The 57,671-nt window shown below is 65.6% G+C and carries 48 protein-coding genes and 1 tRNA gene (2 of these 49 only partly in view); 7 read left to right on the plus strand and 42 right to left on the minus strand.

The window, feature by feature from the left end; all coding sequences use genetic code 11:
• The 19 genes from AC3D24_RS06345 to AC3D24_RS06435 form a co-directional block, all read right to left on the minus strand.
• A protein-coding gene (locus AC3D24_RS06345) for a cytochrome c-type biogenesis protein (RefSeq protein WP_489033076.1) crosses the window boundary here: on the minus strand, positions 1-315 show its 5' portion. It extends 66 nt beyond the left edge of the window; only the first 315 of its 381 coding nucleotides appear in the window; it begins with the start codon at positions 313-315; its stop codon lies beyond the left edge, outside the window.
• Positions 316-449: 134 nt separating this feature from the next.
• The gene (locus AC3D24_RS06350; protein ID WP_489029160.1) at positions 450-977 is read right to left on the minus strand and encodes a DsbE family thiol:disulfide interchange protein; all 528 of its coding nucleotides are present in this window, start codon (positions 975-977) and stop codon (positions 450-452) included.
• Positions 974-2,887: a heme lyase CcmF/NrfE family subunit gene (locus AC3D24_RS06355; protein ID WP_489029161.1), complete on the minus strand. Its 1,914-nt coding sequence runs from the start codon at positions 2,885-2,887 to the stop codon at positions 974-976. The genes AC3D24_RS06350 and AC3D24_RS06355 overlap by 4 nt, the downstream gene beginning before the upstream one ends.
• On the minus strand, positions 2,884-3,330 hold the full coding sequence (gene ccmE / locus AC3D24_RS06360) for a cytochrome c maturation protein CcmE (protein WP_489029163.1): 447 nt from the start codon (positions 3,328-3,330) through the stop codon (positions 2,884-2,886). The genes AC3D24_RS06355 and ccmE overlap by 4 nt, the downstream gene beginning before the upstream one ends.
• A gap of 97 nt (positions 3,331-3,427) precedes the next feature.
• On the minus strand, positions 3,428-4,153 hold the full coding sequence (gene ccmC / locus AC3D24_RS06365; RefSeq protein WP_489029165.1) for a heme ABC transporter permease CcmC: 726 nt from the start codon (positions 4,151-4,153) through the stop codon (positions 3,428-3,430).
• Between the two features lie 186 nt (positions 4,154-4,339).
• A complete protein-coding gene (locus tag AC3D24_RS06370; RefSeq protein ID WP_489029167.1) occupies positions 4,340-5,389 on the minus strand; it encodes a Leu/Phe/Val dehydrogenase in 1,050 nt (349 codons plus the stop codon).
• Between the two features lie 111 nt (positions 5,390-5,500).
• A tRNA-His gene (locus AC3D24_RS06375) sits at positions 5,501-5,577 on the minus strand.
• Positions 5,578-5,643: 66 nt separating this feature from the next.
• Positions 5,644-6,369, minus strand: coding sequence for a type II secretion system protein N (gene gspN, locus AC3D24_RS06380; RefSeq protein ID WP_489029169.1), 726 nt, complete (start codon positions 6,367-6,369; stop codon positions 5,644-5,646).
• Positions 6,366-6,842, minus strand: a complete 477-nt coding sequence (gene gspM / locus AC3D24_RS06385; RefSeq protein ID WP_489029170.1) for a type II secretion system protein GspM — start codon at positions 6,840-6,842, stop codon at positions 6,366-6,368. The genes gspN and gspM overlap by 4 nt, the downstream gene beginning before the upstream one ends.
• On the minus strand, positions 6,839-7,930 hold the full coding sequence (gspL, locus tag AC3D24_RS06390; RefSeq protein WP_489029172.1) for a type II secretion system protein GspL: 1,092 nt from the start codon (positions 7,928-7,930) through the stop codon (positions 6,839-6,841). Before gspL ends, gspM begins: the two co-directional genes overlap by 4 nt.
• Complete coding sequence (gspK, locus tag AC3D24_RS06395) at positions 7,927-8,940, minus strand: type II secretion system minor pseudopilin GspK (protein ID WP_489029173.1); 1,014 nt, start codon at positions 8,938-8,940, stop codon at positions 7,927-7,929. The genes gspL and gspK overlap by 4 nt, the downstream gene beginning before the upstream one ends.
• Entirely contained in the window at positions 8,927-9,610 is a 684-nt protein-coding gene (gene gspJ, locus AC3D24_RS06400) for a type II secretion system minor pseudopilin GspJ (protein WP_489029174.1), read from the minus strand. The genes gspK and gspJ overlap by 14 nt, the downstream gene beginning before the upstream one ends.
• Before the next feature lie 110 nt (positions 9,611-9,720).
• The gene (gene gspI, locus AC3D24_RS06405) at positions 9,721-10,110 is read right to left on the minus strand and encodes a type II secretion system minor pseudopilin GspI (RefSeq protein WP_489029176.1); all 390 of its coding nucleotides are present in this window, start codon (positions 10,108-10,110) and stop codon (positions 9,721-9,723) included.
• Positions 10,100-10,570: a GspH/FimT family pseudopilin gene (locus AC3D24_RS06410; protein WP_489029177.1), complete on the minus strand. Its 471-nt coding sequence runs from the start codon at positions 10,568-10,570 to the stop codon at positions 10,100-10,102. The genes gspI and AC3D24_RS06410 overlap by 11 nt, the downstream gene beginning before the upstream one ends.
• A complete protein-coding gene (gspG, locus tag AC3D24_RS06415) occupies positions 10,545-10,985 on the minus strand; it encodes a type II secretion system major pseudopilin GspG (RefSeq protein WP_489029179.1) in 441 nt (146 codons plus the stop codon). Before gspG ends, AC3D24_RS06410 begins: the two co-directional genes overlap by 26 nt.
• An 8-nt stretch (positions 10,986-10,993) precedes the next feature.
• Complete coding sequence (gene gspF, locus AC3D24_RS06420; RefSeq protein WP_489029181.1) at positions 10,994-12,220, minus strand: type II secretion system inner membrane protein GspF; 1,227 nt, start codon at positions 12,218-12,220, stop codon at positions 10,994-10,996.
• Between the two features lie 189 nt (positions 12,221-12,409).
• Positions 12,410-13,936 (minus strand): GspE/PulE family protein, encoded by a 1,527-nt coding sequence (locus tag AC3D24_RS06425; RefSeq protein WP_489029183.1) that lies wholly within the window; start codon positions 13,934-13,936, stop codon positions 12,410-12,412.
• Between the two features lie 155 nt (positions 13,937-14,091).
• Positions 14,092-16,302, minus strand: a complete 2,211-nt coding sequence (gene gspD / locus AC3D24_RS06430) for a type II secretion system secretin GspD (RefSeq protein WP_489029184.1) — start codon at positions 16,300-16,302, stop codon at positions 14,092-14,094.
• Complete coding sequence (locus tag AC3D24_RS06435) at positions 16,299-17,117, minus strand: type II secretion system protein N (RefSeq protein WP_489029186.1); 819 nt, start codon at positions 17,115-17,117, stop codon at positions 16,299-16,301. The genes gspD and AC3D24_RS06435 overlap by 4 nt, the downstream gene beginning before the upstream one ends.
• Before the next feature lie 134 nt (positions 17,118-17,251).
• Between AC3D24_RS06435 and AC3D24_RS06440 the strand changes: the two genes are divergently transcribed.
• Positions 17,252-17,908, plus strand: coding sequence for a prolyl hydroxylase family protein (locus AC3D24_RS06440; protein ID WP_489029187.1), 657 nt, complete (start codon positions 17,252-17,254; stop codon positions 17,906-17,908).
• A 166-nt stretch (positions 17,909-18,074) separates the two neighbouring features.
• Here AC3D24_RS06440 and AC3D24_RS06445 read toward each other — a convergent pair whose 3' ends face one another.
• Positions 18,075-20,795 (minus strand): TonB-dependent receptor domain-containing protein, encoded by a 2,721-nt coding sequence (locus AC3D24_RS06445; RefSeq protein ID WP_489029188.1) that lies wholly within the window; start codon positions 20,793-20,795, stop codon positions 18,075-18,077.
• Between the two features lie 91 nt (positions 20,796-20,886).
• Positions 20,887-22,497, minus strand: coding sequence for a hypothetical protein (locus tag AC3D24_RS06450; protein ID WP_489029189.1), 1,611 nt, complete (start codon positions 22,495-22,497; stop codon positions 20,887-20,889).
• 296 nt (positions 22,498-22,793) lie between these two features.
• Between AC3D24_RS06450 and AC3D24_RS06455 the strand changes: the two genes are divergently transcribed.
• A complete protein-coding gene (locus AC3D24_RS06455; protein WP_056058003.1) occupies positions 22,794-23,129 on the plus strand; it encodes a DUF6481 family protein in 336 nt (111 codons plus the stop codon).
• 553 nt (positions 23,130-23,682) lie between these two features.
• On the opposite strand, the gene AC3D24_RS06460 is transcribed toward AC3D24_RS06455, so the two are convergent.
• The 6 genes from AC3D24_RS06460 to AC3D24_RS06485 all read right to left on the minus strand — a co-directional run bounded on the left by AC3D24_RS06460 (position 23,683) and on the right by AC3D24_RS06485 (position 32,573).
• Complete coding sequence (locus AC3D24_RS06460; RefSeq protein WP_489029191.1) at positions 23,683-26,589, minus strand: TonB-dependent receptor; 2,907 nt, start codon at positions 26,587-26,589, stop codon at positions 23,683-23,685.
• Positions 26,590-26,873: 284 nt separating this feature from the next.
• Positions 26,874-28,403 carry a glycoside hydrolase family 27 protein gene (locus tag AC3D24_RS06465; protein WP_489029193.1) on the minus strand — a complete coding sequence of 510 codons (1,530 nt, stop codon included), beginning with the start codon at positions 28,401-28,403 and terminating at the stop codon, positions 26,874-26,876.
• A 70-nt stretch (positions 28,404-28,473) separates the two neighbouring features.
• Positions 28,474-29,895 carry an amino acid permease gene (locus AC3D24_RS06470; RefSeq protein WP_489029195.1) on the minus strand — a complete coding sequence of 474 codons (1,422 nt, stop codon included), beginning with the start codon at positions 29,893-29,895 and terminating at the stop codon, positions 28,474-28,476.
• Between the two features lie 25 nt (positions 29,896-29,920).
• Positions 29,921-30,574: a GntR family transcriptional regulator gene (locus AC3D24_RS06475; protein ID WP_489029197.1), complete on the minus strand. Its 654-nt coding sequence runs from the start codon at positions 30,572-30,574 to the stop codon at positions 29,921-29,923.
• Between the two features lie 49 nt (positions 30,575-30,623).
• Complete coding sequence (locus AC3D24_RS06480; protein ID WP_489029199.1) at positions 30,624-31,634, minus strand: 4-hydroxyproline epimerase; 1,011 nt, start codon at positions 31,632-31,634, stop codon at positions 30,624-30,626.
• A gap of 12 nt (positions 31,635-31,646) precedes the next feature.
• Positions 31,647-32,573: a dihydrodipicolinate synthase family protein gene (locus AC3D24_RS06485; protein WP_489029201.1), complete on the minus strand. Its 927-nt coding sequence runs from the start codon at positions 32,571-32,573 to the stop codon at positions 31,647-31,649.
• Positions 32,574-32,648: 75 nt separating this feature from the next.
• Between AC3D24_RS06485 and AC3D24_RS06490 the strand changes: the two genes are divergently transcribed.
• The gene (locus AC3D24_RS06490; protein WP_489029203.1) at positions 32,649-33,902 is read left to right on the plus strand and encodes an NAD(P)/FAD-dependent oxidoreductase; all 1,254 of its coding nucleotides are present in this window, start codon (positions 32,649-32,651) and stop codon (positions 33,900-33,902) included.
• On the plus strand, positions 33,899-35,083 hold the full coding sequence (locus AC3D24_RS06495; protein WP_489029205.1) for a M24 family metallopeptidase: 1,185 nt from the start codon (positions 33,899-33,901) through the stop codon (positions 35,081-35,083). The genes AC3D24_RS06490 and AC3D24_RS06495 overlap by 4 nt, the downstream gene beginning before the upstream one ends.
• Positions 35,084-35,189: 106 nt before the next feature.
• Here AC3D24_RS06495 and AC3D24_RS06500 read toward each other — a convergent pair whose 3' ends face one another.
• Genes AC3D24_RS06500 through AC3D24_RS06515 form a run of 4 tightly spaced genes read right to left on the minus strand, consistent with a single transcriptional unit; the run spans position 35,190 to position 41,938 of the window.
• The gene (locus AC3D24_RS06500; protein WP_489029206.1) at positions 35,190-36,761 is read right to left on the minus strand and encodes a family 43 glycosylhydrolase; all 1,572 of its coding nucleotides are present in this window, start codon (positions 36,759-36,761) and stop codon (positions 35,190-35,192) included.
• A complete protein-coding gene (locus tag AC3D24_RS06505) occupies positions 36,751-38,517 on the minus strand; it encodes a DUF885 domain-containing protein (protein WP_489029207.1) in 1,767 nt (588 codons plus the stop codon). The genes AC3D24_RS06500 and AC3D24_RS06505 overlap by 11 nt, the downstream gene beginning before the upstream one ends.
• Before the next feature lie 2 nt (positions 38,518-38,519).
• Complete coding sequence (locus AC3D24_RS06510; RefSeq protein WP_489029209.1) at positions 38,520-39,551, minus strand: Ldh family oxidoreductase; 1,032 nt, start codon at positions 39,549-39,551, stop codon at positions 38,520-38,522.
• Positions 39,548-41,938 carry a beta-L-arabinofuranosidase domain-containing protein gene (locus AC3D24_RS06515; protein WP_489029211.1) on the minus strand — a complete coding sequence of 797 codons (2,391 nt, stop codon included), beginning with the start codon at positions 41,936-41,938 and terminating at the stop codon, positions 39,548-39,550. The genes AC3D24_RS06510 and AC3D24_RS06515 overlap by 4 nt, the downstream gene beginning before the upstream one ends.
• A gap of 143 nt (positions 41,939-42,081) precedes the next feature.
• Between AC3D24_RS06515 and AC3D24_RS06520 the strand changes: the two genes are divergently transcribed.
• From AC3D24_RS06520 to AC3D24_RS06530, 3 genes are all read left to right on the plus strand, one after another.
• Positions 42,082-44,547 (plus strand): S9 family peptidase, encoded by a 2,466-nt coding sequence (locus tag AC3D24_RS06520; RefSeq protein WP_489029212.1) that lies wholly within the window; start codon positions 42,082-42,084, stop codon positions 44,545-44,547.
• A gap of 8 nt (positions 44,548-44,555) precedes the next feature.
• A complete protein-coding gene (locus AC3D24_RS06525; RefSeq protein ID WP_489029213.1) occupies positions 44,556-47,309 on the plus strand; it encodes a DUF5695 domain-containing protein in 2,754 nt (917 codons plus the stop codon).
• 98 nt (positions 47,310-47,407) lie between these two features.
• A complete protein-coding gene (locus AC3D24_RS06530; protein WP_489029215.1) occupies positions 47,408-48,076 on the plus strand; it encodes a hypothetical protein in 669 nt (222 codons plus the stop codon).
• A gap of 60 nt (positions 48,077-48,136) precedes the next feature.
• Here the strand turns inward: AC3D24_RS06530 and AC3D24_RS06535 are convergent, their stop codons facing one another.
• The 11 genes from AC3D24_RS06535 to AC3D24_RS06585 all read right to left on the minus strand — a co-directional run.
• Complete coding sequence (locus AC3D24_RS06535) at positions 48,137-50,452, minus strand: DPP IV N-terminal domain-containing protein (protein ID WP_489029217.1); 2,316 nt, start codon at positions 50,450-50,452, stop codon at positions 48,137-48,139.
• On the minus strand, positions 50,452-52,884 hold the full coding sequence (gene galA, locus AC3D24_RS06540; RefSeq protein WP_489029218.1) for a beta-galactosidase GalA: 2,433 nt from the start codon (positions 52,882-52,884) through the stop codon (positions 50,452-50,454). The genes AC3D24_RS06535 and galA overlap by 1 nt, the downstream gene beginning before the upstream one ends.
• A 38-nt stretch (positions 52,885-52,922) precedes the next feature.
• Complete coding sequence (locus AC3D24_RS06545; protein WP_489029220.1) at positions 52,923-53,048, minus strand: hypothetical protein; 126 nt, start codon at positions 53,046-53,048, stop codon at positions 52,923-52,925.
• 264 nt (positions 53,049-53,312) lie between these two features.
• On the minus strand, positions 53,313-53,522 hold the full coding sequence (locus AC3D24_RS06550; protein WP_489029222.1) for a hypothetical protein: 210 nt from the start codon (positions 53,520-53,522) through the stop codon (positions 53,313-53,315).
• A gap of 286 nt (positions 53,523-53,808) precedes the next feature.
• Positions 53,809-54,603 carry an alpha/beta fold hydrolase gene (locus AC3D24_RS06555; protein WP_489029224.1) on the minus strand — a complete coding sequence of 265 codons (795 nt, stop codon included), beginning with the start codon at positions 54,601-54,603 and terminating at the stop codon, positions 53,809-53,811.
• Between the two features lie 126 nt (positions 54,604-54,729).
• Positions 54,730-55,092, minus strand: coding sequence for a hypothetical protein (locus AC3D24_RS06560; protein ID WP_489029226.1), 363 nt, complete (start codon positions 55,090-55,092; stop codon positions 54,730-54,732).
• A 377-nt stretch (positions 55,093-55,469) separates the two neighbouring features.
• Positions 55,470-55,790, minus strand: a complete 321-nt coding sequence (locus tag AC3D24_RS06565) for a hypothetical protein (protein WP_489029228.1) — start codon at positions 55,788-55,790, stop codon at positions 55,470-55,472.
• Positions 55,783-56,223 (minus strand): DUF983 domain-containing protein, encoded by a 441-nt coding sequence (locus AC3D24_RS06570; RefSeq protein WP_489033078.1) that lies wholly within the window; start codon positions 56,221-56,223, stop codon positions 55,783-55,785. Before AC3D24_RS06570 ends, AC3D24_RS06565 begins: the two co-directional genes overlap by 8 nt.
• 375 nt (positions 56,224-56,598) lie before the next feature.
• On the minus strand, positions 56,599-57,243 hold the full coding sequence (locus AC3D24_RS06575) for a zinc-dependent alcohol dehydrogenase family protein (protein WP_489029230.1): 645 nt from the start codon (positions 57,241-57,243) through the stop codon (positions 56,599-56,601).
• A gap of 75 nt (positions 57,244-57,318) precedes the next feature.
• On the minus strand, positions 57,319-57,597 hold the full coding sequence (locus AC3D24_RS06580) for an alcohol dehydrogenase catalytic domain-containing protein (protein ID WP_489029232.1): 279 nt from the start codon (positions 57,595-57,597) through the stop codon (positions 57,319-57,321).
• A 41-nt stretch (positions 57,598-57,638) separates the two neighbouring features.
• Positions 57,639-57,671, minus strand: the final stretch of a protein-coding gene (locus tag AC3D24_RS06585) for an HD domain-containing protein (RefSeq protein WP_489029233.1). 612 nt of this gene lie beyond the right edge of the window; the window shows 33 of its 645 coding nt (coding positions 613-645); its start codon lies beyond the right edge, outside the window; its stop codon occupies positions 57,639-57,641.

Here is a 57,671-nt window from a genome sequence, read left to right on the forward strand (position 1 = left end):
TGCGAGCCACAAGGGCCAGGTCAGCCCCGACAGCGGCGGATCGTAGGTCACATAATCACCGTAGCGCGCGATCAGCCAGTCGCGGATCGAGGCCGGCTTCTCCCCCCGTTCGATCCGTTCGCGGACGAGCGCCCGCATGTCGGCGGCCATGTCGGCGTCGCTGTCGGCGATCGACTGGCCCTGGCAAACGAGGCAGCGCAAAGTTTCCATGAGCGCGCGGGCAGAGGCTTCCTTGGCCGGGTCTGCGAGTTGCACGTTCGCGTAACGCGCCGGCGGCGTAACCGGCTGCGCAGATGCAGACATCGGCAGCAGCATCGTTGAGACCGTCAACCAAAACCGCGTTGTCATCCCGGACTTGTTCCGGGATCCACCGCTCCGCGAACCCAGTCGCGAATAATCAAGTCCAGCGGTGGATGCCGGAACAAGCCCGGCATGACCAAAGAAGCCCCTCACCGCGCATCCTTCAAGGCTTGCGCAATCTCGGCCACATTCTCCGGCCGGATATCGCCGATGATCTGCTTCACGACGATCCCGCGGCCGTCGATCACGAACGTCTCCGGCACGCCCGACGAACCCAGCGCCAACTGCACCTGGCTAGCCCGGTCGCTGCCGATCCGCTCGTAAGGATCGCCGTTGCGCCGTAGGAACCCGCTAATCGCGGGCGCGGTGTCGCGGATCGCGATAGCGTCGATCGGCACGCCCATCGCTTTCAGGCGCATCAGCTGAGGCGCCTCGGCGATGCACGGAATACACCAGCTTGCGAACACGTTGAGCAACCGCGGCTTGCCCTGCCGGAACGACGCGCTGCTCAAGCCCGGTTTGCCGGGGACCATTGCGGGCAGCGCGAAATCGGGGAGCGGTTTGCCGACCATCGCCGACCGCACCACCTTCTCGGCAGGCCGGAACAGCCCGCTCGCCACCACTGCGAACAGCAGCGCGAAGATCGCCAGCGGCGCCCAGAGTGCGAACCGCTTCATGCCCATTCAGCCCGTATCGTAGCCCGTCGCTCGCGATGCACCCGACCGATCAGCGATAGCATACCACCGAGCGCGATCAGCACGCCGCCGAACCAGATCAGCGTCACGAACGGCTTCCACCAGAGCCGAAGCTGCCACCGCCCCTGCCCGTCCGGCTGGCCGAGCACGGTATAAAGCTGGCCGTCGAGCACCGTCAGGATCGCGGACTCGTTCGTGCTCGTCGGCGGATTGGCGAAGAAGCGGAGTTGCGGGCGTAGGATGCTTTCGCTGCCGCCCCGCGTCGCGGTCAGGCGGGCTTCGAGCGCCGACCAGTTCTCGCCGATCACCGGCGATATTCCATCGAGCGTCACGGTATACGGCCCGACCCGCGCCGGCTCGCCCGCGCGCACCGCGACCAGTGTTTCCTTGGTGAAAGCGCTGTCCGCCGCCATCCCGGCGAGGCTGACTGCGATGCCTAGATGCGCGATCACCATGCCGTAGGTGAACAGCGGCGTGCGCTTGAGATTGCGCTTCCACAGAGGCGCGACGCTGGCGACGGCAAGCCCGGCGGCCAGCGAAAGCCCGGCCCAAGGCAGCACGCCCGGCCAGACGAACAGCAACGCGATTGCCGCTACCAGCGTCGCGCCGATCGGCAGCATTACGCGGCGCAGCACTGCCTTTGCGTCGTCCCGTCGCCAACGCAGCAGCGGCCCGACCGCCATTACCGCGACCAGCAGCAACGCGATCGGCCCCGCCGCCTTGTTGAAGAACGGCGGCCCGACCGATAGCTGCACGCCGAAGCTGGCCGCGACGATCGGATAGAGCGTACCGATCAGGACGATCCCCAGAATCACCGACAACAACAGGTTGTTCGCGACCAGCCCGCCCTCGCGACTGATCGGATCGAAGGTCGTGCCAGCACGGACGGTGCCGATCCGCGCGGCGAACAGCGCGAGCGCACCACCGATGTAGATCGCGAGCAACGCGAGGATAAAGGCGCCGCGCTCCGGGTCGACTGCGAAGGCATGGACGCTCGTCAGGATGCCCGAACGCACCAGGAACGTGCCGATCATCGACATCGAGAACGCGACGACCGCGAGCATGATCGTCCACGCGCGCAGGCCGTCGCGGGTCGCCAGCACTGTGACCGAATGAAGCAGTGCGGTCGCGGCGAGCCACGGCATCAGCGAGGCATTCTCGACGGGGTCCCAGAACCACCAGCCGCCCCAGCCGAGCTCGTAATAGGCCCAATACGATCCGGCCGTGATGCCGAGTGTCAGGAATATCCACGCGATCAGCACCCAGGGGCGCATCGCCTTCGCGAACGCCGGGCCGACGTCGCGCGTGACCAGAGCGCCGACCGCGAACGAGAACGCGACCGAGAGGCCGACATAGCCCGTGTAGAGCGTCGGCGGATGGAACGCCAAGCCGGGGTCCTGCAACAGCGGGTTGAGCCCGAGCCCGTCGGCCGCTGCGGGGTTGAGCCGCGCGAACGGGTTTGAGGAGAACAGGAGGAACGCGTAGAAACCGAGCGCGATCGTCGCCTGCGCGCCGAGCGTGGCGGTAAGCGTGCGTTCGGGCAGCGAGCGCTCGAAGATCGCCACCGCGCCACCGGCCAGCCCCAGGATCGTCACCCAGAGCAGCATCGAGCCCTCGTGATTCCCCCACGCACCGGCGAACTTGTAGAGCCAGGGCTTGGCGGAATGGCTGTTCTCGACGACCAGCTTCACCGACATGTCGGAGTCGAGGAACAACTCGATCAGCAGCGCCATCGCGAGCAATGCCAGCAGGCCCTGGACGATCGCCACCGGCCGGACCGCCGCCGCGACGTCTTCACGACCGCCTGCAATGCCGATCGCTGCCATCACTAGCTGCAGCGCCGCGAGCGCGCCCGCGAACCAGAGCGCGGCGAGGCCTGCTTCGGCGATCATTGCTTGGCGTCCGGTTCGAGCGTCTTGGTCTCGTGCATCTTGCCGGCCATCTCCGGCGGCATGTACTTTTCGTCATGCTTGGCGAGCAGGTTCGATGCGATGAAGCTGCCGTTCGGCTGGAACTGGCCCTCGGCGACGACGCCCGATTTCTCGCGGAACAGGTCGGGGACGATGCCGGCGAAGACGACCGGGGTGGTCGCCTGCCCGTCGGTGACGACGAAGTGGACGGTGATGCCGTCAGCCGCGCGCCTCACCGAACCGCCCTCGACCATACCGCCGAGCCGAACCGCGCGGCCCAGCGGCAGGCCGTCGCGCCGCACGTCGGACGGCGCATAGAAGAACGCCGCCTGGTCCTTGAGGGCGGACAGCGCGAGCAACCCCGCGAGGACGACCGCGCCGAGTGCGAGCAGCGCCAGCGTCAGACGTTGATGCTTGGCCTTCATTTCTCGGCCCTACGCATCGCCAGATAGCTGAGCAACGCGATGATCGCGCCGCCACCCAGCGTCACGGCATACGCAGCGATCACGAACGGCCACGGGTTCATGCGCGCGCCATCCGACGCATCCGGGCTTCGGACTTCGCCACGGCCAGCATCGTCCGCATCCGCATCAGGACGATCCCCGCGAACACGAAGGTGAAGCCGGCCAGCATGATCGGCAGCGGCCAAAGGATCGAACCATCGATCGTCGATTGCGTCAGGCCGATGCTGGGTCCCTGGTGCAGCGTATTCCACCACACCACCGAATAGCGGATGATCGGCAGCAGCACCGATCCGGCGATCCCGTAGAGTGCCGGCACACGCCCGTCGCCGCCACGATCCGCATCCGCCTTCGCGAGCGCCATGTAGCCGAGATAGACGAAGAACAGCAGCAGCATCGAGGTCAGCCGGCCGTCCCACTGCCACCACGTTCCCCAGGTCGGCCTTCCCCAGATCGAGCCAGTCATGAGACATAGAGCCGCGAACACCGCACCCGGCAGCGCGATCGCACGCGCGGCGACGCTGGCGAGCGGGTGGCGCCAAACGAGAAATACGATGCTGGAGATCGCGATCCCGCTCCACCCGCCCATGCCGAGCCAGGCGGCGGGGACGTGGATGTAGAGGATGCGAACCGTCTCGCCTTGGAGATAATCCGGCGGGGTCTGGGTCAGGCCCGCCCAGCAGCCGATCGCTATCAGCGCGATGCCGGCCCAGAAGAGCGCTGGCGTCAACGGCTTGGCGATCTTCAGAAAGCGTGCCGGATTTGCGAAGGCGTGTAGGGTGGCCACTGGTGGTACCACTATGGCAACAATACGAGGCTGTCACCTTGGACTTGAGCCCCTCTCCCCATCGGGGAGAGGGAGGGGCCCGCCGCACTTGCGGTGGGAGGGTGAGGGGCGTGAGGCTCGGGTCATTTACCCTAACTCCCCTCATCCGGCACTGCGTGCCACCTTCGCCCCGGCGGGGAGAAGGACTTACCGGCCGATCAAGCCCTTCGCGATGCTGTCCGCGACATCCGACGAAGGCTCGCCCGAACGGTCACTCTCGTTCCAAACCTCGATCAGGCGCTCGGGGATGCGCGCGATCCGCGCCTTCACCTCGGCCTCGTCGCCGTGACCCAGATACTCCAGACCGACGTTGATGATCCCGCCTGCGTTGATCACGTAATCGGGGGCGTACAGGATACCGCGAGCATGCAGCCGAGCTCCGTCCTCGCGGACGCTCAGCTGGTTGTTCGCGCCACCGGCGACGACCTTCGTCTTCAGCGCGGCGATCGACATCTCGGTCAGGACCGCGCCCAGCGCGTTCGGGCTGAAGATATCCGCCTCGGTCGTGAGGATCGCCTCGGCCGCCACCGCGGTCGCGCCGAGTTCGCCGGCCAGCTTCTGCGCACGGCCCTCGTCGACATCGGCCAGCGTCAGCACCGCGCCGTCCTTCGCGAGCAACCGCGCGAGACCGCCGCCGACCGACCCGACGCCCTGGATCGCGACGCGGACGCCCTTCATGTCGGTCGCACCGAGCCCACGCTGTGCCGCCGCCTTCACGCCGAGATAGATGCCGAGCGCGGTGTACGGCCCGGGATCACCACCCGCAGCGCCGCTCGCGACTGGCAGGCCGGAGACGTAGCGCGTCTGGCTGGCGATCACCTTCATGCGGTCTTCGGACATGCCGACGTCTTCCGCCGTCACGTAGCGCCCGCCGAGCGAGTCGACCGCGCGGCCGAACGCCTCGAGCTGTGCGGTCGTGATGACGTCGCCGGGCTTGGCCGCGAGGACCACGCCCTTGCCGCCGCCCAGCTCCAGCCCCGCCATCGCGTTCTTGAAGCTCATGCCGCGCGACAGGCGCAGCGCGTCGGTCACCGCGCGGCCGTTGTCGGCATAATGCCAGAAGCGTGCGCCGCCGGCTGCCGGCCCGAGCTTGGTCGAGTGCACCGCGATCACCGCGTGCAGGCCCGATTCGGGATCGGTGAAGGCATGAACGCCCTCGTGGTCGTCGAAATCGGGAAGGTCCCAAACCGCTGTCATCGCCGGCTCCTGAGAAGAATAAAATTACCGGGAGGCGAAATATTATTTTCCAGCCGGTTTTACCAGCCCAAAGCGCTCACGTTGGGGAGGCTCGGAAAAATAATGGGAAAATGGGGCGACCGACGGGACTTGAACCCGCAACATCCGGCATCACAAGCCGACGCTCTAACCAATTGAACTACGACCGCCGCGTAGGCATCGCCCCCTAGCGGGGGTCGCCGGGCGGCGTCAACCGTCGACTTGCCAAAAAGACGTCAAAAACGTCCTTCGATAGCAAGCTTGTACCCGTTCGGGCCGCTCACGAAGCCCGCCTGCTCGAGCTTCTGGACCGCCAGCGGATCGGACGGACGCAGCGACAGCTCGGCGCGATAGGTCCCTGCCCCCTCGATCCTGAGGGCGATGCTCTCGGTCCCGGCCTGGCTCGCCAGCGGCAGCAGCAACGCCGTGCCATCACAGCGTGCGGTGCCGCTCACCGACTGCGGCAAGGTGATCCCGCCGACGTCACCCGCCAGCGTCGCGCGGACACGGCCCTCGGCGGCTTCGCACTGGCCATCGCGGAAGCGGACCGAGACGTCGTCGAGGTCGAGCGCGGAGACGGGCACCGGCGCGAACAGCCGACCAGTCGCGACCGTCGCGATCATATGGTCGACACCGAAGCCGTGGCGACTGACGCTCGCCGACCCGCGCAACGGCCTGGCCGACACCGATTCGGGACCGACGAAGACGATCGTCGCGCGGCCGACCAGCAGCGGCAACGGTGACAGCCGCGCGTGCAGATCGCCGAGCGCGAGATCGCCGAACCGCGCTTCGGTCAGCGTCGCGCCCCAGATCGTTCCCGACACGCGCCGCGCGACCAGCCCCTCGTCGCCAACGCCGACCCAGCCGAGCACCGCGCGCATCGGCAGGAAGACGATCAGCGCGATCAGCAGCATCCCGCCGAACAGCGCGGCGGGGCCGGTACGCAAACGGATCCGCCTCATGCCGCGCGCGCCTTCAACGTGAGCGCGACGCCGACGGTTTTGTCGCCCTTGTCGGTCATCGCCGCCGAATCGACTAGGATGCCGAGCCGTTCCAGCCGCGCCAGCCATGCGGTCAGCGCGGCCGGGCGCGCCGACTGGATACCGACGCGCACCCGGTCCGCACCGTCCTGATCGAGCGAGGCGAGCGCGAAGCCTGCCTGGTCGGCCTCGGCGCGCACGACGTCGGCCAGCGTACCGGTCAGGGGCGTGGCGCGAGTCCGCTGGATATCCCGCAACGTGGCGACCTGCGCCCGTGTCTCGCCGAGCCGCGTAACCGCGTCGGCATGGCGTTCGCGTGCGCTCGACAGGCCATCGCCGACCGGGCGGATGATAAGCGCCCAGAGCAAGGTCAGTACCGCGAGCGCGGCCATGACGAGGAGAAGCCGGCGCTCCCGAAGAGAGCGGCCTTCGAACCATGTCTTCAAGCCGGTCATCGTCCGCTCCCCGATGCTGGACTGATCGTGAGTTCGCCCGTCACGCGTCCGGCGGCGGCCTGGAACACGCCTGCTCGGACGGTGAAGCCCGCCGCTTCGAGCGCACGCTTGAGATCGGTCGCCAGCGCCTCCCGCTCGACCGCGACCGACAGTCGCAGATCGCCGTTCGCCTGGAAATCGAGCGCGGTGACCTCGGTCCCCGGCGTGGCACGGATCGCGGCGAACGCGGCGGCGGTCGTGTTGGTGAAGCCGAGCCCCGGTCCGCGAACGCGCGACAGGCGCTCGTCGAGCTGGCGGCTGGCATCGACTACCGTCTCGCCGCGGGGCAGGCCCGTCACGGCGACCGTGTCCGCTTCGGCCTCCAACGCATCGGCCCCGAAACTGTATTTGGCGATGCGAACCAGCGAAATGGCTAGCGTCACCGCCAGGATCGTCAGCGACAACAGCGCAAGCCGCCGGATCAGCCCCCAATCGATCGCGAACCGGCGCCGCCGTGCGAACGGCCCTTGGCGCAGGTCGAGAGTAGGTGATGCCGCGGCGGCAACGATCGCTGCCTCCAGCGTGTCGCGATCAATCGTCGTCGGCGCAGCGCCGCCGGTTACGAGTTCGGTCAATCGCGCTTCGTCGGCAAACCCGCTCGACGTGCCGCGCACCACGCCGCTGCCAGCGAGTTCCGCTCGTGCGTAGCCTTCGTCAGGACGTGGCAGGAGCATCGGCGCGGGGATGAGGGCGACCGGATCGACGCCAGCCTCGGCGAGCATCCGCAGCCAGTCGCGCATCGTCGCGACACCGACCACGCCGATCGGTCGGTCGGCCGCGCCTTCGTTGCCCACCGCGACGTGGAGTTCGGCGAGCGGCGATGCGCTCGCCTCGCTGGCCAGTATTCGTGCGGCCGCAGTCGCCTGGGCGAGCGAGCGCGTCGGCAATTCCGCCCAGTGCAACGTCACCGAATCAGCCGGCGCCACCGCGATCGTCTCGTCGTCGATCGCATCGGGGATACCCTCCCCCTCCCCGACCACGCGCGCATCGACGACGCGCATCCAGCGAAATCCGGTCTCGCCGGCGGGAAGGAACAGCAAAGTCGTCATGATGGCTCGCCCCATTGCCGCGATACGAGCTGCGCGGGAAGTCGGTTCGCGTCGATCAGCGCGCGTTCCTGCATTTGTGTCGTGCCGAGCGTCACGTCGATATCGAGCGTGAACCATTTCGACAGCACCGTCGCCTCGGCACCGGGCGCGAGGGTCGCCGCCCCCTGCAACGCCGCCGCCTTGGTGATCTCGCCGACATCGGCATAGCCCTGCGGCGGACGACGCAGCAGCATCTGCTGCGCGCTCCCGACTGGCAGCGTATCGGGATACAGCATCGCGAACAGCGGCGCCTGTTCGGGCGCCAGCGTGTTGACGTTGATCGGCGACGGCTTGGCGATCGGCAGCGTGCAGATCCAGGGTTTCAGCGTCGTGTAGATATCGGGTGTCATGCCGGCAACCGCGCGAAGTTCGCTCGGGTCGGACATCAATGTGCCGGCGGTGCGGTACGGCGTCTCGCGACCGAGATACGCGCCGTCCTCCGCGCCCATCGCCTGCTGGTCCTGATCGCTGTCGATCCAGTCCGCGGTGCCCGACGCGATCTGTTCGGCAACCTGCGTCGGGACGCTCAGCAACCGCATCAGCCGGACGAATTGCGGGCGAATCTCGGGGTTGGTGACGTACACGCCGGGCGTGGTCGCTTGCGTGACGAGCGCGTTGAGATTGAAGCAATTGCCGCCGTCGCGCACGCGAGCGGTCGCGAAGCCTCCGGGGACCGGCAGACCGAACGGCGTGTTGCTCCAGTTGCCGGCGAGCGTGACCCGCTTGGGGCTCGGGCCGAGCAGATTGGAGACGCGGGTCAGCGCCATCGTCTCGGCGGCGAACGCATAGGCGCGCGCTTGTTCACCGGTCGCGGCGTTGCCGGCGAGCCGGGTCGACAGGCGCAGTTTCTCCAGCGCCGCGCCAGCCATCACCGCGATGATCGCGACGAGCATCAGCACGGTGAGCAGCGCGGCCCCCCGTTCTGGCCCGCGTTCCGGCCCGCGTTCCGAACCACGTTCAGCTCCGCGCACCGGGCGTCTCCTTGGGCGGCGTACCGGGCGGCGGCGTGGTCGACGGGCCCGTTCCTTCAGGTGGCGCCGGGACATACCCCGTGCCGACGAGGAACATCTGGCGGAACTGCGTGCCGTCGTCACGCTGGACGGTGAGTTCCATCGCGTCGGGCAACGGCCTGCCGCTCGCGCCATCCCAGCGATCGCTCCAAGCGCCGGCGATCCGATAGCGCAACGCGGCCTGGCGGACGTGGGTGAGCAGTGCGGCGGGAGGCAGGCCCTGTGCGCCGTCGATCATTGGGTAGGCGATCCGCTGCAGCGTGCCAGCATCGACACGGTAGGCAACCTTCTGCGTGCTGGGCCGCGGGGCGCCATCGATGTTGCTCCAGCCGGCGCGGACGAGCCGGAGCATCGGCGTGACGCCCGATCCGCTCTCGCCAACGAACGCGGGGACACTGGTGCCGGCCTCGTCACGCGACGCGCGGTTCGAGGCTTGGGCGAGATCGGCGGACAGGATCGACATCGTCCGGGTGAGCGCGCTGATGTCGTCGAGCTTGGCGCCCGTCGAACTCTGCGCCTTCACGCTAAACGACAGGATGGCCACGCCCGCCGCGGCGATCATCCCGAAGATCATGAGCGACACCATGACTTCGATGAGCGTGAAGCCGGCTTCGTTGTCGCGCTTCGTCATCCCGGACTTGTTCCGGGATCCACGGTTCCGCATCTTCAACCCTGCATTGCTCTCGCGGAACGGTGGATCCCGGAACAAGCCCGGGATGACGAAGGAAGTTTGGCGCGGGCTCATGACGGCGTGACCGGTGGCGGCACCGACCGTGGCGCGGGACGGACCATCGTCAGGCGACCGAGTTGCGTGCCGGTGCGATCGGCGACCGCTACGTCGATGCGCAGGACGCTGGAGCCGCCGAGCCCGCTGACCTGTCGTGTCCACGTCCAGGGCTGGCCGCCGTTCGTCTCGACGCCCGTGACGCGGCCTGCCGTCGGTGGCTGCGCGCTGGTGACTGCGTCGATCGCGACGTTGCGCGCGACCATCTGCGCGACCAGCGTTTCGTCGAGGATCGAGGCGCCGCGGATCGTCGCGCTTTCCAAACGCACGAGCGCCATCGCCGCAAGGCTGAACACCGCCAGCGCGACCATGATTTCTATGAGGGTAAAGCCACGCTCAGCCCGCATCGGCTCTTACGCTGCCGTCTGCGTCGATGTGCACCGTCGCCGCGACGCCGCCGCGATCGAGGCGGATCTCCGCGGGGCGGTCGACGAGGCCGGTCGGGTCGAACGTCACGCGCATCCGGCCAGTGGCGTCGCCGATGCTGGCCCTGGTGCCTTCGTTCCAGCGTTCGACGCGCATCGGTTTCTCCGCGATCGGCGTCCAGCCGCCGGCGAGCCGACGGTCGAAGCCGTATCCGCCACCGCTGATCCAGACGCTCACCGGACGCGCCTCGACGATCGCCGAATCGTGCGCGGCGCGGGTGCGCAGGGCGAAGCGCGTCGCCTCGTCGAGCACGCGGCCGCGCGGGTCCGGCATGACGAGCACGGCTACCGCGGAGGCCAAGCCGATGATCGTGACGACGACCATCAGCTCGACCAGCGTGAAGCCGTCTTCGCGCTTACTGCCAGCTGCCGATATCGGCATCGATCCCCTCGCCGCCTTCCTTACCGTCGGCGCCGAAGGTCCAGACGTCGGCCTCGCCGTGCGCGCCGGGCGAGGCATAGAGATAGGGGCGACCCCAGGGATCGTTCGGCAGCTTCTTCAGATACCCGCCACGCTGATAGCGCGACGGATCGGCGAGACCGGCCGGCGCCGAGACAAGTGCGTTCAGCCCTTGCGTGGTGTTGGGGAAGGTCATGTTCTGCAGCTTGTAGAGCTCCAGCCCGCCCTCGATCTGAGCGATGTCGGCCTTCGCCTTCTGGATACGCGCGGTGTCGCCCGAGGGCAGCACATTGAGGGCGACGATCGTGGCCAGAAGGCCGATGATGACGATCACGACCATCAGTTCGACCAGGGTAAAGCCTGCCTCGCGGCGACGCTTTTTCACTTCTTGACGCATACGAAACCTCATTGTCCGGCCAGCGTGTTGAGCTGGAGGATCGGGAGCAGGATGGATAGCACGATCGTCGCGACGATGCCGCCCATCACGACGATGATCAGCGGTTCGAGCAACGAGAGCGCGGTGGCGGTGAAGCGATCGAACTCGCGTTCGAGATAGTCGGCGGCGCGCTCCAGCATCTCGTCGAGGCGACCGGCGGCTTCGCCCGATGCCGCGAGATAGGTCAGCAGCGGGGGGAAGACACCGGCTCGGCGCATCGCCGCGGAGAGGCTGCCGCCGCCGCGGATCGCGTCGACGATCTGGTCCGAGGCGAGGCGAAGCCGACGGTTGTGGATCGTGCTGGCGGTGAGGTTGAGGCCGTCGAGCAGCGGCAGGCGGCTGGCGACCATCGTGCCGAGGGTGCGGGCCATCCTTGCCGCGTGGAGGTCTCGGATCAGGCGGCCGAGCATTGGTATCCGCAACATCCAACTGTCGAACGCGAGGCGGAGCGTCGGGTCCTTCAGCGCCTGCCATCCGCCGAGCGCGGCAAGCCCGACGACCAGCAGCATCACCCACCAATATCCGACGAGGAACGCCGAGAACGCCATCACCATCCGCGTAAGCAACGGCAATTGCTGACCGACCGTGTCGAATTGCTCGACGACCTGCGGGACGACGAACATCATCAGCGCGGTAACCACGCCCAGTGCGACGAGCGCGAGGATCGATGGGTAGGCGAGCGCGGTGATCAGCTTACCGCGGATTTCGGCCTGGCGTTCGAGGAGCGCGGCGAGCCGATCGAGGATCGTTGGGAGGGATCCCGAGCTTTCACCGGCCGAGACCATCGCGCGGTAAAGCGGCGGAAAGCTTTTCGGTTCGCGCGCCATCGCGTCGGCAAGGCGGCGGCCTTCGACGACGCCGGCGTGGACGTGCTGGACTATCGTTCGGACGCTGTCCTGCTCGGTCTGGCGGGTAATCGTGCGGAGGGATTCTTCGAGTGGCGAGACGCGGTTCAGGGTGGCGAGCTGGCGGGTGAAGAGCGTGAGGTTCTTGCCCGACATTTTCGGCGTGCCGAGCTGGAGGCCAAAGAGGGGGCGGCCCTTGGTCGCTTGCGGCGGTGCGCCGGGGGTGATCTTCACGACGTAGAATTTACGCGCGTCGAGGGTGGCGCGCGCAACGTCTATGTCCGACGCGGCGACGTGACCGCGGCGTTCGGCGCCTTTCGTGTCGATCGCGATGTAGTCGAAGTCCGCCATCATCCTCCCCTGCAAGGGGAGGGGGACCGCCGCGAAGCGGTGGTGGAGGGGGCGTGCCGCGCACGTTGCGGTTGTGGTGATTGTGCGCTCGCGACGGTGGCTGTGTACGGCTTGGGGTGCGAGCGTGGTGAGCCCCCTCCACCAGCTTCGCTGGTCCCCCTCCCCGTTCCGGGGAGGAATTGCTGCCCTCTACGCAACGGCTACGTCCTCAACGATCTCGGTCGTGTCGCGGCGGGATACTCGGACGGCTTCTTCGGCGGTGGTCTGGCCGGAGAGGACGAGGTCGCGCGCCGACTGGGCGAGGTTCGGGGACTTGGCGAAGGCGTGCGCGGTGATCTCCGACTCGTGGCCGTCGGTGTTGATGAGGCGGCGGATGGTGTCGTCGATGCGGACCGCCTCGAAGACGCCGATGCGGCCCTTGTAGCCCGACTGGTTGCAGTCTTCGCAGCCTTGCGCGACGTAGACGATCGCATCGGGGGCAATGCCGAGCAGCGGGGCTACCGTGTCCGAGGCGGGCACCGCCTTACGACAGGTCGGGCACAGTCGGCGAACGAGGCGTTGCGCGATCACCGCGCGCAACGTGGAGGCGAGCAGGAAGCTCTCGACCTTCATATCGCGCATGCGGGTGATCGCGCCGATCGCGTCGTTGGTGTGGACCGTCGACAGCACGAGATGACCGGTGAGCGATGCCTGCACCGCGATCTCGGCGGTCTCACGGTCGCGGATTTCGCCGACCATGACGACGTCGGGATCCTGACGCAGGATCGCGCGGAGACCTGCCGCGAAAGTGAGGCCGACCTTGGGGTTCACCTGGGTCTGGCCGACGCCGTCTACCGCATACTCAACCGGGTCCTCGACCGTCAGGATGTTGCGGCTGCCGTCGTTCAGCAGGCGCAAGGCCGCGTAGAGCGAGGTGGTCTTGCCCGAGCCGGTCGGGCCGGTGACGAGGATGATGCCGTTGGGCTCGCTCAGCGCTTCGTTCAACAGCGCGAACAATGCGGGCGGCAGGCCGAGCGCTTCGAGATCGATGCCGGCGTTTTCCTTGTCGAGGATACGCAGCACCACGCGCTCCCCTGCCCGCGACGGCAGCGTCGAGACGCGGACGTCGAGCAGCTTGCCGCCTAGCGTGAGCCCCATGCGGCCATCCTGCGGCACGCGCCGTTCGGCGATGTCGAGGCGGGCCATCACCTTGATGCGGCTGACCACCACGGGCGCGACGTTGGGCGGCATCCGGAGCGTCTCGCGCAGCACGCCATCGATCCGCATGCGGACGACGAGGCCGGTCTCGTAGGGCTCGATGTGGATGTCGGACACGCCGTTGCGCGCGGCGTCGGCGATGATGCCGTTGATCAGGCGGATCGCGGGCGCGTCGTCGGCGGTGTCGAGCAGATCCTCCGCGGTCGGCATGTCGCCGGCGAGCAAGTCGAGTTCGTCGCCCATGCCCACTGCAGCGAGCGCGTTCGCCTGGCCGTCCATCGCGTAGACGTTCGACAGGAGGCGATCGAAGGCCACTTGCTCCACGAAGGTCACGTCGAACGGGCGGGCGAGGTAGCGGCGGAGTTCGAGGAGGACTTTGGGGTCGGCGCCGGCGCGCATGGCGATCGTGAGGTGGGAGTCGGTGTCGGTGTGGTCGATGACGACGCCGAACTTTCTGGCGAAGGCGTAGGGGATGGTGATCTGGGGGAGGTCGAGGCCACCATCGTTGGAGGAGACCACATCGCTTCCCCCCTCCCGCAAGCGGGAGGGGCCGGGGGTGGGCGCCCGACCTCCTCGATCGGTATCGTTGACGGAGAGCGCGAGCCCACCCCCGGCCCCTCCCGCTTGCGGGAGGGGGGAAGGAAGAGCGTCGATCTCGTGGCCTTCGCGGATGATCATTTCTTCGGCCGCACGACCATCGTCGAGGTGCGGACCGGCACCGCGATGCGCGGGTCTTCGATGCTGCCGGGGATCGGCGCGCTCGGGATCGGCGGCGCGGCGCCCATGTAGTCGCGGACAAGCTGGTCGATCGAGGGTTCGACCCCCGGCTCCTGCAAGCCCTGTTGCAGGCGGACATAGCCGTAGCGCTGTTCGGTCAGCTTGCGGCTGTCCTCTGCAGTGCGCAAAATCGTCGGGCGGATGAAGATCATCAGGTTGGTCTTCGAGCGCTGTTTGGCCTTCGACGTGAACAGATGGCCGAGCACGGGCAAGTCGCCGAGCAGCGGGATCTTCTCGATCGTGCGGCGCTCATTGTCGTCGAGCAGGCCGCTGATCACCGCGATCTGGCCGTCGTCGACGGTGCGGACGGTCTCGACCTCGCGCTTGTTGAGGATCAGGTCGCTGTTGTCGCTCGATACCGGGCCGGCGATCGAACTCACCTCGAGGCGGAGGTTCAATTTCACCGTGCCGCTCGAGTTCACCTGCGGGCGCACGGTCAGTTCGATGCCGACGTTCTGGCGCTGCGTGGTGCGGAAGGCGTTGTCGAAATTGGTGCTGAGCGCCTGCCCGGTGGTAATCGGGATCTCCTGCCCGACGAGGCTGTGCGCCTCCTGGTTGTCGAGCGTGACTAGGTGCGGGACCTGGAGGAGGTTCGAAGTGGTATCGCTCTTCACCGCGTTGATGATCGCGCCGAAGAACGTGCTGCCGATCTTGCCGCCGAACCCGCCAAAGCCACCAGCCGCGCCGAGGATGGAGGCGATTGCCGACTGCTGGAGCGTGTCCGCCGCCGCGCTGGTGGTCTTGGTCGTCGTCGTGCTGCCGTCCGTGTTGGTGGTCGTGGTGCTCGACGTGTTGAGCTGCGTCGCGCCGATCGCGCCGGCGATCTGCAGGATGTTGGGTGCGGAGTTCGAGAAGGTCGACGCGCCGAATGCGCCGCCGCTCGGGTCGCCGACGATGAACTGCGCGCCGAGCGTGCGGGCGGTCGAATCGGAGACTTCGGCGACGATCGCCTCGACCAGCACCTGTTCGCGGCGGGTGTCGAGCTGGCGGACCACTTCATTCAGTTGGCGCTGGATTTCGGCAGGGGCGGCGATGACGATCGCGTTGGCGCCGGCGAAGCGCGTGACGACGGCTGCGGTCTTGCCCCCGGCTGCGGTGATGGCGGGCTGGCCGGAGCCCGATGAACCGCCGCTCGATGATGGTCCGGATTGCGGGATCTGTGGTTGGGAATTGTTCGACTGGCCGCCGGACGCCCCGTTGGTGCTGCTTGATCCGAAATTCGAGCGGGAGAGCGCGGTCTGCACGGGCTGGGTCGGGGTCTGACCGACGAGCTCCTGGAGGACCGGCAGCAACTGCTCGGCATCGGCGTTTTCGAGGAAGACGACCTTGATCTCGGTGCCGTTGCGCGCCTTCTGGTCGAGATCGGCAGCGACTTGTGCGAGGCGGGCGACGGTGGTGGGATCGCCGCGGAGCGCGACCGCGTTCGAGCCTTCGACGGCGACGACCGAGGCGCTCGGGCCGGTGGCGGCTGCACCACCCTGCCCGCCGCCCGATCCCGCGCCGATCAAGCCCTGGAGCGCAGTGGCGATTTCCTTGGCGCTGGCGTTCTTGAGCGCGACGACGCGGGTCGACGAGGTGTCGGTGTCGATCCGGCGGAGAACCTCGCGGATACGGCGGATGTTGTCCGCGAAATCGACGACGACAAGGCTGTTGCCGCCACGGTTCGCGCTCACCGAGCCCTGCGCACTGACCAGCGGGCGGACCGTCTCGACCGCCGACTGCGCGTCGATCGCGCGGAGGCGGACGATTTCGGTGACGTAGCTGTTGCGCGCCGCCCCCGCGACGCCAATCCGGCTCGGCTGCGACGCGGCGTTGTCGAGCGGCTGGACACGGAACGCGCCGTTCGAGGTCGGCACGGCGACGAGGCCGTTCGCGCGCAGGGTCGATAGGAAGATCTCGAAATATTCGGAGCGCGACAGCGGGCGATCGGTGACGACGGTCACTTTGCCGGCGACGCGGTTGTCGATGATGAAGGTGCGCCCGGTGACCTTGGCGGCATCGGCGATGAACGCGCGAATGTCGGCATCGCGGACGTTCAGCGTGGTCTGGGCGTGGACACTGGCGGCGAGCGCGAGCGCGACGACCGGACCGAGGATAAGCTTTTTCATTGAGGTGGCGCGATCGTGATGGCGAGCGGCAGGGTGTCCTGGCCGCGTTCTACGGTGATGGGGACGTTGCCGCCGCCCGCGAAATCCTTGGCGATGCGGTCGAGATCGCCCGGGCCGGAAACCGGGCGACCGCCGATCGAGGTGACGACATCGCCGTCCTTCAGCCCAGCCGAGCGGAACGCGTTGCCCGAGCCCTGCGACCGGACGGTGAGCCCGCTGATACGGCCGCCGTCGATGCGCGGGATGAAACCGATCTCGCTGCGAAGCTGCGCGACCGGGATGCCGACGACCGGTGCCGGTGCGCCAGCCGGCGCCGCGCCTGGGACCACGGGCGTCACGGCGCCGGACTGATCGAGAAACAGGTCCTCGTCGGCGCCGCCACGATCGATCGTGACGTGATCGAACGCGACGGCCTTGAGGCGAACGCCGGGCTGAATCTCGTCGCCGATCGCGACGCTCTGCTGCACGCCGTCGGGACCGGCGATGATCGCGGAACTGCGGCCCATCGCCTCATCCATCCGCGTGCCGAACAGGGTCAGTTGCAGCGACGTCACGGTCGAGGGCTGGCCTGCCGCGCCGCCGAGACGAAAGAACGGATCGAAGCCGCGGAGAATGTCGGCGGGCGAGCCGACCACGACCGGTGCAGCGGGGCGCCAGTCACCGAGCGGCGTGATCGGCGTCACGATCGTCCACGCCAGCCGCGCGCACTGCACCGCAAGCCCGGCCAACAGCGCGAGTTCGACGACACTATAGACATTCACGACCGGCATACGCCGCAAGATACGGCGCGCCCGCGCGTCCAGCTTCAATCGCATCCGCGACCCACCCCATTTTCCCGCATCTCGTCGCGTAGGCATGCCATGTTACAATTCCGCGTCAATGGGTTGCATGCCGATGACAGACGTTCGGCGGGGTAGCGCTTCGCCTTCGGGGTTGGCAGAAGACGCGGATGTGCGAGCATCCTCCCTCCAGTGGCTCCGGCCTGCCCCCCGAACCGGTGATCGCGCGGCTGTCGGTGCCTGGCGTGCAACGCGTGCCGAGCGCGAAGCTCGATCTGTTCGTGCGGCGTGACTTCCTGCCGCCAGACCTGTGTGCAGCGTTGATCGAGCGGATCGATGCGGTGCGGCGGGCGTCGACGATCTCCGATTCGAACGGCGATGCGAGTTATCGGACGAGCGAGACGGGGGACCTGTCGGCCGACGATCCGATGGTGATCGAGGTCGAGCGTCGGATACTCGCGCTGACTGGGCTCGACCCCGCGCACGGCGAGCCGTTGCAAGGGCAACGCTATGCGGTCGGGCAGGAGTTCAAAGGACACACCGATTATTTCGCGCCGAACGGCGTCGATTACCAGCGCTATTGCGGGATCGCGGGGAACCGGACGTGGACCGTGATGATCTACCTCAACCAGCCTGAGGCGGGCGGCGCGACGCGGTTCAAAGCGATCGACAAGATCGTTCAGCCGGAGACGGGCAAGCTGCTCGCGTGGAACAACCGACGCGCGGACGGAAGCTTGAATGCGGCGACGCTGCATCATGGGATGAAAGTGCGCGCGGGGGTCAAGTACGTGATCACGAAATGGTTTCGGGAGAAGAAATGGGGGTGAGGCATGCGGCTCGCCGCGATCCTCCCCCGCCAGGGGGAGGTGGCTGGCACTTCGCCAGACGGAGGGGGCGGAAAGGGTAATCCCTGTTCCGTGTCCTCCCCCTCCGTCACCTTCGGTGCCACCTCCCCCTGGCGGGGGAGGATTGAAGAGGGGAACCCGATCGCCCTTAGAACTGGACGCTTGCCCCTAGCGTGAACACCCGACCCAGCTTGTAGCGGTTGATGTCGACTTCGTTGCCGTTCGAGAAGGTCTGATACTCTCGGTAGCCGGTGCCCGTCAGGTTGCGCGCCTCGAACTTCACCTCGATCTGCTTGCCCGAAACGTCGATCCCCTGGCGCGCGACCACGTCGAAGCGGATGCCGGGCTTCTCGATCAGGTCCGGCAGGCGAACGCCGCCGCCACCGCCGACCGGGCCGCGGTTGGTCACGCGGTTGCTGGCGTAGTTGAAGAGGAAGGTGAGCTGCGACAGGCTCGCCTTGTCCTCGATCCCGAGCTGCAGGTTGACGAGGTGATCCGATTGCCCGGTCAGCGCCGCGCCGTCCTGGAACAGCACGTTGGCCGGACGCAGGCTGGCGGTGGTGCCGTTGCTCTGGATCGGGCTGGCGATCAGCTCGTCGCCGATCTTCAGTTCGGAGTGCGTGTAGGTGTAGTTGGCGATCGCCACGAGGCGACGCGTCGAGAAGAAGCCTTCGCCCAGCCCGTCGAGCGGGATGTATTTCTGCAGCTCGACCTCGCCGCCGTACAGGTTCGCGCGCGGTGCGTTGGCGAAGCCGGTCTGGAGCGTGTCGCTGCCCGCCGGGAAGAACGCGACCGCCTCGATTGGGTTGTCGATGCGCTTGTAGAAGCCGGCCAGATTGAACTTCTGGTCGCGCGCGAAATACCATTCGTAGCGCAGTTCGCCATTATACAACTGCGAATCGGTCAGGAACGGGTTGCCGAAGAATAGGCGATCGCTTTCGAAATCCTGGTACAGCTGCGGCGCGAGTTCGCGGAACTGCGGGCGCGCCAGCGTCTTCGACATATGCCCGCGAAGCTGCATGTCCGACGCGAAGTTCCACGTCACCGTCACCGCCGGCAGCCAATAGGATCGCGACAGATTGGTCTGTGCGAACGAAACGCCAGCACCGCCGCCCGGCAGCACCGTCTCCAGCGCGTCCTCGTAGCGGATGCCGACATTGGCACGCAGGCCGTCGACGATCTCGCCCTCCAGCTGCGCATACGCGCCGTGGATCCGCAGCGATGCGTCGTAGGTGGGAGCGCAGTTCGGCGCGACGCAGGTGTTCTGCAGGCCGATGCCGTAAGTCTGGAGGTTGAAGTCCGACAGCAGGAAGTCGGGTCGTTCCTGCGCCACCGCGTCGTTCAGCGCGACGTTGCCGGCGGTCTGGTAGCGGAAGGTGTAGCGGCTCGATGTGCGGTCGGTGTCGCTATACGCATAGCCGACCGAGAGCGCGAACGGCCGGTCGAACGGCGCGTTCCAGGTGAGGTTGGCCTGGCCCGACCAGAGCGTCTCGTCGAGTTCGCTGAACGCGACGCTCGCGCTCTGCAAGCCGCTGAGGTTGTTGGTGTAATCGCCGACTGTCGCGTTGTACTGGTAGGTGAACTGGCGCTCGTACGGCGAATTGCGCTCGGTCTTGGCGTAGCTGCCACGCGTATCGAGCGCGAAATCGCCGAACTTGAACTCGCCGACCAGTTGCGTGTCGATCAGCTGGCGTTCGAACCAGCTGGTGTTCTGGACGATGAACGGCTGGATGCCCGAAACGTCGCCGATGTTCGACGTGGAACCGGTGCTGAGGCGCCCCTGCTTGAGGGTGTCGTGGATATAGAGATTGGTCCAGCGGATCTTGTTCTCGCCGAACTCCGCGCCGAAGCCGAGCAGGCCGTTGATGATCGACCGGTTGTCGGTCAGCACCGTGCGGAAGTCGCGCGTGAGGATGCCACCGACGTCGTCGGTCGACTGCTGGAGCGTGTCGCGCGTCCGCCATGTGTTGCTGATCCCCGCCGCGGCGATCACGCCAACGCGCGTGCCGCCGAGATCCACCGAGGTGCCGAAGCTCGTCTCACCCGACAGGTTCGCCGGGATCTGGTTGTTCTGCTGGAGCAGCGTCGTCTTCGCGTTCGACAGCGGCGTGATCTGCGCGCCGGTCAGCGAGGTGCCGTTGGCGCCCGCGGTCTTGATGAAGCCGGGCACCTTGCGCTCGCCGCTGTCGAAGCCGGTCCAGTCGTGCTTGCCGCCGTCATAGACATAGCCCAGCTCGCTGGTCGTGACGGTGTCCGCGCCGACCGATCCGCCGAACTGGAAGAACGTCTTTTCGGGCACGGCCTTGGTCGTCAGGTTGATGACGCCACCGCCGAACTCGCCCGAATAATTGACCGAATAGCTTTTCTGCACGACCGCCGAGGCGATCACGTTGGTCGGGAAGATATCGAGCGGGACGACGCGGCGCAGCGGCTCGGGGCTCGGCAAGGGCGACCCGTTGAGCAGCGACGACGAATAGCGATCGCCGAGACCGCGGACGTAGACGAGACCGTTGCCGACCACCGACAGACCCGTGACGCGCTGGAGCGCGCCAGCGATGTCGCCTTCGCCGGTCCGCGCGATGTCGGCGGACGACAGCACGTTGACGACTTCTGCCGTGGCGCGGACCGCGTTGGGGATATTGCGACCGACGACGACGATGTCTTCGCCGCCGCCCGCGCCGCCGGGAGTCGAGATGTCGACCTGTTCCTGCTGCTGCTCGGCCTGCGCCGCCGGATCGGCGCGCTGCTCGATGGGCGTACCGGCCTGCGGCGAGACGACGCTGCCGGCGGGCGCGGTTTGCGCGAACGACTGCGCCGGGACGAGTGTCGTCGTCGCGAGCAGGACGGAGACGAGAACGGATGACTTCATGGCTGCCCCGGCAACAAGAGGAATTCGGTAGGTAAAAAGGCTGCGCGGAAGGCCCCCGCCCCCCGCGCAGCCTCAAGGCTCTGCGTCGGTGTCAGCTGGTCGGCAGCGCAGTGCAGGCGCCGCTGGTCGTGCCGAAGTTCGCGCGGTTCGAATTGCACGTCCAACCGCGGTACCAGGTGTCGGTGGTGCCGTTGACCGCGCCGACATAGTTCGTGTTCACGAGGAACGCGGTGCCCGCCGGGTTGAGCGTGGCGGCGTTGAACGCCGTGGTCGTGGTCGACACGCCAGCGGGCAGGAAGATGCCCGTGACGGCCGAGCCGACGGCCGCGCTCTCGGTGTTGTTGGTGCCGGCACGGAACAGCGCCTGCTGCTCTTCGGTCGTCACGGTCACGGCGTTGACGGTCGTCGTCGCGTACGGCGTCAGGCAGCTGAACACGACCGAATTGAACACCGGCGGCCCCTTGTCCTGCAGATCGGTGTTGGCGGGACGGATGGTCGTCTTGCCGCCTGCATCGGCGCCGGCGATGACGTTCAGGCACGCGCTGTTCGGGTTGCTGACGATGCCGTTGACGAAAGTCGCATCGGCACCACCGCGCAGACGGATCGCCGCGTTGGTCGCGGTCGACGTCTCGATGAACGTGAAGTTGGCGAGGGTGTACGCCTGGCGGGGCAGCGCGTCTTCCGAGCCGTTCGAATCGATCTCGGTCGAGTAATTGTCGGTCTGCGTGTTGGTCGGCTTCTGGATCGCCAGCACGAACTGCACGAAGCCCTGCCAGCCGACATCGGTATCCAGGCCGTCATCGTCCGACCCGGTCAGCGCCAGATAGCGCAGGTTGCTGCGACCGCCGAAGATCTCGATGCCGTCGTCCGAGCTGTTGTGAATCTGGATGTGATCGAGCGTCGTGCCCGAGCCGGTACCGCCGAGCGTCAGGCCCTGAAGCTCGTTGTTCGGGCTGATGACCGTGCCCGAATAGCGGATCTGGACGTAGCGGACGCTGCCGCTGCTGTCGGTCGGCACCGCGCCGCCGTACAGCGCCGTGCTGGTGCCCTCGACGACGTTCTCGCAGGCCGCGTTGCCGCCGGCGACGGTCGTGTTGCAGTTCGAGATCGGTGCACGACCGGCGAGAATGATGCCGCCCCACAGCCCCTGCGATTCGTCGGTCACGCCGCCGGTGATGTTCGCCTGTGCGGTGAAGATGATCGGCTGCGTCTCGGTGCCCTCGGCGATCAGCTTCGAGCCGCGGTTGACGACCATATAGTCGTTATCCGCGTTGGTGGTGTTCGCGTAGAGCAGCGAGCCGGCCGCGATCGTCAGCGTCGTGGCGATGCCGCCCGGCGCGCTGCCCGCGCCGCCGATGTCGACGCCGACATCGACGCGGCCGTTGATCTCATACGCGACGCCCGCGACCTTCGGCAGGCTGAGCGCCGAGGTGATCAGCGACGGCAAGCGGCAAGAGCGATAATTGCCGAGAATGCCGACATCGGTGGTCCCGGTCGGGCACGACGTGGCGGGCGTGCCGGGTGTAGGCGTGGGTGTCGGCGAAGGGGTCGGGCTCGGCGTCGGCGTACCCGGGACGACGATCACGCCTTCACCCGGTGACGCGACGCTGTCGGCGCCATCGCAAGCGGACAGTGCGACGCAGGCGGTACCGGCGAGCAGGACGAGGCCAAGGCGTTTGAAAAAGGGCGCGTGCGTAGTCATTCGAGAGACTCCCGGTCGGATCGTTGATCTGATGGATCGACTCAGGCTCCCCCCTGCCGACCTCGATTGGGCGAGTAGGCGGACAGCGTGACGCTACGATGCGATTTGGATGACGTTTGCGTGACCGGGATGTGACGAGCCGATGACACGAACCGCGGCGACGGGTTGAAATCGCGCCGGGCGAACACATCTCTTCCGATCGGGCGCGCGATGATTTACAGGCGCTGCCAGAGTCACCCGCGGCGCATCCCTGCGCTGTCGCGGTCAGACCATCATTACAGGATTATTCGACGATAATGGCCTCTTTCAAGGACCCCAGTTTCCAGGATCGCACGAGCAGCGCAGCCGCCGCCAAGCAGAAGGCTCTCGAGGCTCTGCGCGCCAAGCCTCCGATCGACGAGGCGGTCGTCGCCGAGCGTCTCGCCGCACGCGAAGCCAAGGAACTCGCCGAGCGCGAGAAGCGCGCTGCCAAGCGTGCCGCCGAGGACGAGGCCAAGGCTGCCAAGAAGGCCGAGGCCGAGGCCGCTGCTGCCAAGAAGCGCGAGGCAGAGGCCAAGGTCGAGCTGACCGACGCCGAGAAGAAGGCGATTCGTGACGCGAAATATGCGGCGCGGAAGAACAAGAAAAAGTGACTGGGGCGGGCGGCTTGCACTGCCGCCCAAAAGCATATGTTCGGGATAGCCGTGACTGATGCGCGCACCTTTTCCGGCGCTAGCTGGGCAAGGTGCGGCGTCATTGTCGTCGTGATCGGCACCGTCCGATCGCAGAGCTGACCGCTGTCACGTCCGCGACGCTATCGTTAGCGGGCGGTCAGACCCCGATGACCGTCGCCATCTTGGCTCGACGGAGCACCGGGTGCCTCAGAACCTTGCGAAGGATTGACCGAACATCGACGCCATGAAGGCGTGTTTGACCCGTACGCCTTCGCACGTCGGGGCTTGGCGTCCTATTCTGCGGACGTAGGTTGTCGCGCTGGTGACCGGGCTTGCAAAAATGCACCCGCAGGGACGGCCCTGCCCTCCCCACCAGGGACATGATCATGGTTTGGAAACCGTCGGATACGTGATGAGGCGGGATCCCCGACATTTGCGAGGGGCTACCTCGCGCTGATAATTCGGGGAGATTGAACGCCGACCGGTCCCGTTCGCAATACAAGCCGCGGACGTGACCGATCGATACGACGTATCAGAAGCGGAAGCGTGCGCCCGCCTGGATGGTTCGGGCCTGCTCCCTCACGCCTACGGGCAGCGAATTGAACGCCCCGAAATAGGTCCGGGCGTTGTTGCGCAGGAGGTTGGTCGCTTCGAGGCTGAAGGTGATGAACTTGATCGGTGTGACATTGATCGCCGCATCGAGCCGCGACGTCGCCTTCGTAAAGATCGAATAGCCTGGGTTCACATAATCGATGCTCGTTTTGTATTTCGACCTGTAATTATACGCCACGCGCGCACTGAACATCGGCGTGTCATAGTATAGCGAGGCGTTGCCCGAATAGCGCGAGGTGAAGGGTGAATCGAAGATGTGCGGTACGTCCGGCACTTCGTCGTCGGGATAAAGATGAAGCTCGTTCACTGGAATGAACGTGAAATTGAGAGCTGTGCCGAAGTGGCGCGCGAAACCGGGCAGGAAATCGAATGCCGTGTTGGCCTGTGCTTCGAGACCCGCGATCTTGCCAGGACCGGCGTTGCGCTGTTTGAATACCAATGCGTCACGCGCGATCGCTGCGACATATTCGGTGGCCGAGGTATAGTAGATGAAGCCGGTCTGGTTCTTGAGGAACCCGTTCAGCGACAACAGCCCGCCCGACCCGAAATAATATTCTAGCGTGGCGTCGTAACTGTTTTCCTGCACCGGTTTCAAATCGGGATTGCCCGCATAGACCGGCCCGGTGGGGCTCGCGATGGCATCGCGCAGTTCCTGGAACGACCGCATATCATAGAAACTCGGGCGCTGGACGTTGTGCGTGTAGGACAGGCGCATCTGCAATTTGGGCGTGAAATGGATCGTCGCCGTCGCGCTCGGCAGCAGATCGGTGTAATTGGCCTTGGCCGACACCTGCTGCGTGACGAGCGTGTAGATCACGCTGCCGTTCGCCCCCTTGTTATAGGAATATTGGCTGCTGGAGGAATGGCCCCAGGTGTTGACGTAGCGCAGCCCCAGCGTGCCATCGATCGGGAAGATCGCCTTGAACCCGTAATTGAGCTGTCCGTAAGCCGCGAAGGTCTGCTCGTTCTCGCCATACGCCTGGCCCGGATCGTTGTTGCCCGGCCGCGCCGTCGTCCAGTCGCGGCCCTGCAGGTCGGCACCGTTGGCGATCATGTAATCCCGGAGCGCGGAAAAGTTCTTGTAGAAATCCGCGTTGTCGAAATGATACCAGGTCGGGATCTCGCCGGCGTTGCGGATGTCCGGCGTCGTGGTGACGAGGCCAACCCCGGTCGCGGCGCCAACGGAGGCGAGTGTCGGCGCGGTGGCGGTGTTGAAGAAGAACGCGTCACGGTACCCGTAGGTGTTCTCCATCGTCCGCTTCGTGAAGCGTCCGCCGATCTGGAACGAGCGCAGCAGGCCGGTGGCGCTGGCGTCGTAGGTCAGGTCGAGGGTGCTGGCGAACAGCGTGTCGTTGTACGTGCTGTTCTGGTCGTGGATCTGATACAGCTTCGACGTGCTCGGATCCGAGATGTCGACGGTCGGGAAGGTGATGTACGGGCCGCCACCGGGCACGTTGTCCGAGTTGAAATCGACATGCGTCGCCGTGCCGTTGGTGAACCGGGTCTGCTGCTGCACCGTATACGAGTCGACGTCGGACCAGTTATACTGCGCGCCGAACTTGATGTGCACGCGATCCTTGTTCCAACGCGTTTCGAAATTGGTGGTGTAGGTGTCGCTCTTCATCTTCTGATACAGCGACAGCGGACCACCCTGAACGCCGTTCGGGTTGTTCAGCGTCATTGATCGGATCGTGCCGTCATCGTTGACCACGACGTCGGAAAAGCTGCCCTGGTCGCTGTTGGTCTGCATCTTCAGATAGTCGCTGGCCGACGTCTGGCGGACGCCGATGTACGAACCTTCCAGCACGAAATCGAGATGGTCGTTCGCGCGCCATTGCCACGAGGCGTTGAGCGACGGACGCTTGGTCGATCCAGACTCTACGCCGTAGGTGACCGCATAGGGAATGATCGTGCCGCGGAGCGCAGCCGGCAACGCGAGCTGCGTCGGGCTACCCGCGTAGAGGCCTGCGACAAGCGGTGATTCCGCCGCGACGAAGTTCTCGTTGTAATTGTTCTTCGTCAGCGACCCGTTAAGCAGGAATCCCATTTCGCCGATGCTGGTGTCGAAGCGATCGGCGACGAGCAGGCTGCCATAAGGGCTTTTGGTGTTGCCGATGTCGGAGAAGGTTTCGCGGAAGCTGCCGGCGACCGTAAGGCCCTTCTGGAGATCCAGCGGGCGGCGAAGTTCGACGTTGACGGTACCGGCGATGCCGCCTTCGGGTTGGCTGGCGCTGCGCGTCTTGTAGACATCGACCGACTTCAGCAACTCGGCAGGAATGTCGGCGAGGTTCAGCGATCGCGATCCGGCGGCGCTGGCTTCGTAGCCGTTGATCGTCGTCTGGACGTCCGACAGGCCACGGATCGTGACGGTCGAGCCCTCCCCGTGGACGCGATCGATCTGGACGCCGGTAACGCGCGCCAGCGCCTCAGGCACGTTGTTGTCGGGCAGCTTGCCGACGTCCTCGGCGACGATCGAGTCGACGATCTCCTTCGATCTGCGCTTCTTGTTGCGGGCGGACGCGATACTGGCGCGGATACCGGTGACGACGACATCGCCTTCCTGAGCGACCTGATCGGCGTGATTCTTGCTCTGCGCCCGTTCACGGCGCGCGGCCTTGGCCGCCTTTCGGGCAGCAGCGCGCTGGGCCCGAGTGGCGGGCGGGGGCGTGCGCGTATCCTGGGTAGCGCCGACCGCCGCGGTTGTCGCTGCGGTTGCGGTTGCGCCCGTCGCAGCGATCCTGCGCAGACCGGTAGCCGCACTGGTGACCGGCATAGTCGCAACCAGCAATGCCGCCGCACCACAACTAAACTTCAGACTCGTCCTCACCCGCATTTTCGAACCCCCCTCTGATCAAACTACGCCTGCCACTTCGAATACTAGATATGGTATACGGTTTGTGGTCTGAGTTATTATGTTTGTCAAGCTGGCCGACGTACGACGTCAAATGTGGCTGGGAACGGCCGATAGGCATCGATAATTGCACAGGAATGCCCTAAGTCCGGACGTACCGAGCATGTAGCTCAAGGGCATCGGCGCCATGCTCGGCGGTGATGAATCGACCACATACCCAGGAATCTGGAATTTAAAGGCGGCCTTAACTCCGAGTCGCGTCAGCGTCCGCGGACGCGCAGCAGTACCGCGCCATGGCCGGGAACGGCGAACCGGGTACGCGATGCCGCCACGTCCGTGGCCGTCCAGACATTGCGCATCGCCGCGATCGTCATCAGGCCCGCGTCCGCCGGTCGCACGTCGATCGACGCCGCGGTCGTCGCGCGGTTGAACAGGGCAAGCGCGACCGTGCCGTCGGCAAGCTGTTTGGACCAGATCGTCGTATCGCCTTCGGTTCGCACGGCCTTGCCCTGGACGCCCGCGGGATCCTGATCGATCGCGATCACGCCAGGGTTTTCGAGCAATCGACGGGTCCTCGCATCCATTCGGCGGAGGTCATGTCCCATCATCAGCGGTGCCGCCGACATCGCCCACACCGTCATGTGCGTGACATATTCATCGCCGCTCATGCCGCCATTGCCGAGTTCGAGCATGTCGGGATCGTTCCAGCCGCCGGGACCGGCATGACCGAATTTCGGATTCCGATCGAAGCCGATATCCGCCATCGTCTGGTAGGTATCGGTGATGTCGCCGGTCGTGCGCCACAGGTGCCCGCCGACCGAGCGCCCCCAGGACGCGACGTCGAAGCGACCATATTCGCACAGCGAGTAGAGGATGCGGCGGCCGGTCGCGCGCAATGCCGCGCCCATTTCGGCATAGCTGCGTCGCACCGTATCGGCGTCGGCGTAGAACCATTCGCCCGAACACAGATCATATTTGAGGTAGTCGACGCCCCATGCGGCAAAGGTCTTCGCGTCCTGCGCGACATGGCCGTAGCTGCCCTCATACCCGGCGCAGGTTCGCGGGCCGGGCGAGCTGTAGAGGCCGAATTTCAGTCCGCGGGCATGGACGTATTCGGCCAGCGCCTTCATGTCCGGAAACTTCGCATTGGCGTGCAACACGCCGGCGGCATCGCGCTCCCCCTGCCAACCATCGTCGATGTTGACGAACCGGTAGCCGGCGTCGCGCAGGCCGGTGGAAATCATCGCATCCGCCATCGCCCGTACGGTCCGGTCGTCGATCCGGTCGGCGAAACTGTTCCAGCTGCTCCAGCCCATCGGCGGCGTCGGGGCGAGGCCATCCGACGCCAGCGCCGCGAACGGCGGCAGCGCGGCCAGCTGGAACGTCCGTGCGCGGCGGTCTGCGGCCGTACCCCGGCGCGCCGTCTGCACCACGTGCGATTCCCAGATCATGCCGTCGAGCGTGACGCCGTTCGGTCCGAGAGTAGCCGTCCAGCGGCGCGTCGGATTGGCGCGATCGTTGATGTTGCGCGTCGCAAAGCTCAGGCGGTTTCCGTCGATCCTCGGATCGATCATCGCGATCGGGCCATACCACTGCGTCGTCACCCGACCGGATAGCCCTGTTGTCGTGCGATCGATCTCCATCATCGTCACTCCAGGGTTGGCCGGCGCCTTGTCGAAAATCCACACGCCCTCCATCCCTGCCGTGGCAGTTGGCGACGGCGCCGCGCCCGACGCGGTGGCGGTGGCAGCCGTCAGGGCAAGGGCGAGCGTGGCAACCCAGTGGCGCATGGCAAAAGCTCCCGAAATTGCATGAAACGAAGGGCCGGCGCATGCGTGCGCCGGCGGCCCTAGGCGTTCGTCATCGGACCGCGGCCAGCGGCGCCGCGCGGCCCGCATCGCTCTTGCGCCGTCCATAGGCGAAGTAGATCGCGAGCCCGACGACGTTCCAGATCACGAAGCGTACCAGCGTCGCGGTCGGCAGGCTGGCGAGCAGGTAGAGGCATCCCGCCACGGTCAGCCCGCCGACCAGATAGGCGGCCGGGCAGCGGAACAGACGCGGGATGTCCGGTGCGGTCCGGCGCAGCACGATCAGGCAGATCCCAACCGAGATGAACGCGATCAGCGTGCCGGCATTCGCCAGTTCGGCGATCTCGTCGAGCCGGAAGAAGCCCGCAACCGCGGCGATCGTCAGCCCGGTGAGGAGCGTGATGATTGTCGGACCACCCGATCGGGGGCTGACCTTGGCCAGACCACGCGGCAACAGGCCGTCGCGCGCCATCACGAAGAAGATGCGGCTTTGCCCATACATCATCACCAAGATCACCGAGGGCAGCGCGATGACCGCGGCGAGCGCGATCAGCTGGGCGGCGAACGGCTGGCTCAGCTGGCGCAGCACGAGCGCGAGCGGCTCGGGCGAGTTGGCAAGCTGCGTGAACGGCAGGGCACCGATCGCGGTGATCGCCACCGCCATGTAGATGATGGTGCAGATTAGCATCGATCCGATGATACCGATGGTCAGATCGCGCTTGGGGTTCTTGGTTTCCTCGGCGGACGTCGCGACGGCATCGAAGCCGTAGAAGGCGAAGAACACGATCGCCGCCGCCGCCATCACCCCACGCTTGTGACCGCCGACCTCGGTCGAACCAAAGCCATAGGGCATGAAGGGATGCAGGTTGCCGCTTTTGAACGCGGGCAGCGCGTAGATCACGAAGATCGTCAGGGCGACGAGCTTGATGACGACGAGGACGATGTTGAGCGTGGCGCTCTGCCGCGTGCCCAGGATCAGCATGCCCATCACGGCGAGCGACACGAGCACCGCCGGCAGGTTTATGAGCCCTCCGCCATGCGGTCCGACGAGCAAGGCGGCAGGCAGGTGAATGCCCGCCGCCTGAATCCAGCCGACGAGATATCCCGACCAGCCCACCGCGACCGTCGAGCAGGCCAGCGAATATTCGAGGATCAGGCTCCATCCGACGATCCACGCAACGGTTTCGCCCAGCGCGGTGTAGCTGAAGGTATAGGCGCTGCCCGCCGCGGGGATCAGCGTCGCCATCTCGGTATAGGCGAGTGCCGCGCACCCGCAGACGATGCCGCAGACGACGAAAGCCAGGATCACCGCAGGCCCGGCGCGCTCCGCACCGACGCCGACGAGCGTATAGATGCCGGTGCCGACGATCGCGCCGACCCCCAGCGCGATCAGATGCGGCCAGCTGAGCGTCTTGGCCAAGCTATGCTGTTGAAGATGCGCCGGCGTTTCGAACGATTTTCGCGGTCCAAGCATGTACGCATCCCCTAAATAGTCGATCTCAGTCGGAGCCCGACGCGAACTGGCCACGCAGATCGAGCAGCGTCGATCGGATGTGGCTGGCCAGCAGCGTCGTCAGCCGAGCCTCGTCCCGTGCCAGCCAGGTATCGAGGAGTTCACGGTGTTCGAGGTGCGCGCGGTCCTCGCGCCCGGCGGGCTGAAGATGCGCGACGACATAGCGTTCGGCGAGAATCGCCAGCCGCTCGACCGTCTGGGTCGTCAGCAGGCGTCGGCCCGGCCGCACCAGCGCAGTGTGGAAGACGCGATTGGCAATGGCCACTTCGGCGAGCCGCTCGCCAGCGGCGCTGTCGAGCTCCTCGAATGCGGCCGTCGCGATCGCACGGTCATCGTCGTCGGCGACGGTCGAGGCATAGGCGGCTGCGTTCGGCTCTATGCTCAATCGCAGCGCGAAGATATCGTCGGCTTCGGCGGCAGACATCGGTCGGACCGCATAGCCGCGATTGGCGTGACTGGTGAGCAACCCCTCCTGCTCCAGCCGGGCCAGCGCCTCGCGCAACGGAATCTTGCTGACCCCGAGCTCGCTTGCCAGGGCATCCTGGCGGATCGGCGTATCGCCGACCAGCTTCCCCGTGACGATCTGTTCCCGGACGATCTCGAAGACCTGTTCTGACAATGTGCGGACGACGATGGCCATCAGCGGAAGGCTCCCATGCGAGGAACGTGGCCAAAACGACGGTGCCGGCTCACGTGACCTGAAAACCTTCCCAGAACGTATCGCTGCGATCAATCCAGATCGTATTGAAGCCCGTCGCGATCGCAGAGCCCTCGATCGACGGAATGATCGCCGGCATTTCGCCGAGCGTCGTTTCGGCCTCGACCCGGCCGACGAACCGGCTGCCGATATAGCTTTCGTGGACAAAGCGATCGCCGACCGAAAGGCGTCCGCCGTCGGCGAGATGCGCGAGCCGTGCGGAGGTGCCGGTGCCGCATGGCGAGCGATCGATCGCCTTGTCGCCGTAGAACACCGCGTTGCGACCGTCGGCGCCCCCATCCGCCCTGGCGCTGCGCGGCGCGTCGGCCCACAGGACGTGACTGACACCGCGGATGGTTGGATCCAGCGGATGCACCGGCTCGAACACGCCGCGCACCGCCTCGCGGACCCGACCGCTCAGGTCGATCAGCCGCGCCGCGCCGAGGTCGTCGAGCCCGGTGTAAGCGCCCTGCGGCTCGACGATCGCATAATAATTGCCGCCATAGGCGACGTCGATCGACAGCGGGCCGATGCCTGCAACGTCGATCTGGATATTCCGTGCCGCGACATAAGCGGGGACGTTGGTGATCCGTACCGCAGTCACCTTGTCGCCAAGCGTTTCGTAAACGACGTCGATCACGCCAGCCGGCACCTCGATCCGCAGCTTGCCCGGCACGGCGGGCTGGATCAGGCCGTGTTCCAGGCCGAAGGTGACCATGCCGATGGTCCCATGCCCGCACATCGGCAGGCAGCCGCTGGTCTCGATGAACAGGATGCCGATATCGGTATCGGGCCGGGTCGGCGGATACAGGAACCCGCCCGACATCATGTCGTGGCCCCGTGGCTCGAAACACAGGCCGGTACGGATCCAGTCGAACCGTGCCATGAAATCCTGGCGCCGCTCCGACATCGACGCCCCCTGGAGCAAGGGGGCCCCGCCCACGACGAGGCGGACGGGGTTACCGGCGGTGTGGCCGTCGATGCAGAAGAAGGTGTGACGCATCGCCCGAGGCTATCAGGCTGCGGCGGCGTGAGCGAGGTTGGGTGCGAGATTGGGCCGGGTAGCGGCGGCCTTCTCGACCATCGCGATCACCTCGGCACGACGCGCGCCGATCAGCGGATAGCGCGGCGGCAACACCCGCTCCGAACCGCGCCCCATCACCTGCTCGGCAAGTTTGATCGACTGGACCAGATCATGCTCGGCATCGAGATGCAGCAGCGGCATGAACCAGCGATAGATCTCCATCGCCTTGGCGTGATCGCCGCGCTGAAACGCGTTGACCAGCTCGACCGACTCCCGCGGGAACGCGTTGGTCAGGCCGGAGACCCACCCTTGCGCGCCCAGGTAAAGCCCCTCGAGCGCGACGTCGTCGAGCCCGGCGAACAGGACGTAGCGATCGCCGAACGCGGCGACCACGTCGGAGAAGCGACGTGTATCGGGCGCGGATTCCTTGACCGCGACGATGTTCTTCACGTCGACCAGCGCCGCGAGCACGTCGTTGTCGATCTGCGTGCGATAGGCAGGCGGATTGTTGTAGAGCATGATCGGCAGGCCGACGCCGTTGGCGACGCCCTTGAAATGCTCGACCAGCTCATGCGCCTTGGGGACGTAGACCATCGGCGGCAGCAGCATCAGGCCATCGGCACCGACCTTCTCCGCCGCCTGAGCGTACCGCAGGGCGCGACGGGTGTCGTATTCGGATACGCCGGTCACGACCGGCACGCGGCCAGCGACCGCCTCGACGATCGCGGTAAGGATCTCGACCTTCTCGTCGAACTCGAACGAGTTGTTCTCTCCGACCGTCCCGAGCGCGATGACACCGGTCACGCCGTCCCGGATAAGGTCGTCGACGACCCGCTGCGTATCGGCAAGATCGATCGACAGATCGTCACGAATCTGCGTCGTCACCGCTGGAAAAACGCCCTTCCATTCGACAGACATTCGTTCTCGACCTTTCTGCGGTTGCTTATATATACTGTATACGAAATTTTTATCGCGGTGCAACAGGAGAATGGCGTGCGATCGATCGCAATCGTTGGCGGCGGTATAGTGGGATTGAGCAGCGCGATCGCGCTGCTCGACAGCGGCCTTGCCGTGACCCTGTTCGATGGGGATCCGGAGCGTCGTGCCGCGTCCTGGGGTAATGCGGGGCACATCGCTGTCGAACAGGTCGAACCGCTCGCGTCGCCCGCCGCATTGAAATCAGTGCCGCGTCGGCTGTTCTCGGTGGGTGGTGCGCTGGCGCTGCCGCCTTCGATGGCCAAGCGGTGGCTGCCGTTTGCGGCGCGGCTCGTTGCCGCCTCGACGCCGGCACGGTTTGCGGCGGGAACCTCCGCACTGACGCCTTTGCTCGCCGCCGCGATGCCGGCGTGGCAGGATCTGGTCCGCAGCATCGGTCGGGACGATCTGCTGCGCGCCGACGGGCATGTCGTCATATGGGAAAGCGCAGCGACCGCCGCCGCCGGGCGCGCAAAATGGGCGCGGACCGCGATCGGTACTGCCAGGATCGACGATGCCGACGATGGGCTGTTGCAGCGGCTCGGCGGGATTGCGCGGTCGGTCGGGGGCGCGATCCGGTTCACGGGGAGCGGACAGATCGCCGATCTGGCAGCACTTGCCATAGCGCTGGAGGCGGCGGTGATCGCCCGCGGCGGCCGGATCGTGCGCGCGGCGGCCGAACTGGTGCGTGACGGCGACCGGATCCGGGTCGTCGGCCATGACGCCGATCTGGTGCTGGTGACGGCTGGGGTGCGGTCGCGAGCGCTGCTGGAGCCGCTCGGCTACACCGTGCCGATGATCGCCGAGCGCGGCTATCATATCCGCGCGCCTGTCCTGGCCCAAGGCAGCCCCGAGGGTTGGCCTGCCGACATGCCGCCCCTGGTGTTCGAGGATCGCGCGATGATCGTGACGCGCTATGCCGACACCGTGCAGGCAGCGAGCTTCGTCGAGCTGGGTGATCCGGATACCCCTGCCGATCCCCGCAAATGGCAGCGCCTGGAGCGGCACGTCGCCGAACTGGGGCTGCCGATCGCCGGGCCGTACAGCCGCTGGATGGGGTCGCGTCCCACTCTCCCCGATTATTTGCCGGCGATCGGTCGCTCGACCATCGACGCCAATCTGTTCTACGCGTTCGGACATCAGCATCTCGGCCTGACGCTGGCACCGATCACCGCGCGGATCGTCGCGGCGCTGGTTGCGGGCGACACGCCGCCGGTGCCGATCCCGGCCTTCTCGCTCTCCCGCTTCGCAATAAAAGGACGTCCTCAATGACCATCGGCGGATCGACCGCGACCGAACAGCTCGCAACGCTGGCGCCTTGGCCCGACCTTGCGCCGCGGATCACCCGCGACGAGCGTCTTGCCCGGCTCGACAAGGTCCGCGCGCTGACCGCGGCGGTGGGCGCCGATGCGCTTTTGATCGGCGCCGGGGACAGCCTGCTCTATTTCGCGGGCGTTCCCTGGGGTGCGACCGAGCGGCTGGTCGCGCTGCTGGTGCCCGTCGCGGGCGATCCCGTAATGATCTGTCCCCGGTTCGAACAGGGTTCGCTAGACGCCGCGCTGTTGGTGCCTGCCGAGCTGCGGCTCTGGGAAGAGGATGAGAGCCCGGCGGCGTTGGTCGCAGACGCGTTGCCCGCAGGCGCGCGGCTGCTGCTCGATCCGTTGCTGCCGTACGGCGTCGCAGCCGCGCTTGGCGACGTCGGCGGGCTGACGCTCGGCAATGGGGCGAGCGTGATCGATGGTTGCCGGATGATCAAGAGCGCGGCCGAGCTCGCGCTGCTCTCGCAGGCCAAGGCGATGACGATCGAGGTCCACCGCCGCGCCGCCCGGATCCTCGCGCCCGGCATCGCCGCCAGCGAAGTGATCCGCTTCATCGACGAAGCGCACCGTACGCTCGGATCGAGCGGATCCTATTTCTGCGCGGTCCAGTTCGGCCTTGCCACCGCCTTCCCGCACGGCCTGCCCGGCGACCAGTTGCTCGAGGAGGACCAGCTTGTGCTGATCGACACCGGCTGCCGCGTCGACGGCTATCATTCGGACATCACCCGCACCTATGCATTCGGCAAAGTCAGCGACGAGGAGCGCGCGATCTGGGACGTCGAGCACGCGGCCCAGGCCGCCGCCTTCGCCGCCGTCCGTCCTGGCGTATCGTGCGAAAGCGTCGATGCCGCGGCGCGCGCGGTGCTGGAGAAGGCCGGGCTCGGTCCCGATTACCGACTGCCCGGGTTGCCGCATCGCACCGGCCACGGCATCGGCCTTTCAATTCATGAGCCGGCGTATCTCGTGCGGGGTGATCGGACGCCGCTCGCGCCGGGCATGTGCTTTTCCAACGAACCGATGATCGTGGTGCCGGACCGGTTCGGGATCCGGCTGGAGGATCATTTCCACGTCACCGAGACGGGCGCGGCCTGGTTCACCGAGCCGCAGCCGTCGATCGATCGGCCGTTCGGTTAAGGTATCTTAAGCCGTTCCCCCCGCTTTGTGAGCTTGGTCTCTTCCTCTCCAAATTGGAGAGGAAGAGACGTCGAAGTCGGCGGTTGGTGAGGACGGGACGACGCGGTCAGTTGCAGGCCGGTGCCGGCGCTGCGTCGACCGGCCGCACCACCATCGGCTGGACACGAAGGCCGAGCGCTTCCCATTCCTGGACCGCGATCCCGGCATGCTCGCCCCCCACACCCGAGGCATCGAACACCGCACGCAGGCAGCGTGTGGCGACCGGCGCGAAGCTCGCCGCCTGGAAGCTGCCGACCGCGGTGCCGAAACCCTGCGGCTGCGCCACCGGTTTCCAGCCACCGTTCCAATATTCCAAGTGCCAGCGCGCTGGCGGGGCGATGCCGATCGCGGACCCGGCGGGCTGGTCCGCCCAGAACCATATCCGCGCGCCGTCGAGCGTCACCGGTTTGTCCCAGCGATATTCGATCCATTGCTGCGCCGGATTGCGCGGGCTCCAGCTGCCCCACATGTCGGGCGGCAGCGGGGCGGCCTTGGTGATGCCGTCGTTGAGCGACTTGATCCAATATTGCAGCGGGACCGGTTCGTTGGACGCCGCTGCGCTCGCCGATCGCGCCAGGTTGCGCGAGGGCAGCGGTGCCGGTTGCGCGCGCCGGGTCGGCGTCACCGGCAGGATCGCGGCGGGGCTGACGCTGTCGTCGAAGTGCATTTCGTCGAGCGCGACGCTGCGTCGGAAATGGCCACCGCCCACCGCATCGGCGGTGTGATAGGCGAGATACCAACGGCCCTTGAACTCGACCGCACCCGAATGCGAGGTCGTCGAGGACACTGGTTTCAATACCACGCCGCGATAGGTCCACGGCCCCATCGGTGACGGCGCGGTGCCATAGGCGATGCAGGCATGGTACACCGCAGGCGTGCAATCCGATCGCGGCCCGGCGCGATTGCCCGCGTAGAGCATGTAATAGGTGCCGTTGCGCTTCATGATCCACGGCGCCTCGAAGAAACCGGTCAACCCTTCGATCGGAACTTCAGGCCCTTTGGGCGTGATCATGTCGCGCTCGAGTTCCATCCCGCGCAACTGACCGAACGTGCCCCAATAGATATACACCCGGCCGTCGTCTTCGATCATCACCGTCGGGTCGATATTCTGGATCGCGTTGGCGATCGGCACGCGCTGCGAAATGATTGGGCCAGACGGATGCGCGTCGCGCCAAGGCCCGGTCGGGCTGTCCGCTACCGCGACGCCGATCGCGAAGCCGTCCTTGGCGTCGGTGTCCTTCTCCAGCACCGGCGCGTACAGGTACAGCTTCCCACTGGGACCGGCGACGATCTGCCCGGCATAGGCGCGGCCAGGCGCGGCCCAGGCGAACACCGCCTCCGGACGCGCGATCGCAGGGTAATGCGTCCAGTCGCCCAATTTGGGATCCTTGGTGGCGAGCAACTGCCACTCGTTCATGATGAAGTCGTTGACGTCCTTCGGCGCCTCGTCGCGCCCTGCAAGGATCCACAGAATATCGTCGATGACTACCGGCGCCGGGTCGGTCGAGTAATAGCGCCCGTCGGCAAGGATCGGGTTGCCGGGACTGTGCAGACGCTCGGCAACGGGCGCCTGCGCGGCGACCGCAACGCTCGGGATGGACATCACCGCCGCCGCCGCCAGCCAGCCGCTATTCCTCATCGGGATAAGGCCCCTTGCCGCCGGCTGCGATCAGCTGGTCGGTGCGGGCCTCGATCACCGGGACCGGCACCGAACCCATCTCCAGCATCGCATCGTGGAAGGCGCGGATATTGAACTTCGCGCCCAGCGCCGTCTGCGCCTTGGCCCGGGCGTGCTGGAAGGCGAGCTCGCCCATGTAATAGGACAGCGCCTGTCCCGGCCACGCGATGTAGCGATCCACCTCGGTCTCGATCTCGTGATCGGACAGCGCGGTATTGTCGTGGAGATAGGCCTGCGCCCGCTCGCGGCTCCAGCCCTTGGCGTGGATGCCGGTATCGACCACAAGCCGCGCCGCGCGCCAGGCCTGATAACTGAGATAGCCGAACAGGTCATACGGCGTCTCGTACATCCCCATGTCCTCGCCGAGCGCTTCGCAATACAGCGCCCAGCCCTCGCCATAGACCGACAGATAGGTGTCGCGGCGATACGCCGGCAGGTTGGTGTTCTCGGCGGCGAGGGGCATCTGGAAGGCGTGGCCCGGCGCGCTTTCGTGGAGCGTCAGCGCGATCTGCGAATAGAAGGGCCGCGACGGCAGGTTCCAGGTGTTGACCAGATAGATGCCGGGCCCACCGCGCCCACCGGTATAGAACGGCGCGATATCGGCGGGCACCGGCTTGATCGCGAACCGGCTGCGCGGAATGTGCCCGAACCACTGCGAGGCCTTGCCGTCGAACGTCTTGGCGATCCACGCCGCGCGGTAGAGCAGTTCGTTCGGAGTCTTGGGATAGAATTGCGGATCGGTCCGCAGATGGTTGAAGAACGCCTGCAGATCGCCCTTGAACTGGACCTGCTTCATCACCCCGTCCATCCGCGCGCGGATCTTGGCGACCTCGACCAGCCCCAAGGCGTGGATCTGGTCCGGGGTCAGGTCCTGCGTCGTGTATTCGGCGATCTTGGACTGATAATAGGCCTTGCCGTCTGGCAGGTCGTACGCCGCCAGTTCGGGGCGGGCATGCGGGATGTAGTCGGTCCGGAGAAACGCGAGCAGCTTGACATGCGCCGGCACCACCGCCTGTTCGATCGCAGCCTTGCCCTCGGCGGCGAGCGAGGCCTGATCGGCGGCGGGAATCGTCGAGGGGAAATTCTTGAACGGCGCGTAGAAGGGCGAATCCTCGGCGGTCTTGGCCTCGACGACCTGCGCCACGCCGATGTCGCGACCCTTCAGCGTGATCTGCGGCAGCGTGAAGCCGCGCGCCAGGCCGGCGCGCATGTTGGCGGTCTGCTGGTCGAAATAGCGCGGCACCTCGCGCATCATCGCGATGTAGTTGCGATAATCCTCGATACTGCGGAACGGGCTGCGCGACGATTCCGCGATGTCGCCCCAAAAGCTGGTATCGGCCGATAGCGGGCGTTCGTAATCGCGGTAGCGTTGGGCTGCGAGCAGCGCATCGATCTGCTGCTTGTAGACCGCGTAATTGACCCGGTTCGCGGCGCTGAGGCTCGCCAGCGGAATTGCGGCGAGCTGCTGAGACACCTGGGTCCAGCGCGCCAGCCGCTCGGCCTGGGCCTTGGGGCCTACGTCCGGAAGCCGAGCACGACCCTTGGGATTGTTCTCGTCGGGACCGGACTGGCTGCTGCGCCACGTATATTCCGCATTCGACAGCGCCTCGAACCGCTTGTCCGCCGAGAGCGGCCTGGTTGCAGCAGGCGCCGCGTCGGCCGCGATCGGGACAAGCGTCGTCGTCGCCAGTGCCAGGCCAAGGACCAGTTTCCGCATCGTCATGCTCCTTGGGGCAGTGCCATGATGTCTCGGTACAGCGCGGGCGCGATCACCACGCCCTCCGCCAAGCTGCGGTCGCGCGCGGCGTAGCGGCGCTGCGACGGCAGGCGCGCACCCTGCCCCTCGATCGCATCGAACATCGCCTCCGCGCGCGCCAGATGCTCGGTGACCGCATCGCCGAGGAAACCGGCGGGATCGATCGCGACGATCAGTTCACCGCCGATCGGCGATCCACCCCTGCCCCGGTCGGCAGCGATCGATTCCCGACTGGTCATGTCGCCGATCAGCGGCCCGGCGAGCAGTTCGACCATCGCCGCCAGTGCCGATCCCTTGTGCCCGCCGAACGTCCGCATCGCACCCGCCAACACCGCTTCGGCGTCGGTGGTGGACTGGCCGTTCGCGTCATAGCCCCAGTCGTCGGGCACCGGCTTGCCGGCGCGGCGATGCAGCTCGATCTCGCCGCGCGCCACCGCGCTGGTCGCGAAATCGAACACGAACGGATGTGCGCCTGGCCGCGGCCAGCCGAAGGCGATCGGGTTTGTGCCGAACACCGGCTCGGTGCCCCCCGCCGGCGCGACCCAGGCATGGCTGGGGGTGAAGGCGAGCGCGACCAGTCCCTCGCTCGCCAGCGCCTCGACCTCGGGCCACAAGGCTGCGAAATGGACGACGTTGTTGAGCGCCATCGCGGCGATCCCGTAGTTGCGCGCCTTCTCGGCAAGTAGACCCCGCCCCCGCTCGAACGCGAGCTGCGCGAAGCCTCCGCCGCCGTCGACCTTTACCAGAGCACGCGCCGGTTCGCTGACCACTGGCACGGCATCGGTGACGACGACACCGCGCGCGATGCTGTTGGCCGCGACCAGCAGCCGGTAGATGCCGTGGCTGGTGCAGCCGTCGCGCTCGCCCGCCACCATCGTCTCGGCAACCGCCACGGCATGATCGCGCGACAGCCCGGCGCCCAGCAACACCGCCCGCGCCAGCGTCCGAACCTCGTCGAGCGTCAGGCGAACGCCGCCCGCCTGATCTTCGCTCACGCGACGCTGCCGGGCTTGGCCGTGAACAGGCGAACCCCGAACACCGGACCCGCCGTCGAGCGATCGCGCGGCACGAAGCGCACCTTGATGCTCGCCTTACCCTTGGTAAGCCCGGTCGGCAGCGGATATTCGATGTCGAAGAACTTGCCCGGCTTGTCGGCTTCGAGATGCTGGGTGGTGATCTTGACGTTGTCGACCAGGATGTCGAAATCGCGGCCGCGCTCGTCGCCCCAATAGGTCGCCTGGAGCACCAGCGGTCCCGGCTTGGTCTTCATCGCGAATTCGATGAACCCGCCCGAGCGCGCATCGCGCCCGTTACGCCCGCGATAGCTGACCGGATAGGACAGCTCGGACGTCAGGCCGTGATCGCGTTCCGGCTGCATCTCGCCCAGGTGCATCACGTCCACCGACCGGCCCGCGATGTCGCGTGCCTTGGCCTGTTCGGCGACGAAGGCCGCTTCCTCGCTCTTCCACGCAGTCTCGGTGAAACGCTTGAAATACACCGCGCTGCGCCGCTCATACTGGCTATAGAACGGCACGAAGCCGAGGTCCGCGGGCCGGATCACCCCGCGCGTCGCATAGATGGCGCGCGTCGCGTCGGTCTGGGTGAAGTTGGCGAGCAGGTTTTCGCCGACCATCGCCGGATCGGCGCTGTCCCACTTGGTCTCGTTGGGCCCGAGATCGGCGGCCATCACCATCGGTCCGCGCAGCACGGCGATGGTAGTCTCGTCACCCGGCGTCGCCTCGATCCTCAGGTCGAGCGGCAGCGTGATCGCGACCATGTCGCCCTTCTTCCAGCGCCGGTCGACGATCGCATAGCCCTTGGCGATCACGGGCGTGAACGGCTGGCCGTTGACCGTCACCACTGCCTGCCCGTTCGCCCACGCCGGCACGCGCAACGCGATCGGGAAGCGCCCGGGCTTGGCGAGCGCCGTCAGCGTCAGCCGGGATTCGGGCTCGAACGGATAGCGCGTATCGAGAGTCAGGTCGGCGCCGCGCGTCTTCCACTTAGCATCCGACGGAATGTAGAGATTGACCAGCAGCGTGCCGTCTCCCTCCCAGAAGATCGCCTCGCCGTGCTTGGCATGGCTCTCCATGCCGGTCCCGACGCAACACCAGAACGCATCGTCGTCGGGCGTCGAATAGCCGCGATCGGCGCCGGTCATCAGCGGCGTCATATAGGTGAAGCCGGCGTTCTTCGGGTTCTGCGCGGCCATGATGTGGTTGAGGTGCGTGCGCTCGTAATAGTCGAAGAACGCGCCCTCCGGCTGCCAGCTATACAATTGCTGGGTCAGCTTCAGCATATTGTAGCTGTTGCAATGCTCGCAGGTCTGCTCGGTGATGTGGGCGGCGATCGTGTCCGGCTCGGAGAAATACTCGCGGTCCGCATTGCCGCCGATCACATAGCTGTGATGCTGGGTGACCGTATTCCAGAAATACCGCGCGGCATTGGCGGGCTCGGGCTTGCCGTTCAGCTCATGGATCCGCGCAAGGCCGATCAGCTTGGGCACCTGCGTATTGGCATGGAAATTGGCGAGCTTGTCCTGCCCGGTGACAAGCGGATCGAGCACCCGGCGATCGTAGATCCGCTCGGCGATGACGAGCCATTTGCGATCGTTCGTCCGCGCGTACAGTTCGGCGTAGCTTTCATTCAGGCCACCATATTCGCAACTCAGCAGCGTCTGCATCTGTTCGTCGTTCAACGCCGCGAACACCCGCGCGAAATAGTCGCCCAGCCCGGTCGCGACGGTGAGTGCCTGGGTGTTGCCCCATGCCGCGTGAACGTCGAGCAGGCCGGCGAACACCTTGTGTACCGTATAGAGCGGCGACCACGACCCGTTGAGATCGAACCCGCCGGACTTGATCTCGCCGCGCATCACTTCCGGGAAGATCTCCTCCCCATCGACGATCGTCCCGTCCTTACGCTTGCGGCCGAGCGCACCGACATAGCCAGTGCCGCGCTTTGCCTGCGCGCGCGCCAGTTCGGCGACGATATACTCGGCACGCGTCCGGCATTCGGCATCGCCGGTCTGCTCGTTCATCTTGACCAGCGCGGTCATATAATGGCCCAGCGTATGGCCGGCGATCGTGTCGCTCTCCCACCCGCCGTATAGCGGCGCCTTGGCGGGCAGGCCGGCATAGACCATGAAATTGTGCAGCAACCGGTCCGCGCTCAGCCGCAACAGATAGACGCGATTGACGTCGACCGCGGTCGCGTAGGCGGACGGGCGCAGCCGCACCGCCGTCAGCGGCAAGGGCTTCGCACGGGCAGGCAAGATCGCACCACCCGCGCCACGGGCGAACGCCCCTTCGCCCACCGGCAGCAGCGTTACCGCCGCGATACCCATCATCAATTCTCGGCGACTGGCCTGCATGTCGATCTCCATCCGGATATCGTATACTAAACTGAGATGTGAATGTTGCAAGCGTGCAAACAGAACGATCCAAGCCCAAAATCATATACTGTATAATTTCTATTGACGCTTCGCCGATCGTTCGTCAGTTTCCATGGCATCGTAGGGGGACAACAATGCAGGCGCATCATCCGGCAAGGCCACGCCATGCCGCATTCCTGCTGGGAAGCGCGCTTGCCGTCTTCACGTCGGGCGTACCAGCCACCGCGCAGATTGTCGCCAAGACTGTCGCCAAACCTGTCCTCGCGACCCCCGCGCCAAAGTCGATACTCGAGCGCTACGCCCTCGCCGATCGCTACCTGCGCGAGAACCTCGACAAGCTGATCGCAGACAGAGATCCCGGCGCGACCTTCGTTGCCGACGGTCGCGGCATCCTGCTTCACCGCAAGATAGCGGGCGAAACGACGATCCTGTTCCTCGACCCGGCGACCGGCGAGACTCGGACGGTCTCCACCTTTGCGGCTGTCGCTAGGCTGCTGACGCAGGCGATCGGCAAGCCGGTCAACGCGGAACGACCGGGCTTCGAACGGCTCGACTACGATCCGGCAACGCGGGTGATGACGTTCTCCGCGGGCGGCAAGCGCTGGACGCTCGACGGTGCGGGAACGCTGGCGGAGGCGAAGACCGGCGACGGTGACGGCACCGACGCGATCTCGCCCGATGGCCGGTTCCGGATCGTCTACCGCGCGTTCAATCTGGTGGCGATCGGCGTGAAGAGCGGGCGCGAAGTAATGCTGACGACCGACGGGACGCGGGAACAGCCCTATGGTCGCGGTATCGCGCCGCTTCCCGAAATCCTGAAACAGGGCACCGAGGACCCGGTCATGCCGGTGTCGGTGCGCTGGTCGCCCGACAGCCGCCGGATCATCACTTGGCGACTCGATACGCGCGGCGTGCATCCCATGACGGTGACGCAGGAAAATCCCCCGGGCAGCTTCTACCCGCGAAGCTTCTCGTACATCTACCCGCTCGCCGGCGCGGAGAAACTGCCGCAGGCCACGCGGATGGTGATCGACGTCGAACAGGCGCTGCGCCGTCGCAAGGCGCGGGTCGTGCCGCTCGACATACCGAGCGAGTCACTCCTCTATCCCGCCGATCCGGACATGGAATGGGTCGGCAACACGCCGCGGATCAGCTGGACGGAGCGCGGCTATAAACAGATCGTCGTCTATCAGGCCGACCCGGACACCGGCGCGACGCACGTCGTCGCACGGGAGGCGATCAAGCCCGTGGTCACCGTCACCTCGAGCGCATTGATGAGCGCGCCGGACATGGGCGGCGAACTGTCGATCTCCGAACGCAGCGGCTGGGCGCAGCTTTATCTGGTACGTCCGGACGATCCCGACGGCGGCATCCCGCTGACCCGCGGTGCATGGGAAGTGCTGTCGGTCGATCATGTCGCCAAGGACGCGCACAGCCTGCTGATCACCGGGGTCGGTCGCGAACATGATCGCAATCCCTATTACCGCGCGCTGTACCGCGTGACTCTCGATGGCACCCAGCCCGTGCTGCTCACGCCCGAGCCGATCGATCACGATACCAAGGTGTCGGACGACGGACGCTGGATCCTCGACCGGATGTCGAGCCCGACCGTGCCGACCCGAACCGTGCTCCGCGACGGCGCCGACGGGCACATCGTCTCCGAACTGGCGCGTGCCGATCCGACTGCCTTGTTCGCAAGCGGATTTACCGCACCCGAACCGTTCCGCGGCGTCGCCGCCGATGGCACGACACCACTCTACGGCATGATCCTGCGCCCTGCGAACTTTAATCCCGCGCGGCATTATCCCGTGATCGACAACGTCTATACCGGGCCGACCACCACCGACGTCCCGACCACCTGGGACGACGCAGTCATGGCCGGCGGCAACAGCGTCGCGCAGATCGGTGCGATCGTCGTGATGATCGACGGCCGTGGCACCTCGCGCCGCGGCCAGGCATTCCGCCTTCCCGCCTTTCAGAATCTTGGCGAGGTCGGTCTCGACGATCATATCGCAATGATCCGCCAGATGGCCGCCCGCTATCCCTATATGGATACCGACCGGGTCGGCGTGTTCGGCGGGTCGGCAGGCGGATACGACGCCGCGCGGTTCATCCTGCGCCGGCCGAACTTCTTCAAGGTGGCGGTCGCGTCCTCGGGCAATCACGATCTGCGGCTGGACAAGGCGTGGTGGCCGGAAGTGTCGATGGGCACCGCCGACACCGCGACCTGGGACCGGAATTCGAACATGTCGGTCGCGGCCAATCTGCAGGGCAAGCTGCTGCTGATCCACGGCGACATCGACGACAATGTGCCCGTCACCGAGAGCTTCCGGCTCGCCCAGGCGCTGATTCAGGCAAAGCGCGACGTCGATATCGTCGTGCTGCCCAACACCACGCACGCGGTCTACCAGCCGTTCTTCTGGCGCAAGCTGCGCGATTATTTCACCCGCAACCTGCTGGACGAGGCGACGCCGGCCTTGTTGCCGTTATCCCCTTCGCCGCCGCCGGGCACGCCCGCCGAGCCACCGCGCGATGCGCCGCCGACCGCCTCCGCTGCCATTGCGCCCGCTGCCGCGGCACCCGCCACTCCGATACGATGAGCCCCGCCATGACTCGCTTCCGCAGCCTGACCGCCGCCGCCCTTCTCCTCGCCGGTACGTCGCTGGCGATCCCCACGCTCGAAGCCGCGCAGGCGCAGGAGCAGCAGCCGGCGAAGCGGGTCTATCCGCCGATCGCGGAAACGCCGATCCGTACGCCCAGCTTCGATCTGGCACTGCGGTCGGACACGCAGACGCTGTCGCGGCTCTCCCCCACCGGCGACGCGACGTTCGATTTCACCCCCGGCGCGCGCGAAGCGGAGCGGGCCGGCGACGGCTATGTCCATATCGGCGACATCAACCTGCGGCTGCGCACGCCCGGCGGCGCCTGGACCGATTTCGCCTCCGCGCACCGGCGCCAGCCGATCCGGCTCCTGCCCGTCGGCGGCTCGGTGCTGGCCGCGGCCGATATCACCGCGTCGCTCGGGGCCAGCCCGATAAAGGTCGAGCGGCGCTGGATCGACGATCACGGCGTGCTCGCGCTGCGCTTCACGCTGACCAATACCGGCACGCAGCCTGTCGAGATCGGCGGCCTCGGGCTGCCGATGATCTTCGACAACATCATCTCCGATCGTGACCTGGAACAGGCGCACGCGCAGGCGAGCTTCGTCGATCCCTATATCGGCCGCGACGCCGGCTATCTCCAGGTCGCGCGGCTGAACGGCAAGGGCCCTGCCCTGCTGGTGTTCCCCGAAAAGGGCACGCCGCTGGAGGCCTATCGCCCGATCATGGAGGCGCGCGGCCCCCGCGACACCGACGTCTTCACCGACCGCAGCCCGCGCGGCCAGACGTCCGAAGGGTTTTACGACTGGACGATCGCCAGCAAGGGCTTTGCCGATAAGGAATGGGCAAAGGCCGGCGACCAGTGGAACACGCCGACCAGCTTCACGATGGCACCGGGCAAGAGCCGCACGATCGGCGTGCGTTTCGTCACGTCGCCGTCGATCGCAGCGATCGAAGACACGCTGGTCGCCAACAAGCGCCCGGTGGCGGTCGGCATTCCCGGCTATGTGGTGCCGACCGACCAGGACGCATCGCTGTTCCTGCGCAGCCCGCAACGCATCGCCAAGGTCCAGAGCCTGCCGGCAGGCGCGCTGACCGCGACCAAAGTGGCGGGCGCCAAGGGCTGGGCACGCTATGCGGTACGCAGCAGCGGATGGGGCCGCGCGAGCCTGTCGATCACCTATGCCGATAGCAGCGTGCAGACCGTCAGCTATTTCATCACCAAGCCGCTCGACCAGGCGATGGCGGACCTCGGCCGGTTCTCCACGACGCAGCAATGGTATGAGAACAAGTCCGACCCGTTCGGCCGCAACCCCGCGATCCTCACCTATGACCGTGAAGCCGGCAAGATCGTCACCCAGGATCCACGTGTATGGATCTCGGGCATGAGCGACGAGGGCGGCGGCGGCAGCTGGGTCGCGGCTATGGCCAAGCAGCTCGACAATCCCGACCCGGCCGAGGTCGCGAAGCTCCAGCGCCTGGTCGACGAGACCGTCGAAGGCCGCCTTCAGGTGCCGGACGGCGAGCATGCCGGCGCGGTGCGGAAAAGCATCTTCTATTACGATCCGGCCGAACATCCCGGCTATTACGATCCCGCCACCAACTGGAGGAGCTGGACGTCTTGGTCGAAGAAGGACGCCGGCGACCTCGGCCGCGCGTACAATTACCCGCATGTCGCGATCGGCCACTGGGTGCTGTACCGCGTCGCGCGCAACCATCCCGGCATGGTCACCGCGCATCCGTGGCGTTGGTATCTCGACCACGCCTATCAGACCACCGTCGCGATGATGCGCGATGCGCCCTATTATACGCAGTTCGGGCTGATGGAGGGCGACGTGTTCGTCGACATCCTGAAGGACCTGAAGCGCGAAGGGCTGACCACCGAGGCGACCGAGATGGAGCGCCTGATGAAGGGCCGCGCGGATCACTGGCGCACGCTGACCTATCCGTTCGGCAGCGAGATGGCGTGGGATTCGACAGGCCAACCCGAGGTCTATGCCTGGATGCGCTATTTCGGCTACCAGCCCCAGGCCGACGAGACCAAGCAGGTGATCCTGGCCTATGATCCGGCGATCCCGAGCTGGGGCTATAACGGCAATGCCCGCCGCTATTGGGATTTCCTGTACGGCGGCAAATATCCGCGGATCGAGCGACAGATCCACCATTACGGATCCGCGCTGAACGCCGTGCCACTGCTCGATGCCTATCGCGCCGACCCGTCGGACCTGCGGTTGTTGCGGATCGCATACGGCGGCGTGATGGGCGGGATCACCAACATCGACCAGCAGGGCTTCTCGTCCGCGGCGTTCCACTCCGCGCCCGACATGATGAAATGGGATCCGTACAGCGGCGATTACGGGATGGGCTTCTACGGCCACGCCGTCACCGCCGCGAGCTATCTGGTCAAGGATCCGACATTCGGCTGGCTGGGCTTTGGCGGAAACGTGAACCAGACTTCCGGTACCGTCGTGAAAATCGCGCCGAAGGACGGCGCGCGCAGCCGCCTGTTCGTCGCCCCTGCCGGTCTGTGGATCACGCTGACCGCGGGCAAGATCGCCAACGCTGCCTACGACACGGCCACGGGAAGCGTCACGCTGAAGCTGGATCCGGCATCGTCGACGACGCCGGCGGCGCGGATCACGCTGGAAACGACGACATCGGGCGGACGCGCCTACACGCTCCTGGGCAGCGCCTTGGAGCGAGGTGAATACACTGTTCCCCTGTCCGCCGATGTGAAGAAGGTCCGCCTTCAGCCGCGCTAAGAGCGGCGGCCGGCTCGCGTTTTGGCAACGGCAAGTGTTAGTCCTAGACTGAGCACGAGCCGGTGCAGGACTGGTGACCGAAACATGGGGGTATCGGAATGCGCTACCGTCTCGTTGGCATTTTGGGCGTGATTTCGACGATCGCCGTCCTCGGTCTGTTTGTCGTACACCGGACGGATACGGACCAGCGCTCCGAACAAACGCCCATGATCAGGACGGTCGACTGGCCCTATACGAACGGTAGCAGGCGCGCGAAATCACCCGTCGACATAGCTTCGCTCACTCCTGCCATGCCGTCGCCGGCCGCGACCGCGTCCCCGTCCCCGTCCCCGCCGATTTTGAAAGTCGATGCATTTCTCGACGGGGTCGTCGACGAAAATCCGGCAGTCGTCTTCGACCGAGCGCCATCCTATCTGTACCGAAAGCTACGCGCCGAGGAAAAGGACAAGGACTGGTCGGTCAGGACGGAGCAGGCGTTGATGAGCCAACTCAGGGCCATTCCCTATCTGGACAAGGAGACCCGCGTGATCTGCGGATCCACGCTGTGCGAAATTGCCGGAATCCTTGATCCTTCCGCGTCCCTCGCCAACACCAATTATGCTATGGCCAAATTACAGAGACCCGAATTGCTGACGTCTGGCGGCCAGGACAGCTTCGATCCGGTCAAGCTGTCCGTGGCATTCGGGATTTCCAAAAGCCACCCGTCTGCCAGTACGTTCGTGCGCTACGCGTTTCGCAAGGCCCGCGGCGACGCGTCAGGATATTAGCGTCATCAGCCAGTTGCCTGACGCTGCCCTGTAACATGAGCATCGCCAAGCGGCGCGGCGCTACTCCCCTGGCGATGCTGCCGCATTCCAGTTCGGCACCTCCGCCCCTGCCAAATTCCGGACGAAGAACCCGAACTGCCGCCGCGCGACATAGTCGATCGGTCCGGTCGACCGCCCGACGCTGTGCTCGGCACCGGGCACCACCAGCAGTTCGAAATCCTTGTTCGCGCGGATCAGTGCGTCGGCGACCTGCATGGTCGAGGCGGGGTCGACGTTGCTGTCCTGCTCGCCGACGATCATCAGCAGCTTGCCCGTCAGTTGCGCGGCATGATCGACGCCGGAAGCTGCAGCATAGCTCGCATCGACCGGCCAGCCGAGCCATTGTTCGTTCCAGCTGATCTTGTCCATGCGGTTGTCGTAGCACCCGGCATAGGCCACCCCCACCTTGTAGAAATCGCCGTGGAACAGCAGCGCGTTCAACGTGCTCTGGCCGCCTGCCGACGCGCCGTAGATGCCGACCCGGCCGATATCGTAGGACGGATCCTTCGCCGCCAGCGCGCGGTGCCACGCGATGCGGTCGGGGAAGCCGGAGTCGGCGAGGTTCTTCCACGCGACGTCCTGGAATGCCTTCGATCGGTTGGCGGTACCCATCCCGTCGATCTGCACGACGATGAAGCCGAGGTCGGCCTGCTCCTGCATGCCGATCGCCTTGTCGCCGCCGGAATGATAGCCGAACGGCCAATATTGCTTGGGGACGAAGCTGTCGTGCGGACCGGCATAGATGTTCTCGATCACCGGATAGCGCTTGCGCGGGTCGTAGTCGCGCGGGCGGACGACGACGCCCCAGATGTCGGTCTTGCCGTCGCGGCCTTTGGCGACGAACGCTTCGGGCGCTCGGAACCCGGCCGCCCGAAGCGCGTTATCATCGCCCTTGGTGATCGTCGCGATCATTGCACCGTCGCTCGCCCGGTGCAGTTCGCTGATCGTCGGCAGGTCGATCCGCGAATAGGTGTCGACGTATAGCGCCCCGTCTGGGGAGAAGCGCACGTCGTGATCGGCCTTGGCCGGGGTCAGTGCGGTCAGGTGCCGGCCGTCGAAATCGATCCGGTAGACGTGTCGGAAATACGGGTCCTCGCCCGCGTTCATGCCGCTCGCGGAGAAAATGATCTGGCGCTTGGCATCGTCGACGTCGATGACGTCGCGCACCACCCAGGCCCCGGTCGTGATCCGATTTTTGACCTTCCCAGTGCGACCGTCGAACAGATACAGATGGTTCCAGCCATCGCGCTCTGACGCCCAGACGATCTCGTTGCCATCGCTGCCGACGTCGTGTGCGTAGCGGCGATCGGCATAGACGAACGTCTTCGCATCCTCGGTCACCGCGGCATGCGCGGCGCCGGTCTCGGCATCGACCGCGACGATCCGCGCCTGCCCGAAACCGCGCCGGACATAATCGAACGCGACACTTCGCCCATCGCTACGCCAGCGAGGTGCGGAGAGTTCGTACGGGTTGGGGAACAACGCTTCGTCGATTATCATCTGACGCCGCATCACGACGTCGAACAGCACCGGCTGCTCGCGGTCGATCGCATCGCCGGGCTTGGGATAAAGCTGGCTCTGCAGCTTTGGCTGAAGCTGGTCGCGCGGCGACGATTCTACGCGCAGCACGCGCCGTTGATAGCCCGGCTGGACCCGGTAGATCATGATATGCCGGCTGTCGGGCGACCAGCGCAGCGTCTCCGGATCGTAGAAATCACCCGCCGTCCCATCGACGCTGAGCGGAACGACGGCCGCATCGCCGGTCTTGCGCACGACCAGGTTGTCGCCCTGCACGAACGCGGTCCATTTGCCGTCCGGCGAAACCTTCGGCGTATTGTCGGCAGGCACCGACATGTCGCGTACCACGCCAAAGCCGCGCGGTCGGCTGCGATCGACGGCGGCCTCGCAGTGATAGGCGACGATCCCGCACTGCCAGCGTGTCTCCTCGAACGTGAAGACGATCGCCTTGCCGTCGTCCGCATAGTCGAAATCGGCGAACGGCAGGCGCATCGGATCGACCGCGACCTGCCCCGCATCGCGCAACGCGCGCGCCAGCAGTACCGTGTCGAACGCCGAGGCCTTGGCGAGCGTCTGCGCGTCCACCGTCTCGAACGCGAATCCGCCCACCACCGTCTTGCGATACGAGAAGCGCCGCCCGTCCGGAGTCCAGTGCGCGGGCCACGCCACGTCGCGCGTCAGATCCTGCCATGCCGCGCGCAACCCGATCGAGCGCCGGAATGTGGCTTCGTCTGGTGCGGCGTGTGCAGCCGACGCACACAACGCCGACGTACATAACACTGCCAGCGCGAGTGCCCGCGACGAACGACGTACCATCATCAGATTTCCTTGGTCATGCCGATCAACGGCAACATCGCCGGTGCCAAACCCTCGCCACGAGCCTCCAGCCGGATCGCCCCGCCGCGCTCACCGGCCTGGACGATCGCCATGCAAAGGCCGTTGAATGCGGACCGTGAGGTCGCATGATCCGGCTCCAGGCTGCGCGGATCGCCATTGCCGACGCCCAGCAGCCGTGCGTCGCCGGACAGTGCGAACGTCACCCGGTTGGCGGCGGTCGCCATCTCGCGGCGTTTCGCATCGAGGATCGCCACGCGGACCACGGCGACCTCGCCCGGTGCCAGTTCGCGCCGATCGCTGGTCAGCCCGATCCGTGCCGGCGCCCCGGTCGTCTCGCGCGCCGCCGTCATGATGCGCTCGCCGTCGCGATAGCCATGAACGGTGATCCGTCCCGGCGCATAGGCGACCTGCCATTCGAGATGCCGATTGCGCACCACGTTCTGCCGGCCGAGACTTCGTCCGTTCAGGAACAGCTCGACCGCATCGCAGTTGCTGTGCACCCATACCGAGACCAGCTGGCCCTCGCGCCCCGCCCAGTTCCAGTGCGGAAACAGGTGCAGTACCGGCTCGCCGCTCCACCAGGCGCGGTAATAATGGTAATTGTCCTTCGGGAAGCCGCACAGGTCCATCTGGCCGAAGTTCGAGACGTTCTCCGGCCAGCGCTCGAACGGGGTCGGCTCGCCACGATAGTCGAACCCCGTCCAGACGAAGCCGCCGGACAGGAACGGCCGCGCGTCGTAGAAACTCCACCAGGTCTCCGCGGTCGTCGCCCATTTGGGAAACTCGCGATCGTACGCGGATACGAAGCCGGCCTTATCGTCGTGCGCATACTCGCCGCGGGTCATCACCGTGCTGCCCGTCTCGGTGCCGACCATCGGCATGTCGGGATGCGCGGCGTGGTACGGATCGATCGCGTCGAGGTAGTAATTGCACCCCATCACGTCGAGCACGCGCGACGCCCCCTCCCCGAACTTGCCGTTGAACGCCTCCGTCACCGGCCGCGTCCCGTCGAGTTCGTACACCTTGCGCTTCATTGTCTCGGCGATCCGCGCACCGGTTTCGGTGCCGCGGTGGATTTCCTCGTTGCCGATGCTCCACAGGACGATACTCGGATGATTGCGCCCCTGCCGCACCATGCGCTCGAGCTGCCCCAACCCTTCCGCATTGCTCGACATCTGCCGCGTTTCGTCCATCAACAGGATGCCCATCCGGTCGCATGCGTCGAGGATCGCGGGCGATGGCGAATGATGCGTCGAGCGATAGGCGTTGCTCCCCATCGCCTTCAGCTGCTCCAGCCGCCAGACATGCAGGCTGTCGGGCACCGCGAAGCCGACGCCGGCGTGATCCTGATGGTTGCAGGTACCCTTGATCTTGACCGGCCTGCCGTTGAGGAAAAAGCCGCGTGTCGCGTCGAACCGGATCGTGCGGATGCCGAACCGGCACGTGTCGCGATCGACCGCGACGCCGTCGATCAACAGCTCGCTGACCAACGTATAGAGATGCGGCGTTTCCAGGCCCCACAGCGCAGGCGTGGCGATATGCGTGTGTTGCGCCGCGGTCGTCTCGGTCCACGCCGCGACGTCGAGCGGCTCGGCGAGCAGCATCGCGACCTCTTTTCCGGCGGGATCGATCACCGTCGACCGGACTTGCACCACACAGGCATCGCCGCTGTTCGCAATTTCAGTCGCGATGCTGACCCGTGCACCGGTCGCATCGATCGAACATCGTACGGTCGCGCCCCATCGCCTGATATGCGCTGGGGCGGTCTTGACCAGTCGAACGTCGCGGTAGAGCCCGGCACCCTCGTACGACCACGCCTCGCCCAAGCTGACGTCGCAGCGGACGACGAGGATATTGTCCTCGCCGGGCTTGGCAAAATCGGTCACGTCGATCTCGAACGGCGCATAGCCGCTTTCGTTCGATCCGACGACGAAGCCGTTGAGGATCACGATGCAATCGCGCGCCACGCCGTCGAACTCCAGCATCAGCCGCCGCCCCGCATCCGCCTTGTCCAGCGGGATTACCCGTCGATACCAGCCGATACTGGTCGCGGGCCACATCCGCCCGACCGGCTTGAACCCCTGGAACGATCCAGTGCGATCCGCCTCGCTGCCGGCGGGGCCGGATTGCGCGAAAGGGAGGTCGACCGCCCAGTCGTGCGGGAGGGTCACCGCCTGCCAGCCAGCGTCGTCAAACGTCGGCTCGGCGACCGGCGTTCCAACGTCGCCCGATTTGCCGTATGTGTCGTGCGACCGGCCGAACCCGAAATCCTTGTTCGGATCGCTCGCATGGCCGAGATGAAACCGCCATCCCGTGCCAAGTGGCATAATCTCACGTGGATTGGTCAAAACCGAGAGCGGGTTTGGGGCTGCCGTAATAGGCGCAGCGGACGCGATCGCGGCCAGCGCCGTCACGCCACCCGCCTTCATCAGGTCGCGACGATCAAGGTACGTCAGAACTGCACCCCGACGCTTACGAACAGCGTGCGTCCCGGCGTATCGTACCCCGCCTGATGGGTATCGCTGGTGTTGGACGAAGGGACGCCGCGCTCCGAGCCGACGATACGACATTCCAACACCGCGCTACTCCACCATCGATATTATACGGTATCCTATACGCGTGGCGACGAAGTCAATAGTGGTCACATTGCTGACTGAGGAAGGCAACTGGGCAGACGCGCAACGGCCTTAGCTCACCGGCATTCATGCGATCTTGGCGCGCTTGACCGCCCTCCGATGTTGACGCGAAACACCCTTAGCAACACTGAGCCGCGTGCCAGCGTCCTGTACCGCCGAACTTCGGCGAATAGTCAGCCAGCCGAGATGGCCTGCCCGGCAGTGGCTCAGTCGCGTGGAGCACGCGCGATCACGGCCTGAGCCGGGCGAAGGCGAGCTTTCCATATTTTGGCCGATGGGTGTCCGGCAGCTAGGCCGGCAAGACGTCCCTCGATTTGCGCGACCTCTCGCTTGGCCGCTTCGAGCTCCAGCGGTGTCGGCGGGGGCTGGATATTGGCGCGCGCGCGTGCGCCGGTGCGTCCTTTGCTCTTCGTCATGGACGACCTGATGGTATCAGTCACTGGTTCGGGTCAACGAGAAACGGCATCAGAGAGACGGCCCTTGTCTGCGCGAAAACCCATGCTCGCGCGTTCTCGATCACACCGCAGAGCGTGATCGCGCCTCCCGCAACCACAGCTCTCCCCGTGCACCGACACCTGACTCACGTTGACGATCTTGGCCAACGTCACGCCCTCGAGCAAGGCGGACCTAAGTGAGGAGTAAATGCTCGGCGGGCAAGCAATCTGTCGTCTGTGCCCCTTGCAGCATCGGCAGCAGGTATATCTAGGTGCTGACAAAACTCGCGACGATCTCCGCCCAGGCTTCGGGCTGCTGATCCACGATATCGACGCCACCGCCCTGGAGTTCGACGAACGCGAAGTCCGGGCGGATCGCGTGCGCCCGGTGCGCCATCGGGTAAATCATATCGCCGGTGTTGGTGAGGATCATCGTCGGCTGCGTCACCTGGGCAAGGGTCTCCTCATGACGGTACTGAAATGCCGCGTGATGACCCCACCAGAATGCGCCACGCCCCGAAAACGCTTGAACGACGTACTCGCTCAACCGCTCCGGAGAGACCGTGCCCGCCGCGAAACCGTCGCGGATCATGAACAACTCGGTCAGATGCGTGCCGCCGGGACGCGGACCGAAGCTTAATTCCCATCGATGGCCCGTCGCCAGATAGTCTGCGCGCTCGTCTTCGGTCAGCGGCAGCGGGCCGTTGAGAATAAGTCTGTCCACGCGGTCGGCGAACCGGATGGCAACTTCGGTTGCGACGAGGGCGCCGGTGTGATGGCCGAGGATCGATGCACGATCGATACCCAAGGCGTCGAGCACGGGTGTGATGCCCCGCGCGTAATCTTTGACCTTTGGCACGAACGACGTCGGATCCGACAACCCGAAGCCCGGCATGTCGATGCCGATCGCCCACAGGCCGCGCCGCGCAAGTGGTTCATACACCATGTCGAACTGGCCCGAGGTCATCGGCACCTGATGCAGCAAAACGACCGGCACGCCGTGGCCAAGGTGCTGAAAATGAATCTGCCCGAACGGACCGTCAACATAACCACGCCTCGGCATATCAATTTTCTTCCGCTTCCCGCGTCCACGGATACGTCCACGCAGGGCGGACTCGGTCCGTTAGACGAATGTGACCGGCTGGCGGAATTCGGCAGCGCTGAGGCGCCCTCGTTCGCGCGTCAGACTTCATCCCGCATCATGCCGTAACGGCCAGCGACAGCCGATCAGCACTGCGAGCATTTGAAAAAGCGCTGCAGAGACTAAAGCGACCGACACGCCGCGTACCTGCGCCATCAGGCCGAACACGCCAGTGCCGATCGCGATCCCCGCTTCAGCCGCCAACAGGGCCACGCCCGTGACGGCAAGGCCGAGATTGGCAGCGATGCGGATCGCGCCACAGGCGACGACCATCGAAACGATCCGCACGGTGGCTTCATTCGACAGCGACTGCTGGAACGACCGGCAGACGAACGAGCCGAGAATTGATCCGATACCGAAGGGGGCGATAGTGACGGCATTGTCATGCCGACAAAATTGGATCGCGCTCATAGCTACCCGCACCCTGAGCGGTCGGGGGGATGATTCCAGAACAGGTCAGGATTAGATCCGCTGGAAAAGTGAGAGGGGGTGTTGCGCGATAAAGTGTTTTTCGGTGACCTGATGCTACCTCAAACGCTCTGCGCCACCGGCCTGACCAACCGAGAAGACCGACATGAAAGCGGGGTACGGCGAACTCAAGGCAGGATCCAGCGCGGTGAGCGCGGCGCTTGGCGCTGCGCGCAGGGCCCGCAACCGGCAACCACGCCAAGATCGGATTTCCAGTTTTGCATGGCCTCGACATGCTCTCTAAAAAAACTACAAACCATACATAACTCGCAAGAAACCACGAGTTCGCGCCATTGTATGACCTTCATATGCTGTGGTGGTTAGTCGCGATGCTGCGCGTACAGTTCTTTGCCGACCAGCGCGGACCGAGCGATTTCGCCTTGGTCGTGAAACGCCAGGGATGCCTCCATGCATTCCGCATCCCAGAAGCTAAGGTCTGCGTAACACCGCAGGGCACGTTCCAGCCTTGCGGCATGCGCGGATGTCGCCTCGATCATTCGGCGGGCCATCTGCACTTCGACAAAATCGTCCCCTCCGCCACCGGCAACGATTTTAGCATCTGCCGCGCGGCCATCGGCGGCCAGCAAATCCGACGCAATCCGGCGTGCCTGCTCGACAGCTCCGGCCATCGTTTCAATCATCGAAATTGCTGGCGTCGTCGCTCGGCGGGCGCCCGTGGAGCTGCGCCCAGAGATTGCCGGTTCCGGCCTCCTGCGCGCGGTTTACATATTGCGACGCGACGAGCCATCCCTTGATCGGTCGAAGCGGGAAAAGCGTACCAGCAATCATAATCGGGAGGGATGTGAACAGGTGCACCCACCACGGCGGATCGAACGCCACCTGGATCCAGACCACGAAAAACGCGAGCGGAAAGGCAACGATACACAGCGAGAAAAAGGCTGGGCCATCGTCAGGCGCCGCGAAGCGATAGTCGAGATCGCAACTCGCGCAGCGATCGGTGATTTTCAGCCATGACTTGAACATGGCACCCTTGCCGCAGCGAGGACACAGTCCCCTCCACCCGCACTTTAGTATCCATTGGAAGGAACTGCGAACGACCTCTTGGGGCACCATGACACCGTTTGTTTGCTGAGTGTGCCATACATAACCAATATGTATGGATATACAAGGGCGTTTGTACGCGGGCATCCGCGCCAGGCTTCGCATCTCCGTCCGATGATGCGATCCCAAACCAATAATTATGGCTGGGCGTAGAAGTCCGGTCTGCGCTCAGGATAAAGGAACCAGTCTGACCAACCGTATTGGTTCGATACGCTCGACACATTCGACGAATAACGTCTCGCGCGGCATGGCGTATATGAACAGCAAAGTTTACTTGAATGACTCCACTTACTCAACAAGTGATGTGATAGCTATTTAACATCCTTTAGGGCTAACTCACGTATATTTAACGATGCGACAGTTTTTGTATTATTTCAGCGAAAGATACTAATCGTTCTGAACAATAACAACCTTGCCAAACAAATCTCGCTCGGCAAACTTTCGCCAAGCTGCCTTCATATTATCGAACGTGTACGTGCTATCGATTTGCGGACGTATGTGGTGCTGCTCAACGACGCGTATCATGTCTGACAGATCACGACGGCTGCCAGTCGCGATTGGCCGAAAACTCGCTTGGCTCATGAATATGTCCATGAAACTTGGCATTTCGCCGTCAGCAAGTACGCCGACGAGCGATATCTGGCCGCCGATTGCGACAGCCTTAATCGACTGCGCCAACGTTCCGGGACCACCGACTTCGACGATGCGATCAACGCCACGGCCTCCACTCCAAGCCTTTGCCTGCGCCCCCCATTCAACGACCGTTTTGTAATTGAGCACATGGTCCGCACCGAGTGCGCGCAATTGCACGGCTTTGACGTCTGACGATGTCGTTGCGATAACCCTTGCACCGGCCGCCTTCGCCAACTGAACGGCGAAAAGGGATACGCCGCCCGTTCCCTGCGTCAGCACGACGTCTCCTGGGCCGACACCAGCCAATGCCGACCACGCCGTGACGGCCGCGCATGGTAGCGTCGCTGCCTCCGCAAACGAAAGGAAGGCCGGCATCATGACCAGTTCCTGTTCGCTCACGACGCGATATTCGCTAAGCCAGCCGTCCAGATGGATGCCATATTGCTGGGGAAAGGTCTGGAACGATCCGCCGAATCAGTCGGGCATAATTGAATTGACCACGTGATCGCCAATCGCAAAGCGCGTTACATGCATGCCGACGGCCTCGATTACGCCAGCGGCGTCGGACAGCGGGACTCGCCCTGCCTCGACCCCGAACGGCAACCAGCCCTGTAGGATAGCAAGATCACGAAAATTCAACGAATTGGCGCGGATTCGGACGAGTACTTCGCCCGCACCAGGCACGGGAACGGGCTCTTCGCTTAATTCGAGCCCATCCACGGACCCGATCGTCTGCATGCGGTACGTTTTCATCGAATGGTACTTTCCATGCGCCACACGGCGCTTTGCAGAGATCAGATTTCCCAGTCAGACCCTAGAATGATGCT

The sequence above is a fragment of the Sphingomonas sp. SL1004 genome (assembly GCF_057815015.1).

What these genes read in the sequence shown, in the direction of transcription:
- AC3D24_RS06350 (WP_489029160.1), bottom strand. Translation starts at nt 977, where the DNA reads ATGAAGCGGTTCGCACTCTGGGCGCCGCTGGCGATCTTCGCGCTGCTG.
- AC3D24_RS06355 (WP_489029161.1), bottom strand. Translation starts at nt 2,887, where the DNA reads ATGATCGCCGAAGCAGGCCTCGCCGCGCTCTGGTTCGCGGGCGCGCTC.
- ccmE (WP_489029163.1), bottom strand. Translation starts at nt 3,330, where the DNA reads ATGAAGGCCAAGCATCAACGTCTGACGCTGGCGCTGCTCGCACTCGGC.
- AC3D24_RS06370 (WP_489029167.1), bottom strand. Translation starts at nt 5,389, where the DNA reads ATGACAGCGGTTTGGGACCTTCCCGATTTCGACGACCACGAGGGCGTT.
- gspN (WP_489029169.1), bottom strand. Translation starts at nt 6,369, where the DNA reads ATGAGGCGGATCCGTTTGCGTACCGGCCCCGCCGCGCTGTTCGGCGGG.
- gspM (WP_489029170.1), bottom strand. Translation starts at nt 6,842, where the DNA reads ATGACCGGCTTGAAGACATGGTTCGAAGGCCGCTCTCTTCGGGAGCGC.
- gspL (WP_489029172.1), bottom strand. Translation starts at nt 7,930, where the DNA reads ATGACGACTTTGCTGTTCCTTCCCGCCGGCGAGACCGGATTTCGCTGG.
- gspJ (WP_489029174.1), bottom strand. Translation starts at nt 9,610, where the DNA reads ATGACGAAGCGCGACAACGAAGCCGGCTTCACGCTCATCGAAGTCATG.
- gspI (WP_489029176.1), bottom strand. Translation starts at nt 10,110, where the DNA reads ATGCGGGCTGAGCGTGGCTTTACCCTCATAGAAATCATGGTCGCGCTG.
- AC3D24_RS06410 (WP_489029177.1), bottom strand. Translation starts at nt 10,570, where the DNA reads ATGCCGATATCGGCAGCTGGCAGTAAGCGCGAAGACGGCTTCACGCTG.
- gspG (WP_489029179.1), bottom strand. Translation starts at nt 10,985, where the DNA reads ATGCGTCAAGAAGTGAAAAAGCGTCGCCGCGAGGCAGGCTTTACCCTG.
- gspF (WP_489029181.1), bottom strand. Translation starts at nt 12,220, where the DNA reads ATGGCGGACTTCGACTACATCGCGATCGACACGAAAGGCGCCGAACGC.
- gspD (WP_489029184.1), bottom strand. Translation starts at nt 16,302, where the DNA reads ATGAAAAAGCTTATCCTCGGTCCGGTCGTCGCGCTCGCGCTCGCCGCC.
- AC3D24_RS06435 (WP_489029186.1), bottom strand. Translation starts at nt 17,117, where the DNA reads ATGCGATTGAAGCTGGACGCGCGGGCGCGCCGTATCTTGCGGCGTATG.
- AC3D24_RS06440 (WP_489029187.1), top strand. Translation starts at nt 17,252, where the DNA reads ATGTGCGAGCATCCTCCCTCCAGTGGCTCCGGCCTGCCCCCCGAACCG.
- AC3D24_RS06445 (WP_489029188.1), bottom strand. Translation starts at nt 20,795, where the DNA reads ATGAAGTCATCCGTTCTCGTCTCCGTCCTGCTCGCGACGACGACACTC.
- AC3D24_RS06450 (WP_489029189.1), bottom strand. Translation starts at nt 22,497, where the DNA reads ATGACTACGCACGCGCCCTTTTTCAAACGCCTTGGCCTCGTCCTGCTC.
- AC3D24_RS06455 (WP_056058003.1), top strand. Translation starts at nt 22,794, where the DNA reads ATGGCCTCTTTCAAGGACCCCAGTTTCCAGGATCGCACGAGCAGCGCA.
- AC3D24_RS06465 (WP_489029193.1), bottom strand. Translation starts at nt 28,403, where the DNA reads ATGCGCCACTGGGTTGCCACGCTCGCCCTTGCCCTGACGGCTGCCACC.
- AC3D24_RS06470 (WP_489029195.1), bottom strand. Translation starts at nt 29,895, where the DNA reads ATGCTTGGACCGCGAAAATCGTTCGAAACGCCGGCGCATCTTCAACAG.
- AC3D24_RS06475 (WP_489029197.1), bottom strand. Translation starts at nt 30,574, where the DNA reads ATGGCCATCGTCGTCCGCACATTGTCAGAACAGGTCTTCGAGATCGTC.
- AC3D24_RS06480 (WP_489029199.1), bottom strand. Translation starts at nt 31,634, where the DNA reads ATGCGTCACACCTTCTTCTGCATCGACGGCCACACCGCCGGTAACCCC.
- AC3D24_RS06485 (WP_489029201.1), bottom strand. Translation starts at nt 32,573, where the DNA reads ATGTCTGTCGAATGGAAGGGCGTTTTTCCAGCGGTGACGACGCAGATT.
- AC3D24_RS06495 (WP_489029205.1), top strand. Translation starts at nt 33,899, where the DNA reads ATGACCATCGGCGGATCGACCGCGACCGAACAGCTCGCAACGCTGGCG.
- AC3D24_RS06500 (WP_489029206.1), bottom strand. Translation starts at nt 36,761, where the DNA reads ATGAGGAATAGCGGCTGGCTGGCGGCGGCGGCGGTGATGTCCATCCCG.
- AC3D24_RS06505 (WP_489029207.1), bottom strand. Translation starts at nt 38,517, where the DNA reads ATGCGGAAACTGGTCCTTGGCCTGGCACTGGCGACGACGACGCTTGTC.
- AC3D24_RS06515 (WP_489029211.1), bottom strand. Translation starts at nt 41,938, where the DNA reads ATGGAGATCGACATGCAGGCCAGTCGCCGAGAATTGATGATGGGTATC.
- AC3D24_RS06520 (WP_489029212.1), top strand. Translation starts at nt 42,082, where the DNA reads ATGCAGGCGCATCATCCGGCAAGGCCACGCCATGCCGCATTCCTGCTG.
- AC3D24_RS06525 (WP_489029213.1), top strand. Translation starts at nt 44,556, where the DNA reads ATGACTCGCTTCCGCAGCCTGACCGCCGCCGCCCTTCTCCTCGCCGGT.
- AC3D24_RS06530 (WP_489029215.1), top strand. Translation starts at nt 47,408, where the DNA reads ATGCGCTACCGTCTCGTTGGCATTTTGGGCGTGATTTCGACGATCGCC.
- AC3D24_RS06535 (WP_489029217.1), bottom strand. Translation starts at nt 50,452, where the DNA reads ATGATGGTACGTCGTTCGTCGCGGGCACTCGCGCTGGCAGTGTTATGT.
- AC3D24_RS06550 (WP_489029222.1), bottom strand. Translation starts at nt 53,522, where the DNA reads ATGACGAAGAGCAAAGGACGCACCGGCGCACGCGCGCGCGCCAATATC.
- AC3D24_RS06555 (WP_489029224.1), bottom strand. Translation starts at nt 54,603, where the DNA reads ATGCCGAGGCGTGGTTATGTTGACGGTCCGTTCGGGCAGATTCATTTT.
- AC3D24_RS06560 (WP_489029226.1), bottom strand. Translation starts at nt 55,092, where the DNA reads ATGAGCGCGATCCAATTTTGTCGGCATGACAATGCCGTCACTATCGCC.
- AC3D24_RS06565 (WP_489029228.1), bottom strand. Translation starts at nt 55,790, where the DNA reads ATGATTGAAACGATGGCCGGAGCTGTCGAGCAGGCACGCCGGATTGCG.
- AC3D24_RS06570 (WP_489033078.1), bottom strand. Translation starts at nt 56,223, where the DNA reads ATGGTGCCCCAAGAGGTCGTTCGCAGTTCCTTCCAATGGATACTAAAG.
- AC3D24_RS06580 (WP_489029232.1), bottom strand. Translation starts at nt 57,597, where the DNA reads ATGAAAACGTACCGCATGCAGACGATCGGGTCCGTGGATGGGCTCGAA.